29 protein-coding genes and 6 pseudogenes are annotated in these 44,200 nt (G+C 61.2%); 27 read left to right on the top strand and 8 right to left on the bottom strand.

Annotated features, from left to right (window positions below; all coding sequences use genetic code 11):
- From AC1DFR_RS20855 to AC1DFR_RS20845, 3 genes and pseudogenes are all read right to left on the bottom strand, one after another.
- Positions 1–413: pseudogene (locus tag AC1DFR_RS20855) on the bottom strand (HNH endonuclease); the annotation flags it as partial.
- 129 nt (positions 414–542) lie between these two features.
- A complete protein-coding gene (locus AC1DFR_RS20850; protein WP_476860331.1) occupies positions 543–1,508 on the bottom strand; it encodes an amidohydrolase family protein in 966 nt (321 codons plus the stop codon).
- A 249-nt stretch (positions 1,509–1,757) separates the two neighbouring features.
- A complete protein-coding gene (locus AC1DFR_RS20845; RefSeq protein WP_476874373.1) occupies positions 1,758–2,276 on the bottom strand; it encodes a GNAT family N-acetyltransferase in 519 nt (172 codons plus the stop codon).
- Positions 2,277–2,524: 248 nt separating this feature from the next.
- On the opposite strand from AC1DFR_RS20845, the gene murA reads away from it, so the two are divergent.
- Genes murA through AC1DFR_RS20825 form a run of 4 tightly spaced genes read left to right on the top strand, consistent with a single transcriptional unit; the run spans position 2,525 to position 6,819 of the window.
- Positions 2,525–3,850 (top strand): UDP-N-acetylglucosamine 1-carboxyvinyltransferase, encoded by a 1,326-nt coding sequence (murA, locus tag AC1DFR_RS20840; protein ID WP_028278332.1) that lies wholly within the window; start codon positions 2,525–2,527, stop codon positions 3,848–3,850.
- Positions 3,851–3,860: 10 nt separating this feature from the next.
- Positions 3,861–4,607: a lysophospholipid acyltransferase family protein gene (locus AC1DFR_RS20835; RefSeq protein WP_476874372.1), complete on the top strand. Its 747-nt coding sequence runs from the start codon at positions 3,861–3,863 to the stop codon at positions 4,605–4,607.
- Positions 4,604–5,671 (top strand): NAD(P)H-dependent glycerol-3-phosphate dehydrogenase, encoded by a 1,068-nt coding sequence (locus tag AC1DFR_RS20830; RefSeq protein WP_476874371.1) that lies wholly within the window; start codon positions 4,604–4,606, stop codon positions 5,669–5,671. The genes AC1DFR_RS20835 and AC1DFR_RS20830 overlap by 4 nt, the downstream gene beginning before the upstream one ends.
- A gap of 17 nt (positions 5,672–5,688) precedes the next feature.
- Entirely contained in the window at positions 5,689–6,819 is a 1,131-nt protein-coding gene (locus AC1DFR_RS20825) for a D-alanine--D-alanine ligase family protein (RefSeq protein WP_026538862.1), read from the top strand.
- 48 nt (positions 6,820–6,867) lie between these two features.
- Here AC1DFR_RS20825 and AC1DFR_RS20820 read toward each other — a convergent pair whose 3' ends face one another.
- Entirely contained in the window at positions 6,868–7,368 is a 501-nt protein-coding gene (locus AC1DFR_RS20820; RefSeq protein ID WP_476874370.1) for a DUF3515 family protein, read from the bottom strand.
- A gap of 359 nt (positions 7,369–7,727) precedes the next feature.
- On the opposite strand from AC1DFR_RS20820, the gene AC1DFR_RS20815 reads away from it, so the two are divergent.
- From AC1DFR_RS20815 to AC1DFR_RS20755, 13 genes are all read left to right on the top strand, one after another.
- Positions 7,728–7,985, top strand: coding sequence for a hypothetical protein (locus AC1DFR_RS20815; RefSeq protein ID WP_476874369.1), 258 nt, complete (start codon positions 7,728–7,730; stop codon positions 7,983–7,985).
- A 17-nt stretch (positions 7,986–8,002) separates the two neighbouring features.
- On the top strand, positions 8,003–8,293 hold the full coding sequence (locus AC1DFR_RS20810; RefSeq protein WP_476871129.1) for a hypothetical protein: 291 nt from the start codon (positions 8,003–8,005) through the stop codon (positions 8,291–8,293).
- A gap of 5 nt (positions 8,294–8,298) precedes the next feature.
- Positions 8,299–9,558: a glycosyltransferase family 4 protein gene (locus AC1DFR_RS20805; RefSeq protein ID WP_476874368.1), complete on the top strand. Its 1,260-nt coding sequence runs from the start codon at positions 8,299–8,301 to the stop codon at positions 9,556–9,558.
- Positions 9,555–11,291 carry a glycosyltransferase family 4 protein gene (locus AC1DFR_RS20800; protein WP_476874367.1) on the top strand — a complete coding sequence of 579 codons (1,737 nt, stop codon included), beginning with the start codon at positions 9,555–9,557 and terminating at the stop codon, positions 11,289–11,291. Before AC1DFR_RS20805 ends, AC1DFR_RS20800 begins: the two co-directional genes overlap by 4 nt.
- Positions 11,292–11,359: 68 nt before the next feature.
- On the top strand, positions 11,360–12,199 hold the full coding sequence (locus AC1DFR_RS20795) for an ABC transporter permease (RefSeq protein ID WP_476874366.1): 840 nt from the start codon (positions 11,360–11,362) through the stop codon (positions 12,197–12,199).
- The gene (locus AC1DFR_RS20790) at positions 12,192–13,076 is read left to right on the top strand and encodes an ABC transporter ATP-binding protein (RefSeq protein ID WP_476874365.1); all 885 of its coding nucleotides are present in this window, start codon (positions 12,192–12,194) and stop codon (positions 13,074–13,076) included. The genes AC1DFR_RS20795 and AC1DFR_RS20790 overlap by 8 nt, the downstream gene beginning before the upstream one ends.
- Positions 13,077–13,079: 3 nt before the next feature.
- Entirely contained in the window at positions 13,080–15,008 is a 1,929-nt protein-coding gene (locus AC1DFR_RS20785) for a glycosyltransferase family protein (protein WP_476874364.1), read from the top strand.
- 7 nt (positions 15,009–15,015) lie between these two features.
- Entirely contained in the window at positions 15,016–16,326 is a 1,311-nt protein-coding gene (wecC, locus tag AC1DFR_RS20780) for a UDP-N-acetyl-D-mannosamine dehydrogenase (protein ID WP_476874363.1), read from the top strand.
- A gap of 13 nt (positions 16,327–16,339) precedes the next feature.
- Positions 16,340–17,155: a hypothetical protein gene (locus AC1DFR_RS20775; RefSeq protein ID WP_476874362.1), complete on the top strand. Its 816-nt coding sequence runs from the start codon at positions 16,340–16,342 to the stop codon at positions 17,153–17,155.
- Between the two features lie 4 nt (positions 17,156–17,159).
- On the top strand, positions 17,160–19,037 hold the full coding sequence (locus AC1DFR_RS20770; protein WP_476874361.1) for a glycosyltransferase family 2 protein: 1,878 nt from the start codon (positions 17,160–17,162) through the stop codon (positions 19,035–19,037).
- A complete protein-coding gene (locus tag AC1DFR_RS20765; RefSeq protein ID WP_476874360.1) occupies positions 18,988–21,309 on the top strand; it encodes a glycosyltransferase family 2 protein in 2,322 nt (773 codons plus the stop codon). The genes AC1DFR_RS20770 and AC1DFR_RS20765 overlap by 50 nt, the downstream gene beginning before the upstream one ends.
- 13 nt (positions 21,310–21,322) lie before the next feature.
- The gene (locus AC1DFR_RS20760) at positions 21,323–22,291 is read left to right on the top strand and encodes an alpha/beta hydrolase family protein (RefSeq protein WP_476874359.1); all 969 of its coding nucleotides are present in this window, start codon (positions 21,323–21,325) and stop codon (positions 22,289–22,291) included.
- The gene (locus AC1DFR_RS20755) at positions 22,288–23,742 is read left to right on the top strand and encodes a hypothetical protein (protein ID WP_476874358.1); all 1,455 of its coding nucleotides are present in this window, start codon (positions 22,288–22,290) and stop codon (positions 23,740–23,742) included. Before AC1DFR_RS20760 ends, AC1DFR_RS20755 begins: the two co-directional genes overlap by 4 nt.
- A gap of 81 nt (positions 23,743–23,823) precedes the next feature.
- Here the strand turns inward: AC1DFR_RS20755 and AC1DFR_RS20750 are convergent, their stop codons facing one another.
- The gene (locus AC1DFR_RS20750) at positions 23,824–24,567 is read right to left on the bottom strand and encodes a glycosyl hydrolase (protein WP_476874374.1); all 744 of its coding nucleotides are present in this window, start codon (positions 24,565–24,567) and stop codon (positions 23,824–23,826) included.
- A gap of 587 nt (positions 24,568–25,154) precedes the next feature.
- On the opposite strand from AC1DFR_RS20750, the gene AC1DFR_RS20745 reads away from it, so the two are divergent.
- The 8 genes and pseudogenes from AC1DFR_RS20745 to AC1DFR_RS20710 all read left to right on the top strand — a co-directional run.
- The gene (locus AC1DFR_RS20745; protein WP_476874357.1) at positions 25,155–29,252 is read left to right on the top strand and encodes a glycosyltransferase; all 4,098 of its coding nucleotides are present in this window, start codon (positions 25,155–25,157) and stop codon (positions 29,250–29,252) included.
- Positions 29,242–30,066, top strand: a complete 825-nt coding sequence (locus AC1DFR_RS20740) for a hypothetical protein (RefSeq protein ID WP_476874356.1) — start codon at positions 29,242–29,244, stop codon at positions 30,064–30,066. Before AC1DFR_RS20745 ends, AC1DFR_RS20740 begins: the two co-directional genes overlap by 11 nt.
- A 44-nt stretch (positions 30,067–30,110) precedes the next feature.
- Complete coding sequence (locus AC1DFR_RS20735; RefSeq protein ID WP_476874355.1) at positions 30,111–31,175, top strand: hypothetical protein; 1,065 nt, start codon at positions 30,111–30,113, stop codon at positions 31,173–31,175.
- A 64-nt stretch (positions 31,176–31,239) separates the two neighbouring features.
- Positions 31,240–33,597 carry a glycosyltransferase gene (locus tag AC1DFR_RS20730; RefSeq protein ID WP_476874354.1) on the top strand — a complete coding sequence of 786 codons (2,358 nt, stop codon included), beginning with the start codon at positions 31,240–31,242 and terminating at the stop codon, positions 33,595–33,597.
- Positions 33,594–34,997, top strand: coding sequence for a glycosyltransferase family 2 protein (locus AC1DFR_RS20725; protein WP_476874353.1), 1,404 nt, complete (start codon positions 33,594–33,596; stop codon positions 34,995–34,997). The genes AC1DFR_RS20730 and AC1DFR_RS20725 overlap by 4 nt, the downstream gene beginning before the upstream one ends.
- Positions 34,998–35,675: 678 nt before the next feature.
- Complete coding sequence (locus AC1DFR_RS20720) at positions 35,676–38,675, top strand: glycosyltransferase (protein ID WP_476874352.1); 3,000 nt, start codon at positions 35,676–35,678, stop codon at positions 38,673–38,675.
- 429 nt (positions 38,676–39,104) lie between these two features.
- Positions 39,105–39,320: a hypothetical protein gene (locus AC1DFR_RS20715; RefSeq protein WP_476874351.1), complete on the top strand. Its 216-nt coding sequence runs from the start codon at positions 39,105–39,107 to the stop codon at positions 39,318–39,320.
- 73 nt (positions 39,321–39,393) lie between these two features.
- Positions 39,394–40,353, top strand: a pseudogene (locus AC1DFR_RS20710) (ISL3 family transposase); the annotation flags it as partial.
- 419 nt (positions 40,354–40,772) lie between these two features.
- Here AC1DFR_RS20710 and AC1DFR_RS20705 read toward each other — a convergent pair.
- Positions 40,773–40,994 (bottom strand): annotated as a pseudogene (locus tag AC1DFR_RS20705) (IS30 family transposase); the annotation flags it as partial.
- A 343-nt stretch (positions 40,995–41,337) separates the two neighbouring features.
- Here AC1DFR_RS20705 and AC1DFR_RS20700 point away from each other — a divergent pair.
- A pseudogene (locus AC1DFR_RS20700) lies at positions 41,338–41,553 on the top strand (IS3 family transposase); the annotation flags it as partial.
- Between the two features lie 180 nt (positions 41,554–41,733).
- Positions 41,734–42,648, top strand: coding sequence for a hypothetical protein (locus AC1DFR_RS20695; protein WP_476874350.1), 915 nt, complete (start codon positions 41,734–41,736; stop codon positions 42,646–42,648).
- Between the two features lie 2 nt (positions 42,649–42,650).
- Here the strand turns inward: AC1DFR_RS20695 and AC1DFR_RS20690 are convergent.
- Positions 42,651–43,410: pseudogene (locus AC1DFR_RS20690) on the bottom strand (DDE-type integrase/transposase/recombinase); the annotation flags it as partial.
- A 166-nt stretch (positions 43,411–43,576) separates the two neighbouring features.
- A pseudogene (locus AC1DFR_RS20685) lies at positions 43,577–44,200 on the bottom strand (transposase); the annotation flags it as partial.

Below are 44,200 nucleotides of genomic sequence, written 5' to 3'. Positions count from 1 at the left end.
GGGTGTGCGGCATCTCGGTGATCAGGGCTTTGGCCAGGCCCAGGAGCCGGCCGCCCCTGGCGGGGGATTCGTGCCGGGCCAGGGCGATCTGCGCGCCGACACCGGCGCCAAGCCTCTCGGCCGGGACCCCGGCGCCGGGCTTGTTCGCGGCGTTGGAGCAGGTCGAAGGCCACGGCGAGCCGGGCCTGTTCCGCGGACGCGGCGGACTTCCAGTCTTCCAGTTCCCGGATCCGGTCAATGATCCCGGCACTGCCCGTGGGCGGACAGCCTAAGCCCATCGGTCCGGCGGCCAGCCGGCCCGCGACGGCCGCCTCTGCGGTGCCCGGAATGCCGGCGGCATCGCCCCCGGCGCGGCCGAAGCCGGCGTCGCCGTGTCCTGCCGGAACCACTTCGGGCCCCTGATTGCCGTCCATGAATCCAGTGTTTCAGGGACCTCTGACAATCAGGTTCTTTCCTGCGGATCGTACGTGCCCGCTCCACCGGGGTCACCCGTCCTCCACCGGAACCCCTCCTGCCGGGGAGCGCAACGCGCACAATATGAACTAAGTCTGCTCAGGCCTCAGCCGGGGAAAAAGCGCCTCGGAATTGCCGCGGTCTATCGCCGCGCGCACCGATGGGTCCAGCGGATAATTCTCATACTCCATATTCAGGAAATCGATCGCCGCAGAGGGTGCGAACGGGAAGTCAGTTCCGTATGTGATGCGGCCCGGGTCAGCTACCTCGAGCAGGCTGGGCAGGGCCGCCGGGCTGGCGGATAGGGCCACGTCGTAATAAAACCGCCGCAAGATGGACTGCTTCTTATCTCCCAGCGCCGCCAGTGCGCTGAGGGCCAGGTCCTTATCGTTGAGCATCGTCAGCAGGATCCTGTAGGCGATGTAAGGCACGAAGCCGCCCGCGTGGGCCAGGATGAACCTGATTCCCGAGAACTTTTCCATCGCACCGGACAGGATCAGGCTGATAGCGGTGCGGGTCGTGTCGAGCATGAAATCTGCGGCAAAGGCGGGTATGCCCGGCACCGCCGGACCGGGCAGTTCAGCGGGGTGGACGAACACTACGGCCCGCCGGTGGTGCAGGAACTCCAGCAGAGGCTCAAAGCCAGGATCGCCCAGATAGCGGCCGGCGTTGTTGGCCAGCAATACGACCCCGTCCGCGAGCAGGGTGTCCAGGGCGTACTGGGCCTCCGCCAGGGCGCCTTGCACGTCCGGCAGCGTGAGCGTCGCGAAGAACCCGAACCGCTCAGGCCGGGCCGCGACCACCTCTGCACAGTATTCGTTGATCTCCCGCGCCCGCCGCCGTGCCTCCGCAGCGTCGCCGAAGTACACGCCGGGAGTGGACAGGGACAAGATGCCGGTCTGCACGTCGTGCCTGTCCATGAACTTCAACGCTGAGCGCTCGGACCACGACGGCAGGCCAATGCCGCCGGGGCGGATGCCCTTTTCAAGCATCCAGCGCGCATACCCGGGCGGAACGATGTGCTGGTGAGTGTCAATGCGGTACGGCCGGCCCATCCGGATCCTTGTCCACGTCGTTTCGCCGATATGCGGGCCCTCAGCGGATGTGAACAATCTACTCGCAAATCCGACCCCTGAGCAGACCGCCGAACGGTGCCTGGGACTGAGCTAGACCGTCACTGGGTGCTCGTCGAACTCGTGTGTACCTATCCCGGAACTACGACCGCCAAGTGCCTCGGCCCCTAGCCATAGGCCTCAGGAATCCACTGACAACAGCATTGAGATTCCTTCTACTTGTGCTTCCGGTTAGGCGGGCCCGACCCAGTAGCGGCGTTTGCCGTTGCGGCTGTCTTCGTAGACGCCACCGTTCTTTTCGATTGTGGCCCGGGAACCGGCGTTATCTTCATCGCAAGTGAGGAGAATTCGGGCGATGCCCAGCTCCCTGGCAATTGGCAGGGCGTTGGCCAAGGCGGCAGCTGCGTGGCCGCGGCGCCGTGCGGAGGGCCTCACGCTGTAGCCGATGTGCCCACCCTGATTGAGAAGGAAATCGTTCAGCTCGTGCCGGATGGCCAGTGAGCCAAGGAAAGTGTCACCGTCCACGATCCACAGGTATGTGCAGGGTACGTGCCCTGTTTTCCTCGGGCTCTCCGGCCGGGCATCGTTGACGAGGGCATCGACGAAGCGGCGGAACGACTGGTCATCTTCGAGTTCTTCCAGTGGCCAGTCCTCCGCACCCGCGCCGTCCCGGTGGGCGCCGTCAAATTCGGCGGATCCTTCCAGCCAGGAGGAGTGATAGATGACGTCCGGAGCGATAAGGCGAGGCATTACACGATCGTATTCGAAGGGTTCTCCTTTTCTCCGGAGTCGGTCCGGTCCTCGGTGCACCGGGCAAACCCTCAGCGCCCACCTTGTGCAAAGCCCGCAGGCCCGAAAGCGCCGCCGCATCCGTGCCGAAAGGGCCAACACGGGGCCCCTGGAACCGCTCCGTATTTCAGATCGGTAACGGATGCTCCTATGCTTAGCTGGAGCCTTTGTAAGGATTTGGGGGCGAGTAGTCGTGAGGAAACCGGTATATGAGTAGTGTTCTGACAATCCGCGGAGGCGTCCCGCTAACTGGCCGCGTCACCGTTCGCGGGGCCAAGAATCTTGTCCCCAAGGCCATGGTTGCCGCCCTTTTGGGCAATGAGCCATCGGTGTTGCGCAACGTGCCTGAAATTAAGGACGTCGAGGTTGTCACGAGCCTGCTCCAGCTGCACGGCGTCAGGGTGGACAAGGATCCCGTGACCGGCGATCTGACGCTTGACCCGAAGGGCGCCAAGACGGCCTCCAGCACGGCCATCGACGCCCACGCCGGCGATTCGCGCATCCCGATCCTGCTGTGCGGGCCGCTGATCCATGCCATCGGCGAGGCCTTCATCCCGGACCTGGGTGGCTGCAAGATCGGCGACCGTCCGATCGATTACCACCTCAATGTCCTGCGCCAGTTCGGCGCCGTCGTGGAAAAGCGTCCCGGCGGCATCCACATCTCCGCGCCCAACGGGCTTAAGGGCGCCAAGATTGCGCTGCCCTACCCGTCCGTGGGCGCCACCGAGCAGGTCCTGCTGAGCGCCACGCGCGCCGAAGGCATCACCGAACTCTCCGGGGCGGCCACCGAACCGGAAATCGTGGACCTGATCGCGGTGCTGCAGAAGATGGGCGCCATCATCAGCGTCCAGACTGACCGCACCATCCGCATCGAAGGCGTCCGGGACCTCGGCGGCTACAACCACCGGGCCCTCTCGGACCGCAACGAGTCCGCCTCCTGGGCTTCCGCGGCCTTGGTCACCCGCGGCGACATCTTTGTCGAAGGCGCCACGCAGCGCGACATGATGACCTTCCTGAACACGTACCGCAAAGTCGGCGGCGGCATGGACATCGGCGACGACGGCATCCGCTTCTACCACCGCGGCGGCAAGCTCAACCCCCTGGTCCTCGAAACAGACGTGCACCCCGGATTCATGACGGACTGGCAGCAGCCGCTCATCGTCGCACTGACCCAGGCCGAGGGCGTTTCGATTGTCCACGAGACCGTCTACGAGAACCGGTTCGGCTTCACCGATGCACTGATCCGCATGGGCGCCAATATCCAGGTCCACCGCGAGTGCCTCGGCAGCGTGCCGTGCCGCTTCGGCCAGCGCAACTTCCTGCACTCCGCCGTCATCTCCGGTCCGGCGCAGCTCAAGGGCACCGACATCGACGTCCCGGACCTGCGCGGCGGATTCAGCCACCTCATTGCCGCCCTGGCCGCCACCGGCACCTCCCGCGTCACGGGAATCGACATCATCAACCGCGGCTACGAGCGCTTTACCGAGAAGCTCGCGGGCCTCGGCGCCGATTTCGACATCACCTCTGCCAAGTAGCGGGGGACCTGTGAAGGAATCGGCCAAGAGCCACGTCACGTTCGTGACAGTCGCCGGGATCATCCGGCCCGTGATGAACCTCCTCATGGGAAAGAAGTGGGAAGGCCTCGAAAAGCTCCCCGCCGGGGGCTTCATCGCCGCGCCCAACCACTGCACGGAAATCGACCCGCTGGTGGTGGGGCACATGCTCTACAACCAGAAACGGATGCCGCATTTCCTCGCCAAGGCCGGCCTCTTCAAGGTGCCGGTCCTTGGCGCCGTCCTGCGCTCCACCAAGCAGATCCCGGTGGAACGTTCGACGACGGGGGCGAACCGTTCGCTGCAACTCGCCAAAGAGATCGTGAACGAAGGCGGGGCGATCATCATCTACCCAGAGGGAACCCTGACCCGGGACCCGGCACTCTGGCCGATGAAAGGGCACACCGGTGCCGCGCGGATGGCACTGGAGAGCGGTATTCCCGTGGTGCCCATCGCCCACTGGGGTGCCCAAGAGGTCTTCCCGCGGTATGCGAAACGTTTCTACATTTTCCCCCGCAAGACCTCCCGCCTGGTGGTCGGGGATCCCGTGGACCTGAGCGCGTTTGAGGGCCACCCGCTGGACAAGGCGACGCTCGACGCAGCCACGAATGCCATCATGGACGCCATCACCGGCCTCCTGGCAGGACTGCGTGGAGAACAAGCGCCCGCGCAACGCTGGAACCCGGCGGCGCACAACCAGCCAACCCACGGCCGTATAGACCCGGACGTCACAGCGTGACGACGGATCTAGGGACGTCGGCCAACCGCGAATCCGGGTCCGCCGCCACAGTGGCCGTCCTGGGGGCAGGTTCCTGGGGTACCACCTTCGCCAAGGTCGTGGCCGACGCCGCCACAGCCTCCGGCGTCGAACGAAATATCCGCCTCTGGGGCCGGCGGCCCGAAGTCGTGGACCAGATCAATACCATGCACCGCAACGAGCAGTATCTGAAGGGCATCACGCTGCCGTCCAGCATCACGGCGTCGAAGGACGTTTCCGAGGTCCTGGCGGGCGCGGAGCTGGTCATTCTGGCCGTGCCGGCACAAACCCTGCGGCCGCAACTGAAGGCCTGGAAGGAGCATCTGGCGCCTGGGGCCGTCGTGGTGTCCCTGATGAAGGGCCTCGAGCTCCACACCGATGCCCGCATGAGCGAGGTCATCTGCACGGAGCTGGACCTGCCCGCGGACCGGGTCGCCGTGGTATCCGGCCCCAACCTGGCCATGGAGATCGCCCGGGAAGAGCCAACGGCATCCGTCGTGGCCTGCACGGAACCGGTTACCGCAGGCTGGATCGCGCGCAGCTGCACCGCGCCCTATTTCCGCCCGTACACCACGAGCGACGTGATCGGCGTCGAAATCGGCGGGATCGTCAAGAACATCATTGCCCTGGCCGTCGGCATCTGTGAAGGCAAGCAGATGGGCGACAACACCAAAGCCTCGGTCATCACCCGCGGCCTGGCGGAGACCTCCCGGCTGACACTCGCCCTGGGCGGCGAAGCACGGACCATGGCAGGGCTTGCCGGACTGGGTGACCTGGTAGCCACCTGTTCCTCACCCCTGTCCCGAAACCACACGGCCGGCAGGCTGCTGGGCAAGGGGCTGACCCTCGAGCAGGTCACCGCCGAAATGAAGCAAACGGCCGAAGGCATCAAGTCCAGCCAGGCGGTCCACGAACTTGCCGGAAAGCTCGGCGTCGACATGCCGATCACGGCCGCCGTCGTCGCGGTCCTTGCCGGAAAACTGTCCGTAGACGAACTGGGGCCGCTGCTGCTGTCCCGGGACCTGAAACCCGAAGGCGATCACTGAGAGTGTCAGAGAACAATATGACCACAGAAGGCCGTACGGGCCAGCCCAAGCCCCGCGTGGCGGTGCTGTTCGGCGGCCGCTCCAGCGAGCACGCCGTCAGCTGCGTGACAGCCGCCGGCGTCCTGGGAGCCATCGACAAGGACAAATACGACGTTATCCCGATCGGGATCGCCAAGACCGGCCAGTGGGTTTTGGCGTCCGGCGGAACCGACGAGTGGTCGCTCTCCGCCTCGTCGCTGCCCGAGGTGGCCCCCTCGGCGCAGACCGTCACCCTGGCCGAGATAGGCGGCGAGCACCAGCTGATCGTCGCAGCCCCGAACACCGTCCCGCAGGAGCTCGGCGCCGTCGACGTCGTCTTCCCGCTGCTGCACGGGCCCTTTGGCGAAGACGGCACCATCCAGGGCCTCCTGGAACTGTCTGACACCCGCTACGTGGGCGCGGGCGTGCTCGCGTCCGCCGTCGGCATGGACAAGCACTTCATGAAGGTGGTCTTTGAATCGGCCGGGCTCCACGTGGGACCCTACATCGCCGTGACTGACCGGCAGTGGCGCAACGATCCCGAGACCGTCCGCAAGCGCGTGGACCAGCTCGGCTTCCCGGTATTCGTCAAACCGGCCCGGGCAGGGTCTTCCATGGGCATCTCCAAGGTGGACTCCCTCGAGGGCCTCGACGCCGCCATAGAGATCGCCCGCGAGCACGACCCCAAGCTGGTCATCGAGGCCGGCATCACGGGCCGCGAGATCGAATGTGCCGTGCTGGAGGGCCGGGGGACCGATGCTCCCCGGACGTCCATGCCGGGCGAGATCTCCGTCGCGGGCGGCGGCCATGAATTCTATGACTTCAACGCCAAATATGTGGACGACGCCGCGGCGCTCAGCTGCCCGGCCGACCTCCCCGAAGAAGCGATCACCCGTGTCCGGGAACTGGCCGCGGTCGCCTTTGACGCCGTCGGCGGCGAGGGACTGAGCCGGGTTGACTTCTTCTACACCCCTGATGGCGAACTGATCATCAACGAGATCAACACCATGCCCGGGTTTACGCCCAAGAGCATGTACCCGCAGATGTGGAAGGCCTCAGGACTGGGCTACGCCGACCTGATTGACGAGCTGATCCACCTGGCCCTGCACCGCAAGACCGGCCTGCGCTAGAACCGCGCTGCGCTGGAACCGGGCGGGCGCGGACGGGCCTGCCCGGGCCTACTTGCTGGTGGGGAGGTTCTGCAGGTCCTCTTGACCCACACATTTCCGGGTTGCCGGGATCTTCAGCGCGGCGGCGGAGAGGTCCGCCAGCACGGTGGCTGAACTGATCTTGTCCGGGTCCATCAGGATCTCCGTGGCCGGTTCGCGGCCGAACGTGGTCAGCGTCCACACGGGGTCGCCTTCCTTGATGACCCAGTCGACGTCGTTGACGCTGACACAGCGGTCGGTCGTGGGTCCGGGAACGTTGACGCCGCAGCGCAGAATCACTTGGGACGGATCGCCCCAGGCCGCAGTGGCCTGTGCGTTGGTCTTCCGCAGCTTGGCATCGCCGATCGCGTCCGGCAGGGCCAGCATCATCGGCGCGCAGGCCGCGTTCGCGGCATCCTTGGCGGGCGTGACGTCGACAACCGGGGAACACGAGGTCAGGGCCAGGCCGGCTGCGGCGGCCGCCACAGTCAAGGACAGGCGCGCGGAAACCAGACGGCTGAAAGGGAGCATTGATCCAGCTTATCCCGGTCCGCGTGGCGCTATGGTCCCGGTTTGGAGAGTAAAGGTAGCATCTCTAGGAACAGCCTGACTCTTACCATCGAGTAGACTGGGACCTCGTGCATCAGTGGGGCTCTGCCGACAATGACGTTAGTGTTGGCCGCATAACGCACACCTGATTCAATCTCGCACTGTGGGGGAGGGACTGTCGATGACGTCGTGCAGCCGAAAAAAGTCTATACGAGTGGGGCTGGGAGCTTTGATCCTCGCCGGCTCAGTCATGGGCACGGCGACAGCGGCAAACGCCGCGGTAGCCGTTCCCCACCCTCTCATCCGATTCCTGACCACGACGCCGGATCCTTCGCCCGGCGGTGGCTCCGGTGATCCTCTGCAGCCAGCGGACCCCGCTCCTGAGCCTGCACCTGCTCCCGACCCTGTTCCGGTCCCTCCGGCACCTCTTCCGGAGCCAGCCCCGGCTCCTGCGCCCGCACCGGCGCCTGCGCCAGCCCCCGCACCGGCGCCTGCGCCTGCGCCAGCCCCCGCACCGGCGCCTGCGCCTGCGCCAGCCCCCGCACCGGCGCCTGCGCCCGTGCCTGCTCCGGTGCCAGTACCCGCTCCTGCGGTGGTAATTCCCGCTCCTATTCCGGTGCCCCCGCCCGTCGTGGTCCCGGTCCCCGAGGAAACCCCCTCGGAAACCCCGACCCCAACACGTACGCCCACACCGGCGCAGTCCACGGCTCCCGCTGTCATCGCGACGCCCACTCAGCCGCCGGTCATGGTGAAGTCCGAAGTTCAGGCCGCCGTGGCCGTTGCTACCGGCAGCCCTCTGGCCGTCCAGGCCATCACTGTGCTGGTCCTGCTGGGCCTTGGCTTTGCCTACTTCCGGTTCATCGGTTCGAAGAAGGCCACCGGCGTTCCCCGCACCGGTAAGTCCTGAGCTCCATGCAGGATGAAGTCCTCGTGGAGTCAACTGCGCCGAAGTCCGTGAGAGACAACCTGCAGATCACGCTGATCACACACTCCTATTGGCCGGAGCAGAGCCCGCCGCAGCGGCGCTGGACTGCCATGATCAAGGAGTTCACGCACTCCGGCTGGGATGTCGACGTCGTGACTCCGGTGGCGCACTATCCCTTCGGCCGGCGGGCCCTCCCGCGCTGGATGGCCGGAAGGCCGTTCCGGCTGCGCAACGGCCAGTTCACCGAAAAAATCCTCCACGTTCCCTACCTGCGCCACGGCAACTCCCGCGCCGCGCGCCTGCTGGACCAGTGCTACTCAGCCCTCATGTCCGTCCCCGCCGGGATGATGGTCCGCAAGCCCGACGTCGTCATTGTCACCGCTCCGGGGCTGCCTTCGCTGGCTGCCGGCTACGCCCTGGCCAAAATGCGCCGCGTCCCGCTGATCGTGGAAATGCGCGATGCGTGGCCGGACCTGGCCCGCGACGCCCGCCTGGTCCAAGGCAGTGTCAAAAGCGTTGTGGAGCACGTGGTGGACTTTGTCCAGCACCGGGCAGACCTCGTGGTCACAGTGACCGAGGGATTCGCGGCCACGCTGCGTTCGCGCGGAGTCCGCAATGTCGCCACCGTCAGCAACGGCGTGCACCTGGACGCTATTCCGGTCGTAGGGCCGCCTGAACCGGATCGGGACGTCTTCGAGGCCCTGTACCTGGGGAACCACGGCGAGAGTCAAAAACTCGATGTCGCCATCCGTGCCAGTGCACTGGTGGGGGACTCGATGCACCTGCACATGGTGGGCCATGGAACGCAGAGGCCGGCGCTGGAGAAGCTGGCGCGTGAGCTGAAGGCTCCGGTCACCTTCCACCCACCCCTGACCGGCGACGACATGCTGGCACGCTACTCCTCGGCTGACACCTGCATCGTCTCCTTGCGGGATGACTGGAAATCCTTCGAAACCACCGTGCCGTCCAAGACATACGAGGTTCTCGCAATTGGCCGGCATGTCACGGCTGTAGTCAAGGGAGAAGCTGCCCGAATCGTCTCGGACGCCGAGGCCGGGGACATCGTGGCCAGCGATCCGGAAGAGCTGGCGGCACTGTGGCGTGAGCTGGCTGCGGACCGCGGCCGCCTGGTCCGTAATGGCGACAGCCGACAGTGGGTCAAAGCCAACGCCGAGTACGAGCAACTCGCCGGCCGCTACATGGAACTCATCAGCGAACTGCTCGCGGAGGCCAGCACTACCCGATGATGCAACTGCTGAAAAACATCCGGCTGGCCCAGAGCGTTGTCCGCCAGCACCTGGCTGACGATCCCGTCATCTTGTTCCTGCAGCTTTCGCGCAGGCTACCCTCGGCCGTGCTTCCCCTTGCCAAGCGCCTGTGCAAGGTGGCGCCGAAGAACTCCACCTCCGCAGCCGTATTGTTCGCGGCACTCGCCGCAGGTGACGGCACCGACGTCGAACGCCGGCTGCGCGTCGCCGCCAGCGGTTCCGTCGAGGGGGAGCGGGCTCGACGCCTGGCCGACGTCGCCCTTGCCGCCAACCTCCCGGAAACGGCGGATGTCTTTCTGGCCAAGGCAGGCACTGCACGACACGCGAAGCAGGCCCGGGCACGGCGCCTCTGGTACGACGGGGCCGTTAGCGAAGCTGTGAAGGCGCTCGATGGCGCGGGAGCGGCGGGACAGCGCCAACGTGCCCGCCTGATTGCCGAGGCGGCGGTCCTGGCGGAGGCATCGCCCTCGCTGGAACGCCGACCTTACCAACCGGTTCCCGGCCGGATCCTGCATCTGCTGACGAATTCGCTGCCGCACACCGCCAGCGGCTATGCCCAGCGCTCCCACTCCACCCTGCTGGCGCAGCAGGCGGCAGGCTGGGATGTACTTGCCGTCACTAGGCTGGGCTATCCGGTGCAGGTCGGCAAACTCCTCGCACAGTCCGCGGACACCGTCGACGCGATCCGTTACCAGCGGCTCCTGCCTGGCACGATGGCCCAGAACATTGACGCCCGGCTGCAGCAGCAAGCGGAGGAACTGCTGGCCGTGGCCCTGGATTTCAAGCCGAGCGTGCTGCATACCACCACCCACTACGTCAATGGACTCGTGGTGCGTGCCGTGGCCCAGGCCCTCGGGATTCCCTGGGTCTACGAGGTCCGGGGGCAACTTGCCGATACCTGGGCTTCCACCCGCGGGCCCGAGGCCCGGAGCAGCGAAAAGTACAGGATGTTTCAGCGCCGGGAAACAGAAGTCATGCAGCATGCAGATCTGGTGCTGACGCTCGGGACAGCCATGAAGGCCAACATCGTCGCCGCAGGGGTCCCGGAGAGCAAGGTCCTCATTGCCCCCAACGCTGTAGGCGGTGACTTCCTTACCGAGCCGCTGGACAAGGTCGGTGCCCGGCGTGCGCTCGGTCTCGCAGAAGACGGACAATTTATCGGCACGGTGAGCAGCTTGGTACCCTATGAAGGGATCGAGGACCTCATGGCCGCGTTTGCTTTGCTCGCGGCGGACATGCCTCAGCTTCGTCTCCTCATCGTAGGTGACGGGTCCTCCCTGCCGTCGCTGCAGATTCAGGCGCAGCGGAGCGGATTCATCAACCGCATCATCTTCACGGGCCGGGTGCCTCGGAGCCAGACGGCACTGTACCATCAAGCGCTGGATGTTTTCGTTGTGCCGCGCAAGGACCTGGAGGTGACGCGTTCCGTGACACCGCTCAAGCCAGTGGAGGCCATGGCGTGCGCCCGGCCCGTTGTGGCTAGCGACTTGCCGGCGTTGGCGGAAATCGTCGAGGACCGCGTGACCGGCCTTTTGGCAGCGGCGGGGGATCCCGCCGCCTTCGCCACGGCTATCCGGAACTTGCTTTCGGACCCGGAGCTTTCAGCAACGATGGGTGCTGCCGGCCGGGAACGCGTATTGCAGGAAAGAACATGGGCCGCCAACGCGGTTGCCCTGGCACGAGAGTTGGAAATGCTGGGAGTAACTAGATGAGTGTCCAGGAAAAAACGGAAGCGGACCAAAGCGAAGCAGCGCGGACGGAGACACCCGCCACAGTCTCAGTGCCTGTCAACCTTGTCCGCTTGACCAAGGTGGGCCAGCGGCCCGACTTCCTGGACTATCTGGTCCAATTATGGGATCGCCGCAGCTTCATCTTCTTCGACGCCCGAGCGCGGGTCCAGAGCGGCAACGACAAGAACCATCTGGGCTCAGCGTGGCTGGTGTTGACGCCACTTCTGAACGGCCTCAGTTTCTACCTGATTTTTGGTTTGTTCCTAGGTACCAGCAAGGGCATTGATAACTTCATTGGCTACTTGATCATCGGCGTCTTTACGTTTTCGATGAGTACCCGTTCCATCCTGGGCGGAGCCAAATCGCTCACAGGCAACACGTCCATGATCCGGGCCTTCCAGTTTCCCCGCGCATCCCTGCCCATTGCCGTCAACGTGCGGGAGCTCCTCTCCAACATTCCCGTGACGATCGTCATGCTCCTTTTCGTCATCTTCACGTCACCGGCCGAAGAAATCACGTGGCGGTGGCTGCTCATCATTCCGGCCATCGCGCTTCAATTCCTGTTCAACCTTGGGATTGGCATGCTCCTGGCCCCGGTGCTGCTCAAGATCCCGGACCTGAGCCACCTGCTCTCATTCATTATTCGTTTCCTGATGTACGTCTCGGCAGTCTTTTTTGCGGAGGAACGCTTCGGGAAATACCCCGTCGTGCGCACCATCATGGATTTCAATCCGATTTACCAGGTCATCAAGATCATCCGCGACTCGGTGCTCTACGACACGACGCCATCCTGGCGGGCGTGGGGAGTCTTGGGCTTGTGGGCCCTGGGATCCGTTGGCGCCGGACTCTTTGTCTTTTGGCGTGGAGAGGAAAGCTACGGACGTGTCTGAAGTATCTATCGGCCCGATATCGGAGCCCACAGTGGTGGTGGACGACATCTCGGTGGTCTACCGCACCAAAAACAAAACGGAGGGGAGAACCAATGCCCGGACTTCCGTACTGAAGAACCTGCGCGGGGTCCGCCGCGGCCAAAGCACCGTGCGCACCACGGCATTGAGCAAGATTTCCTTCGTGGCCAACCAGGGCGATTCCATCGGCATCATTGGCCGCAACGGTTCCGGCAAGAGCACCCTGATGAAGGTCCTCGCCGGGTTGATCATCCCCGACACGGGCAGTGTCTATGCTTCGAGCAACCCGATTCTTTTGGGCGTCAATGCAGCTTTGATCAGTTCCATCTCAGGTGCGCAGAACATTCGCCTAGGCTGCCTTGCCATGGGCATGAGCCACACCGAGATCGATGCCAAGTTTGACGACATCGTGGAAATGTCCGGGCTGGAACACGAAATCTTCCACCCGATGAACTCCTATTCTTCGGGCATGGGCGCGCGCCTGCGATTTGCCATCGCGGCGGCCGTGGACCCCGAGATCCTGCTCATCGATGAAGCGCTCAACACGGGTGACGCCCAGTTCAAGGATCGTTCGAAGCAGCGGATGGAGAGAGTCACGGCGCAGGCCGGAACGGTGTTTGTGGTCAGCCACAGCCTCGGGACGATTACCGGCATGTGCAACCGGGCCATTTGGATCGACAAGGGCGATTTCATCATGGACGGAACGCCCGACGAGGTCGCCAAGGAATACCGGAACTTCATTTGGCGCATCAACGAGGGCAACGCAGACTACGGCCGCAAGATCCGGGCCGAGTTGATGGCGAGCCTCCCCGAAATGCGGACCACGCTGCTCCCCAACGGCTGGAAGCGGTCCAGGTAGTCGATGAGTTTTGCAAATAAGACGGCGTACTGGCGCCGAGCGCTGTGGCACGCCCGCCAAGGTGGTCTGACACAGGTCAAGAGCTACCTGCACCGCAGCACGGCCGAGCGTGACGAGGCCAGCCTGTCCGGCGTCCGCGGCGCGGAAGGTGCCTGGCGCGGAATTGGACGAGGCCGGCACCTGATCTTTCGGGAAGCGGCGGTTGACGCAGGGCAGCCACGGAATCCGCAGCTGCGCGTGGGCATCATCATGGATGACTTCTCCGCTGCGGCATTCTCCGCCGAGTGGACGGTTGTGGAGCTTAGGCCGGACAGTTGGGCCCAGCAACTGCGCGACGAGGCCCTGGACTTCGTCGTCGTCGAATCCGCTTGGGCCGGCAACGCCGGTCTCTGGCGGGGGAAAATCACCAGCACGGCGGGTCCTTTGCCGGTCTTCCGCGATCTCGTCGCGGGATGCCGGGCGGCCGGACTGCCAGCTGTGTTCTGGAATAAGGAAGACCCGCCCCACTACGAGGACTTCCTGCCTGCCGCAAAGCTCTTCGACCACGTCTTCACCACTGACTCCAACATGCTTCCCCGGTACCGCGAGGACTTGGGCCACAACCGGATTTCCGTGCTGCCGTTCGCGGCGCAGCCTCGGATCCACAACCCCGCGCGGCCCAGGCACGGATGGCACGCACGTGAGATTGCATTCGCTGGAATGTACTTTGCGCACAAGTATCAGGACCGTCGCCGGCAGATGGAATACCTTCTCGGAGCAGCAGTGGACGCGACTGCGGGCAAGCGCCCCGGATTCGAAATCTTTTCGCGCCAGCTCGGCCGGCAGCCGCAGTATCAGTTCCCCGGAATCCTGAAGAAGCACGTCGTGGGTTCGCTGTCCTACAAGCAGATGCTGACCGCCTACAAGGCTTACAAAGTCTTCCTCAACGTCAACTCCGTCACGGACTCGCCGTCAATGTGCGCGCGGCGGATATTTGAGATCACGGCAGCGGGATCCTGCGTGGTCTCGACCCCCAGCGCCGCCATCACGGAATTTTTCCCGGGCAATGAAATTCCCACGGCAAGCACCCGCGAAGACGCTACGCACCTGCTGAAGGCGCTGACCGCCAACCCGGACTATGCACAGCGCCTGGTGCATAAGGCCCAGCGCAGGATCTGGGCCGAGCACACCTTCAGTCACCGGGCACAGACCATCGCGACCGCCGCCCGTCCTGGGCTCGCCGTCCCCGGCCCCCGAGCCCAGGTGTCGGTCATGGTCTCGAGTTTCCGGCCGCAGCAGCTTGAACATGTCATCGCTGGGGTGGCCGCGCAACAGGGCGTGGACGTCCAGCTGGTGTATCTGGCGCACGGGTTTGACATCGACGAATCCGCGTTCCGGCGCAAATGCCTGGACGCCGGGGTGCTCGACGTCGTGGTTCTCCAAGAGCCGCAGCAGACCACGCTCGGTGAGTGCCTCAATTCGCTCGTGGCGAAGGCCGACGGCCGTTTCGCCACCAAATGGGACGACGACGACGTCTACACCTCCTTGTACTTGGGCGACCAGGTCCACGCCATGATGTACTCCGAAGCCGAAGTTGTGGGCAAGCGCGCGCACTACATGCACTTGGCCGGGGCCGGGGCCGGGGCGACCATCCTGCGTAACCCGCAACTTGAACACCGCTACGTCGAATCGGTCTCCGGACCGACGATCTTCGCCGCCACGGACACGTTCAGGCGTTTTCCATTTCAGCCGGTGCCGCGCGGAGAGGACTCGCGTTTCCTGAGCGACGTCATCGAGGCCGGGGCCCGGATCTACTCGGCAGACCGCTTCAATTACTGCCAGATGCGGGGCGCCGACGTGGCCTCGCACACCTGGCCGATTACCAATGAAGAGCTTCTGGCTACTTCAAAGATTCAGTTCTTCGGTTCGCCCGAAGACCACATTTTAGTTTAGGGGAGACATGGACGAGACGATTTTTGATGTTGCCGTCATCGGGCTCGGCTACATCGGCCTGCCCACCGCGGCCAGCTTCGCCGCTAAGGGCAAGCTGGTAGCCGGCGTCGACGTGAAACAGTCCACCATTGACGCTGTCAACCGTGGCGAGGTTCCGTTCGTGGAACCCGACATGGGCGTGGTGGTCTCAGGCGCCGTCAGCCTCGGCAACCTCGTGGCCATGGCCACCGTTCCTGCTGCTGACGCCTACATCATCGCGGTGCCTACCCCGCTGGCCGAGGGCAACGGTGCGGACCTGTCCTACCTTCGCAGCGCGGTGGAGGCCCTCGCGCCGAAACTTCGCGGTGGCGAATTGGTGGTCCTGGAATCAACGTCGCCTCCAGGCACCACCGAACGCCTGGGCGCGCACCTCATGGAGTTGCGGCCTGACCTCTCACTCGACGCAGCTCCCGGGAAGAAGCAGGTCCACGTTGTGCACTCCCCGGAGCGTGTCCTGCCCGGCCGGATCATGATCGAAATCGTCACCAACGACCGTGTGATCGGCGGCCTCACAGAGGAAGGCGCTCAGCTGGCCAAGCGGCTGTACGAGGTCATCTGCCAGGGTGAAATTCTGCTGACGGATGCCACCACCGCCGAGATGACCAAGCTGGTTGAAAACACGTTCCGTGACGTCAACATCGCCTTCGCCAACGAGCTCTCCTTGATTTGCGACAGCCTCGGCATTGACGTCTGGAGGCTGATCGAGCTCGCAAACCACCACCCGCGCGTGAACGTCCTTCGCCCCGGCCCCGGAGTCGGCGGCCACTGCATCGCCGTCGACCCCTGGTTCATCGTGGACGCCGTCCCGGAGCACTCCGGGCTAATCCGAACGGCCCGTGAGGTCAACGACTCCAAGCCGCATCACGTCGTCCGGCAGGCGGTTCAATCCTTGGCCAATCAGCCTGGCGCTACTGTGGCTGTCCTGGGTTTGGCCTTCAAGGCCAACATCGACGACGTCCGCGAGTCGCCGTCGGTGACGATCGTCCAGGAACTGGTCCGGCAGTTGCCGGACAGCACAATCCTGGTGGTGGATCCGAATGTTGAGGAACTCCCCGCCGCCCTGGCAGCCTCCGGACTCTCACGCCTCCACGGCATGGAAGAGGCCGTAGCCGAGGCAGATCTCGTGATGCTGCTGGTGGACCACGATGACTTCTTGGCTATCGACCCGCTGTCTCTCGAAGGCAAGCAGCTCATCGATACCAAGGGCATCTGGAACCAGCAACACCCTGTGGAGCCCGGCCTGCTGCATACGCCCGTAGGGGCCTCGGTCGGTGGATAAGGGAAGCCAGGCTGTGTCAGCGTCCATTAAAGAAGAGCTGCGGCATGCCGGCTTTGCTCTCAAGGCCCTGCACACGCCGCGGCAAGAGACCCCCCTAGTTCGGATCCTGGTCCGGGCCGCGAAAGCCACGGATCTGGAGATTGCAGGGACCGTCGCCTCGCTTTTCGGCTCCGCCTGCCAGGACTTCGCCGTCGACATCCTCGTGGCGGACGGCGGGCGGCCAAAGCTGGAAGAATGGCTCGCCACCGACCGCCGCTTTTCGTTCCTCGCGGGCGACGGGGAACAACCGGCCGAGGCGGCCTACACGCTGGTCCTCAACGCTGGCACGGCCTTGGGCATGCACTCGCTCGAGGCGATGATGGAGACCCTGCGTCACACGCAGGCACTGGTCCTCAGGGCGCTGGTGGACGGGCAGCCCGGTGCAATAGAACTGTGGCAGACGGCCACCCTCCGGGAGCTGTCAGAATCCGGTGATCCCGAGAAGTCAGCGCGCAGCGCCGGCGGCGAACGCTGGGTCTCCGGCAACGCCCTGGGCCTGCACGACTTCCGGCGGCCCAAACCCAAGCTGCACCTACGCAAGGGGGCCGCGGCAACCCTGGACCTCAACATCGTGGTCCGGGACTTGGCTGACGCCGCCACGCGCGTGGACTACGAGCAGAAGATCCGGCACCTCGAAGCCCGGCTCAGGAAGTCCGAGATCGAGCGCCGCCGCCTGGAACAGGGCCTTGCCCCGAACCGCGGCCTCTCGCGCGTCCGTGCGATTGCCCGCAAGGGCCCGGCTTACATCCTCGGCCGGCTTAAGGCACGCGCAGGCCGGGCGGGGAGCTAGCAACATGCAGATCAAGAGCGTTGTCGTCGGCTCGGCAGAGCACTCCATGGCGAAGCTGGCGTTGGACCTTGGACTGGACTACGCCCGCACTGACTGGGAGCACCGCGACCCAAGGGCACGGTCCGGCTGGGAGCACGCCGTCCCTGCAGACCAACTGTGGTGGCACCACTACGTTGTGCAGACGGAGTCGCTCGCCGAGGCCCGGTCGCTGCTTCCCCTGTTCCGCAGCGAGGGACGGGCGCAGCACTTTGTGCTTGTCATCCGCGGGCTCTTCCCGGCCGCCGGTCTGCCGGTCTGGACTCCACGCAGCCTTCAGGTTAAGGCTGGCACATCAGCCATGACAGTGCCGGGACTCGGGTTCGCCGTGGTGGTTGATGGCGGCAAATGGGTGAACGTGCATGCCGCAGCCCTCGCCGCATTGGGCTGCTGTTCGCCTGCCCCGCTGCGTCCGGCGCTGGGGGGACTGCGGGTCGGCATCACCGAGCCCGCCGACAGCGCGTGGCTCGCGGGGGACGCGCTGGGCAGCTTCATGACGGAGCAGCTCCTGAATCCCGAGCCGGATGACATCTATTCAGTCGACGTGCTGGTGGGGCCCGGCGAACTCACAAGGCAGCTCAGCGAGCAAACAGCAGATAATCCTGGACGCGTCACCCCGCCGGTCTGGACACCGCCGGGGACGGTCCTGCCCCCGGTCGATACCGCCGTCGTCTCGCCCATGGGCTTTCTGCCGTATGCCGAGAAGCCGACGCGCGCACTTGATCCGGGCGAGCTCGGCCGCGGGGGAGAGCTGAGCGAAACCGCCCTTACCGCTTTGCGCCCTCACAAGTACGTTGAGGTAGACGGCACCCGCTTTGGCAGCCTGGACTGGCCGTTGGCGCGACGCCTGAGCCAGCTCGCCGTCGCCGGCGTGCCGATGTTGACGCGCGCCTTGCAGTCCCCGGTACGGTCCCTGCTCGGTGATCGGCTGGTAGACTGCATCGAGGCCTTCGACGCCGGCGATCCCGCTGTGCTGCGGGAATCGAAGTCGATCGACCTGCGCCGGACAGCGCTGGACCTCTGCAGCCCGCGCGCCGTCTGGAACACCGTGCTGGGCCAGCTCGGCAAGCCGCTGCTTCCCTTGCCTTCCGTGAGCGTGGTTTTGGCCACCCGGCGGCCAGAGAAGCTGGCGTCCGCACTGGAGCAGCTGGCGCGCCAAAGCTGGGACGCCCTGGAGGTGGTCGTGGTACTGCACGGATTCGCCGCCGATCTGCCCGAAGTCCGGCGCGCCGTCGAGGCCTATCCCGGCGAGCTGCAGCTGCGCTCCGTTCCGGCCGACATGATTTTTGGCGACGTGCTGAACGCCGGTGTCCGCGCCGCCAGCGGCGATCTTGTCTGCAAGATGGACGACGACGACTGGTACGGCCCGCACCACCTGCGGGACCTCGTTCATGCCAAAGACTTCAGCGGTGCCGTCGTCGTGGGAGCGCAAGTTGAATTCGTGTACCTGGAAAGCCTGGACATCACTACTCGGAGGCCTCCGCTCGGCGAGCAGTACTCGGACCACGTTGCGGGCGGCACCATGATGCTCGGCAGGGACGAGCTGCGTCAGCTGGGAGGATGGCGGCCCGTCCATCGTGCGGTGGACCGTTGCCTCCTGCAGGCGGTCCAGGCCGCGGGCGGGCTCATCTATCGCTCCCACGGCCAGAACTATATGATGCAACGCCACTCCGACGCGGATTCGCACGGCGGTCACACGTGGAATCCGGAGGACAGCATTTTCTTGCAGAGCGTGGCGGAGCAGTGGGACGGCTTCCGGCCGCCGCCACAGCTCGGCGAGGAGAAGGAGGCCAAAGGTGCCCGCGGCCAAGCCTTCCGCAGCCATTTTTCGGATGTCTCCCGCTAGAAGTCACTACCAAGCCAATCAACAACTCGATGCCACCTGGGGAAATAATTTGAACGTCAAACAGCTCATCCGCAGAGCAGGGAAGCTCACCCTGAGGAAGAAGGCCGCTGCGGCGGGGCTGGCTGCACTGTTCTTCACGGTTCTCGCGGGCGCCTACTTCCGCTCCGGATTTATCCTCCTCCCGGCTCTAGTGCTGATGCTTGTGGCCGTGCTGGCTGGAGTGGCGAAGATGGACACTGCGTTACGGCAGGCACGTCGAGCAGCAAAAGTGTCCGCTCTGCTACTGGTCCCCGCCCCGCAGCCGGCAGCCGAGGGTGTGGGACCTGCCCATTGGTGGGGAACGAAATCAAACATCCCGCCCGCCAAACTTTCTCAGCGGCTGACGAAGCTCCGCTCCTTCGACGGCCGGGACGTGCTTGCCCGAAGCGTGACATCAGGTCGCTTGGACTGGCAACAGATGGAACATACCCTTGAGCTGTTCCGGATGGGAGGCCAAGCACAGGACTCGATCCTCAACGTGCTCGACTCGACTGCCAAGGGCAGACTCCTGGTTCTGGCAGACACCTGCTACCGGCAAAACATCCGCCAAGACGACATCCTTAACGCCGCCACGATCTATCAGTATGTCTACGGCAAACTGGGTCCGAAACACTTCCAGGGCAAACGCCGGGGTGAGTTCTTCCTTGACGCTCTGGCACAGACGGGACGCGGTGACCAGACCCTGGAACTCGAGGGCCTCTGTGACGCGGATAACAAGAATCCGAACGATCTCCATCTCTACAGGGCCAACGCAAGAAATCCTTTCCGTGACTCGTCCCGCACGGTAGACGAATGGCTGGCGGAGATCAATGCCATGTATGAGGCCGCTGGCCTCGCACCAATTCGGCTCAAAGACTGCGCTGAACCGGCCTTCCTCCGGCTGTCCGCGGATCCCGTACCGGCTATGACCGAAGGGCCGCTGGTAACGATCGTGATGCCGGTCTTCCGCCCTGACGCATTTACCGATCTCGCGATCGAGTCCGCGCTTGCTCAAAGCTACCGCAATATCGAGGTCATCATCGTCGATGACGGTTCGGGGGACGTTCTTGCGGACCGGCTTGAGAAGTGGGAACTTGCCGACCCGCGGGTGAAATTGGTGCGCAACACGCTAAACTCGGGAGCATACACCTCCCGTAATATCGGATATTCAATGGCCACCGGCGAATTCATCACCGTCTTCGACGGGGATGACTGGCAGCACCCCCAAAAAATCGAAATGCTGGTGGCGGGGGCAGTCCGGCAAGAAGACCGCGCGCTGGTCTCGGCACCGTGGTCACGCGTTGGCGAAGACTTGATGTTCCATTACCGAGGCTGGAGGGGAGCCTATGTAACTCCCGCCCACGTCTCAGCGATGTTTCCTGTCAGCATCATCAAGGAGCGACTGGGCTACTGGGACACCGTTCGAAAAGCGGCAGACACCGAGTTCATTCTTAGATACCAGCTCCTGGTGAACGACAAGGAAGTCCTGGAAGTCACCCAAGCACCCCTGACGCTTTCGCTGGTGGGCTCCACCAACCTGTCCATGGACGACTTCCGGATGGGCTACCGCTCACCCGATCGGGTGGCCTACCGGGCCGCCTACGAACACTGGCACCGCCAGATCCGCCACGGCCACCACAGCGGCTACTTGGACTTTCCCCCTGGTCGGCGTGCCTTCCCCGCGCCGGCCAGGTTTCTGCCCGCCCGGCCAGAGCCGGTTGAACTCGACGAGCTCTTCGTCGGCGATTTTGGAGCCCCTAGGGAGAGCGCTCCGGCTATGTGGCGCGACATCGACGAAGCTCGATCGGTGGGACGCCGAGTCGGGATGATGCATGTTCCCAGCATCCTGAACACGATCTCGTTCAACACATCCTTCAGCGAACAAATGCTTGACGAGTTCGCTGCGCAACGGATCACGCGGGTGGAACTGACGGACGATCTCCATTCCCGGATCGTCAACGTCTACGACCCCACAAGCTTCCAGTTCACGCGCGAATTGCGGGGCGGCCACACAGCGGACACTATAATGGTTCGAGCTTCCGAACCTCCCTTCAACCCGCATACTGGAGTTCACACATATGCCGTCACGACCGTCGCCCGCAACCTTGGCACGATCTTTGGCGGAGCTGTTCAGTGGACCTCCGAGGACCCTGACGTGGCTGCCGTCCTGGAGCGGACCATTGGCAACCCGGCTCCGACGGAAGTTCCGGACAGCGAGGTTCCGAAGTTCCTGGCGACTGTCAACCAAGGCTAGGACCGGGCCGCTGGTGGTTCCAGCCCTTGGCACAACGGCCGCGCGAGCCAACCCGATCGACTGGAACCGTGTCGATGATTGGGATTCGGACAATCACGTCGCCAAGCTCACTGCAGCGCCCGGGGCATCCATCACTTCACTTCCGGAGCAGGATACACACATCGTCTTTGAGCCGGCACTTCGCGATGGACTGCCACTTAGGATGCTCTTCGAGCCGGCGAACAGCGAGACGCTGGTGATTTCACTGCACGGGGCCATGAACCGTGGTCGGTTCAGGATTCCCCGGTTCGAATGGCGGCGTACGCTTAACCGTTTCGACTCGGCCAGGCTTTACCTCTCCGACAGTACGCTCGAGATCAACGGCTCCCTGGAAATCGGCTGGTACATCGGCACGGAAGGCCAGGACCTCATTGCCGACTATGCGGCAGTGGTAAACCAGATTATTGCCGCCGGCGGCTACTCAAGGGTGGTTTGCGTCGGCAGCAGTGCGGGCGGATATGGCGCACTTGCACTGTCCCGCCGGATCCCCAACTCCGTTGCCGTAGCATTCTCGCCCCAGACAACCATTGGCGGCTATCACTTGGCTCAACGAAAGGCGTTAGCATCCGCCGCCTTTCCCCGGCACAAGACCTATGAGCAGGTCGATAACGATTTCGGAACCAGAGTCAATTTGCGCAAATTGTACCAAGAATTGCGCCCGGTTAATTTTGTGCATTTTGTTCAAAACACCGGTGACCAGTTTCATTTTGAGGCCCATTATGTGCCGTTCGCCTTGGCGAACGGCGTCAATCCGGACAAGGGCGGCTTCAACCCGCGACGGCGAGTAAATTTTGTGGCTGAGCGCTACGAAAACGAGCATGCACCTCCCGCCCGGGGATACTTCCTCGACCACATCCAGCAGGCGCATTTGAACTTCTACGGCCGAGAGCTTCCTCTCATGCCCCCCGATCCGGTACGCGACGCAGAACTAGGACCACGATGACATTACTGCCTGCCCCTCCCGCGGACGCGGATCTGGACCGCCTGATGTACAGGTACGGCTTCGTGGTGTCTAAGTCCCCGGCTGAAGCTCCTGCGCTGGCCGGCTGGAAGACCGTGCCCGTGGGAGATGTATACCTGACGGTGCATCCGGGGACCCGGTTTGTCACCGCCGTCGCGGATGGGCGGCATCTCGCGCTGGTGGGACAGGCTTTTGACCCGGAAAAAGGAATCTATCTGGAGGGCGATGTCCTGGCAGCTCTCTTGGACGCCGTAGCCAGCGACGAAGATTTTTACGCCGTTCTCGACCGGCTGGCGGGTAGGTTCGCGCTGATTGTCCAGACGGACGGCAGGACCGAAATCTATCAGGACGCCATGGGGTCCAGATCGGTCTTTTACTCCACAGCCGGGGCGCCCATTGCGGCGTCACACGCCGAGATCGTGGCCGATTTGATCGGCGCGCGCTTCGCGGACTTCTTCGTGCCTTTTCTTACCTCGCGAAATTACCAGCAGCGGGATGTGAAGTACCTGCCCGGCGTCGCGACGCCTTACGAGCACGTGGTTCAGCTGACACCGAACACCAAGCTGATCATGCCGCACCAAACGGTCGAACGCTTCTGGCCGCGGGAAAACATCGGAATGCAGACGACAAATGAGGAAGCAGTTGCAGCCTTAGTGGCGCACCTGCACGGTCTTCGCTGGTACTTGGCGATCAACGGACTGCGCCCTGTGCTGGGCTTGACGGCAGGCACGGACAGCAGGGGGGTCTTTGCTGCCACGAAGGACAGCAATCCGGTCATCTTCACCTACGTACGCAGCGAAGCGGCCACCATGACAGGCTCACCGGACGCCCGTATGGCGTCGGAGATCGCTGGAGCCTATGGGTTGGAAGCGCAGGTCTGGCCCATCCACAACCGCCTCACACTCAATCAGACGGACGACGCGCTATCCGAGGCGTTCCGCCGGGCCACCGCCTATTATCGAGGGCCCGGCTCGCCATGGCTCGGGCGCTTGGCGGCGACAGGGGAAAAGGTGCGGGACGGGCTCTTTATCCGCGGCTTCGGCGGGGAGGTGATGCGTGGCTTCTACCAAAGCCAGGACAAGCGCATTACCAAAGTCAACGTCCAGCAACTTTCAAATGCCTATGATGTCAACGCCGGCTCGCGCATCACACGGGGCTTTTTTGAGGACATGATGAGCCGGGTGTCGTTCACAGCGGACTCGCTCAAAGGTTACGACCCGAACGACATTTTCTATTGGGAGCACAGGATGGGAACCTGGGGGAGTGTGTCCATGTCTGAGGCCGATCTGGCTATGCCATCGATGGTGGCGTACAACTCCCGTAATCTCTTCAAGACGTTTATGGCGCTGCCGGAGGCGGTGAGGGCCAGCAGGTCGGCCTTCGAGGTGGCCACCCTCGAGTTGGCCCCAGCCTTGAAGGATATTTGTTCCTAGGCCGGAAATGTCCGTTTCGAGACGCAGCGGCGTCTCGAAACGGACATGACTAACGGTGACTGGGATACCGTCGTAGTCCGCTCAGAGTGAGGCGTAGAGCCGGCCGGTGCTAGTCAGGCTGCCGTCCGTGTTGTACAGGGCAGAAGACCCCATTACCGGGTCACTGATGGACCGCGTCTTCCACGCGAATCGCTCAACGAACGGCAGCTGTCGCATTCCGGCTACGGTTGCCCGCATGAAGTCGTTGGTCTGGGTCCTGCTGTAGCGGCTGGGGCGGGTTGACGTGGCGCTCCAGTCCGCTACCGCATACTCGGTCACCCACACAGGCTTGCCGTACTTTTCATGCAATGCGGTGACCTTGTTCAGGAAGTCCTGAGCGTTGGGCCACGCATAGCAATGCATGGTCACGAAGTCGACGCGGAGTCCACGTTTCTTGGCCTTGGACATAAATTCCTCAAGCCACAGGCTAGAGGGCTTAGCTGTCGCTGGCGATCCCAGCCTGAGCCCGGTTGCCTGAAGTTTGGGCCATAGGCTGATCGCTTGGTCCACAGTCATGTTCGCCTGGGACCGGACGTCCGGCTCGTTAAACCCCAGAAGATGCTTGGACTTCGTGAGCGGCAACTGGCTGGTGGCGTACTTGATGGCTCCCTGATCCAAGGATTTTGCGCTCCGGATCATGGGCACAAAGCCTGGCGTGGTCGTCACGGTGTATTTGGAGCCCCAGGAGTAATACCAGCTAAGATTTAGGCTCCTAATCTGCCGGAGTGCCAAAGCATCAGTACCTGCGTGGCTAACGCCCTTCAGCGCTTTGACGGCCGGGAGCACCGTTGGGGACATTGCCATGCCGGGCTGTAAAAGGGCCGCCTGCGCTGGGACGGCGTTGGCCGCGAGGAGTGCGCCGGGAGCCGCCATTGCGGCGAGGGGGATCGTGAGAAACTTACGGCGCTCCATAACGACCTTTCTGAAAAAGTTAGCTGACGCTTTTAGTGCGGCGGAGGCTGCGCCGGGGGATCTCCGGATTTGCGTCACGCACAAAGGGTAGGGCGAGAAAAAAATAGCACGGTTGGCTCAGCCTAAAGTGCGATTCGAACGCAGGATTGGCGCAGTTTTTGGCCTGGCCATTATCTATCCGATCCAGCCCCGGGGGTTTTCATCGTTTTGGCTTCGCGGGGTTTGTTCAAAAGCTCAAATTTGCCCTGGCGAGGAACCGAGGGTGCCTCCTACGGCAGGCGCCGTGCGCGAGTCCTCGGGCAGAACGCTGGGCCATGCTCTTGGGCGGCGCCGGCTTTGGTAGCATTGCCTGTGGCTCCCCCGCCCCATGGCACCTCACGCTTGTGGTTCCCGCGCCCCCGATGGCACCTCACGCCTGTGGTTCCCGCGCCCCCGATGGCACCTCACGAGATCGCAGGTCTATGAAGTTCAAGATTGTCAATTACCAGGCCCACCGGATCAGCGGTTGGGTGTACGAGCCGGACGCAGATCAGGGGGCGACGGTGTTGGATCTCGTGGTCAACGGGGAGACAGTCTCCGCTCTCACCTGCAACATCTTCCGGGATGAGCTCTCCGCTGAGGATTTCAGTACCCGAAACGTGGGTTTCCTTGGCGCCTTGCCGCCGGAGTACTGGACCGGTGATGAGCACGACGTTGCACTCATCCACCGCCGGACAGGCAATGTCCTCAGGCAGAAGGGCATCAGTACATCTGATTCCCGGATCGCGGGCATGGAGAAGCTCAGCGCCGACTTCATGGTTACCCCGCAGGGACAAGTGGCCGGGTGGGCAAGCGCTGAAAATCGGCCGGCATACGCCCGAGTGACCGTGGACGGCAAAGTCATCGACCAGAGGAGAACCGACCGGCGCGTCCTTCCATGGAAGCGCGACTCGGTGAAGTTCGACGCCCCCTTCGGCTACATGCACGGCATCCAGATTCCTTCCGAATTCTTCGATGGGCAGGCCCATCGGGTCCAGATATACGCGGGTGGTGAGCCGCACTCGCCGGTGCTGGTGTTGGACCAGACGCTGGAGCTTTCGGCAGAGCACAGTGACGCCGCAGCAAGCGAAACGCAGCGGCTGCAGCGTGATGCGCCTAGCACTTCCTCCGCGTGGCTCAAGCCCGCCCGGGTTCGCCCCGAGGTCTGCGTTGCCCGCATGGCAGTGACGGAATGCTACGCCTCGATCGCTTTGACCGGGGAGCCCCAGTACCGGCGGCTGGTCCTGCGACTGGGTGAGGCGGAAGTGACCCTCACGGCACTGACTGAGCCTTCCGAGAACAACCCCGAGGCCGAGGGGTTCCAGCGGTATGCCGGTGAAATCCCACTTGAGGGGCGGTTCACTGACTCCCTCCCGCTCTACACTCCGGGTGCCGACGTTGGCAGTTCCTATGATCTCCGTCTGGGGGATGCTACGGGCCGCAGGCCGACGGGGCTTCCCGAAGCCGTCGTTCAGGACGTCGGCGGGGAATTCCTGCTCTCAGAGACTGTTCTCGACGGCGGGATGTTCACCGGGTGGGCATTCCACACGGCCGATCTCGATCTCCCCGTGGAGCTCGTCCTGCGTGAAGTGACGGAGACGGAAGAGACAGACCTCAACCGATCCTCGGCCGTCTTGAAGAACAAGGACGCCAGACTGCAGCATGGCATCCACCGAGCCGGATACGCGCTGGCGCTGCCGTCCTCAGTTCTTGAGCTCCGTGCTTCACATCTGCGTCTCGTTGCCGTCCACCCGCAGGGGGAGCGGGTGCTCTGGGAGGACCGCGCATTCTTGGCAACCGACACTTTCTTGTTGGCTCAGGCGCTGCAGGCGTCATCCTCGGCCTACGCAACTGCGCTTCTGGGCAATGCAAGGCGAGCTGACCGTCGGGATTTTGTCGAGTCTTTCCTAGGCACGTACCAGCTGGCCCAGGCGGACATCAGCCTGGAAGAGCTCGAAGCGGCGATCTTCCCCCGGAAGCAGAGTTCCGGGGCTGTGCTGGAGCCCGCGCGAGGGGCGATCTGGTATTGGGTTGAAGAGCTTCGCGTCAACCCGGGCCGGCTCCAATGGTTCACGGCTAATGCGATCCGTAATCGCAATGGCGGAGCCCGCGATGTCCTCGCCTATGCTGCCTCCAAGGGCCGCTATGACTTTGGCCAGCTCCATGGGGTTCTGGAGTCCTACCGGGCACAACTCTTCAGGGAGTCCGCTGCCGGCATGTTGCGGGAGAAGCATTGGAAATCCGGTGTGCTCGCCATGGCTCGGTTCCTCTTTGCCGCTCCTCGAGATGAGACGGACCAGCTCGACGCTCTGACCCTGTACTCCATGCTCGAAGAATGGCGGGGACTGAAGGATATTGCCGGCGTCGACCGCGCCTTTTATGGTGACCTCCTTCGGTGGCGTGGCGATTTCGCAGAGTCGTGGAGGGTGCTCACAGCAGAAGATTCCGATGTCGAGCATGACTACTCGCAGAACCTCTTGGCGCTCAACGCGCTCAATCCTCGCCTGAATCGGGTGCCCGGTAACGCCGACGCCTGGCTGGCCGGCTTGAACGAGCTGCTCGAAGAGGGCGGGGCCGCCCCGATCTCGATGCAGGACGGCGGCGTTAGCTTTTACAACGTCACCACGGACCTGCCCCCAGCGCCTGAGGACCCGGACGCCCCGCTGGTGACCGTCATCATGCCAATCTACGAACCCAGCGCCGCGACCAACATCGCGGTGGATTCACTCTTGCGGCAGACCTGGCGCAAGATCGAGATCATCATGATTGACGACTGCTCACCCGAGCAGGACGCCGACGGCCGGCCCACTCCTTACCGGCAGCAGCTGCAGGACCTTGCCGCCCGCGACCCCCGCATTCGTCTGGTGCTCAATGACGTGAACCGTGGCTCCTATTCCGTGCGCAATGATGCACTCGACCTGGCCACCGGCGAGCTGATCACTGTGGCGGATAAGGACGACTGGCACCACCCGCAGCAGATCGAGCTGCAGGTTCGCGACTTCTTGGCGGCCCCCGAACGCGTGGCGAATATGACCAATTGGGTGCGCGTGGACGAGCACCTTACTCTGGTGCTGCGCTCCGCCACGGGACGGGTGGTGTACCCTTCCATGGCCTCATTGATGTTCCGTCGCGACCCAGTGCTGACGGACCTCGGCTACTGGGACACCGTCCGTAAATCCGGGGACTCAGAGTTCAAGAGCCGGATCGAGAACTACTACGGCACCGCCGTGCAACCGATTACCACAGCGCCCTTGGCTTTCGCGCTCATGGACGGCGCGAACCTGACCCGTGACGACATGGGTGTGGGTTACCTTGCTCCGGAACGCCGGGCCTACCTTCGTGGCTATAAGAGCTGGCATCGCGAGATTCGGGAATCTGGCGAATCACCGTACATGCCGAAGTCGCCAGACGCGCGGCGTTTCGTCGCCCCGGCCGCTTACCTGCCAGGGGCGCGCACGGAAGGGCCGGCACAGTACGACGTGGTCTTCGCGTCGGAGTTCGGCTTCCTCGCCGGCAACTCCACTTCGCTCTTCAATGAGATCTCGGTCTGTCTGAACGCTGGCCTCCGGGTCGGTGTGATCCCGATCCAGAACGGCCTGATCCCGTCCGCTTCCAGGCGGCAGTTCAGCCGCAAGATCGATGACCTGGTCCTGACGGGCCAGGTGGACCGGCTGTCCCTGGGCACCGCAGCTGAGACTGATCTTCTTATCGTGCGGTGGCCCACCGCGCTGCAGGTGGCGCCGGACGTGCCCGCCAGGCTGAAACCCAAGAAGGCCGTCATCGTCTCCAATCACCCGCCGTTCGAACCGAGTGGGGAGCGGCGCAGCTATGACATCGGCGTTGTCACCCGCAACGTCGAGGCGCTTTTCGGCGTCCGGCCGCTCTGGGCTCCGCAGAGTGAGCAGATCGGCGCCATGATCGCGCCGCTCATGCCGGCCTCGGACCTGACAAGCTTCTCCTGGAAGGGCATTATCGAGCTTAAAGAGCAGGCGACCCACAACCGCTACCGGGCGGCCCGGCCCACCATTGGACGGCATGCGCGCGATGACGCCGCAAAGTGGCCATCTGACCGGCAGGTCTTTAAGCAGGTCTACCCGGCTGACGGCTCCGCGGATGTCTGCATACTTGGCGGCGCCAAGGTGCCTGTGCGGAAGGGCTTCCTCCCGCGGAACCCTGCCTCTTGGGAGATCTTTGTCTTCAACGAGATCAGTGTTGAAGAATATCTGTCCGAGAAGATCGACTTCTTCGTCTACTTCCACAGCGACGGCTGGCTTGAAGCCTTCGGCATGGCAATCCTTGAAGCCATGAGCTATGGGGTGGTGTGTGTCCTGCCACGCCACTTTGAACCAGTGTTCAAAGATGCAGCAGTCTATGCTGAGCCGGACCAGGTCAAGAATGTCATCAACGAGTTTTGGGATTCGCAGCGCTATGGGCAACAGCAGCAGCGCGCAGTCCGTTTTATCGAGCAGGAATGTACTCCGGAGGCCTATCTGAGGCGCTTGTCCGGTCTGGGCGTGGAAGTAGAACAGAATGAAAGCTAAGAAGACATCAATCAAGCATCTGGACAGCGTCCCGCGCCATGACTGGGAGGGCCCGGCCGGCCTCGACGTCCAGGAGCGCGGCCTCTACACAGAGCGCTTCGAGGGTGAGCAGTTCGATTTCATCTTCGACCCCAAACCTGAGACGGGGCGCCTCATTGTGTTCTTCTCGGGAGATGCCCGACGAAGCACGTTCGAGCCGCCCGTATTCCAGCGCTGGAGTTGGGCCTCCAAGTTCCCTGCGAGCTGCCTGTACTTCTCAGACCCAGCGCTCTACCACCATAGCAATCTCGGGCTCGCCTGGTATGCCGGCAACAGCCGGGGCGATTACCTGGAGCACATAGCCGAGATCGTGTCCTCAATCGCGAACACTCTTGGCGTTGGCGAGGACCAGGTCTTCTCCTATGGGTCCAGCGGTGGAGGTTTCGCTGCGTTGCGCTTCGCGCGTTACTACCAAGGACTCCGGGTGATCGCGGTTAACCCGCAGACGGATTTGTGGAAGTATCCCGTCAAGTGGACAAAACGCATGTCGAAGGTCTGCTATGGCTCAGATGATCTTGGGGGGGTCCCGCAGGACCAGCAGTATAAGTTCTCAGCCCTAGATCCCGAGGTGACGGCGGGAGCTCGCAGTATCTTCCTCGCTCAGAATGTGCAGGACACTGACCACTATGAGAACCACTTCACGCCCTTCAGAAATTACTTGGAGTCCTCGGTCCATGCAGAGAAGCTCACGATCTGCGAATTCTCTGATGAATCTGGTCATGCCGGCGCAGAAAACCAAGAGACCTTTGACGAGATACTGATCCACTTGAAGTAGAGGCACCGTCTAATACTTTCACTAGTGATATCGAGGGAACGACAATGTCTAATCGATTGATTGAGACGGTATCAGTGCGTTTGAACCTGGGGGACCTTACGGGGTCGTCCACCGATGGCTGGATATCTGAGCTCAAAAAGACGTCCGATATGTGGGTTGAGCAGAACATGCCGCGTCTCGCAAACATTCAGGTGACCCTCGAAGAGGAGCCCACGAGTTACGCAGTTGTTGTCTACCAGGACCCCGTAGAACAGTTGAGTGCCGCCCTCCTGAAAGGTGAGGAGCCGCAGGTGGCCTTGGCTGAGTGGCAGCGCTTTGCTGGTTCGCTTCTGGAACTGCATGAAAGGTTCCCGGACCGGATGTCTCTCGGTCTTCGTCCTTTGTCATACGTCGACCTAGAAAACCTCGTCGATCACGTCGCCAGATCGACAGGCCTTCCGCTGGAGACTCCCACGGGTACTGATCCCAGCATGATCCTGATACAGAATGAAGGTGTCGAATCTTATGGAATTAGGCTAGCCGCGATGCAACTCCTGGAGCTTCGCGCACCGAAAGTTCTAGGTGAACGACTTCAAGCCGCCAGTGTTGAAACTGCAGAGAAGCCACACCGGCTGGATCTGGTTTCCGAATTTCTAGCTTCTCGCAACAAGCTGCTACGGGATCGCTCTGAGTATCTAAAGCTGAGATCGGCTAGTCGTGACCAGAAAAAAGAACTGGATCGCCTCAAGAAGGAAAGCGCACTCCTAATTCCTCAGCTCCACCGCACGCAGGAAGAACTAGAGGACGTGCTTCTTGAAAAACAATCACTAACTGCCAAAGTCCGTGAAATGCGTAAGGGGCGGGACTACCGCAAAAACAAGATCCAGGAACTCGAACGCGAGGTACAAGACCAAGCGCAGAAGCTTGAATGGCTTCGCTCCGTCCGTGACCAGCATCGTAGCTCAGCAAACGAACTGCGGGTCGAGCAACAAAAATCACAGACCGATATACGCATTTTAGAGAAGCAGGTTGAAACTCTGTCTGCAGAGCTGAAATCCATCAAGGGTTCTAGGTCATGGCGGTACACCCGCATACTTCGTCAGCCCAACGACCCTCCAAGCCGAGCTTAAAGAGAACCGCTGCGCAATGTCGGTTTAAGAAGAATTTTCCGGAGATTACAGGACAAACGATCTGATGAGTGGTTCAGCAGGTAACGAAGGACTTAGAGCTGCAAATATTGCCCACCGTCAAGGTCACTTGGATCAGGCCGGAGTGCTGTACGCAGAGGCACTAGGCCGGCTTCCCGCCCTCCGCGATGCTGTGGAGTTCAATTTGAAACTTATGGCGTCGAGGGGATGGCGGGGCCCCGGTCTGGCTCTGTTCGAGCTGGCTGTGCTGCAGCCCGGCATCTACTGGCAGCGTCTCGCGCTACTGATGGACGCCGTCAACTTTAGGGGTGAGCACCGCAGAGCGATAGATCAGAGCGAGACGGCCATCGACAAGATTCTCGGGGACTCTCAACGTAACGGGGAATCCCCTTGCAACCTTAAAGTGTCGGTGATTATGCCGGCCTACAACCGGGCCCAAATTATTGCCGACAGCATTGATTCCGTCCTGAACCAAGATTACGAGGGTTTTGAACTAATAGTCGTCGACGACGGTAGCAGTGACGCTACTCGCTCGGTCGTTGAAAGTTTCACTGACGCTCGAGTCCGCTATGTCTATCAGGAAAACGCGGGGGCAGGGGCAGCCCGCAACGTTGGGCTAGCTGTTTCGACCGGCGACATAATCACGTATCTGGATACCGACAACCTTTGGAACCCTCGTTACCTGAGCGTTGTCGTCAGGACTTTTGAGATCAACCGGGGAAGTTCTGCCATGTATGCGGACTTCATTGATTATGAAGTCCGCGCCAATGACACGATCAAATTGCGGTCATATCGCCGCCCCGAGTTCGACCACGAGTCACTTCTTCTAAGGCCCTACATAGACTTGAATACCTTTGCTCATCGTCGTGAAATGTATGAAGCACTTGGCGGCTTTGATGAGTCGCTGCGGCGCCGTCAGGACTATGACTTAGTACTGAAGTACACATGGTTGCGGGACCCGTTGCATGTGCCCGTAATTGCCGCCCTGTACCAGCGGGATGTTCGGCTAAATCAGATCACGAGGATGCATAGAGATGACGATACTAGTCCGACCCGGATTAAGCAGACGATCCAGTCCTATTTTAAATCGGGGCTTCCTCTGAATCCCCAGGCGAAAAGAATATCTGTAATCGTTTGGGGCCGGTGCATGGACCACCTCTCCAAGCCTTACGCCGTCGCTGAAGCTTTGGCCAAAACCCATGAAGTTGAACTCGTTGCTTTCGATTTTTTTGATGAATGTGTCTTTGAACCGCTAATGAATGCCAACCCTCCCTTTGTCACTAAATGCCTGAAGGGGAGTGATTTTCCGAGTTTCTTCCACGCCATGGACGCCGCGGTGGAAGCAGTCTCGGGCGAGCTGATGTACGTCATAGAACCGCGACTACCCAGTTTCGGTCTTGCCATGCTAGTGAACGAGAAAAGGAGCACTCCGTTCATTCTGGGAATCGATGACTTCGAGACCGTGGTTAGCGCGCCGCGAATCGGTGATCTGCTTGCTGAGATGGATTTCCAGAATGGTGACATCACTGACAATGAATTACTCAAACCGTACTCATTGGCATGGTCCGGTCTGCTCGATCCTCTTGCTAAACGTGCGCCAGTTCTTATGACGGATAATAGTGGCCTCGATGACCACTACGGCAATTCCTCAATGTACATGCGGAACCTTAGAGATGAGGAAGTTTACGATCCTGAGCGATTTGATCGCGAGCAGGTGCGTCGGGACCTTGGGTTCGCTAAGGAAGACCGGGTTATCCTCTTCGATGGCCTCATCCGCAAACACAAGGACACACATGAGCTAGTTGAACTTATCGAGCGTCTCGGGGACGAACGATATAAGTTGCTGTTCATAGGCTCGTCAGTTACGCCCGGTCAGGAGGCGATCATCAGCCGGTTGGGCGATAGAATAGTGAACCTGCCTTCACAAGATCGGGAAGGAGCAGCGAAGGTTAACCTTGCCGCAGACGTAGTTGTTCTGTGGCTAGACCCGGCTGTCCCTGCCGTCCATTACCAATTCCCGTACGGGGCCACTGACGCGTTCGCAATGGGCACATCGGTTATTGCTAATAGCATCTCTGAATTAGGTGACCTTGGTCGTCAGAATTATCTTTCCTTGGTTGATTTTGGAGACTGGGATGGACTGCTAGCGGCGGTGAGGAATGTGTTCGACGATCCCAGGGGCGCGGGAGCCATGACAGAGGCCGCGCGGCGACTTTACCTGCGGCAATTCTCATATACCGCGGCTAGGGCCAACGTAGAGATCGCCAAAATCCGACTGGCGTCCGTGGGGGACGCTCCATATTCCATATCAGTTGAGTTCGGCGAGGCATATCGGCGAATGCGGAAGAACCTTGAGCCACTCCTGCCGACGCCGGTGGCCGGTGTGAGATCATCTCCGGTATGAATCGTCCCACATCATCCTTCGCCTTAGCTAACCTTGCCTTGCGGGAGGGGCGCCTAGAAGATGCCGTCTTGGGATACTCTGCCGCGAGGGAAGCTACGCCTGCCCTCGGGATTCACATCGATTTCAACCTGGCCTATTTGGGTAGCCAACTCCAAGGGGATGAAAGATCACGTGTTGTTGTGGCATCGGCGGAATCACCAATTTCGAAGGAACGTATTCCCGCTGGGACGACACTCGTTATAGTGATTGCGAGGTCGCTAGCAGAGGCGCGTCAAACCGCTCGACTATTATCCAGGAGAGCAAGTGTTGCCATTAGTATTATGGTGCTAATTCAGACTAGTAGAACAACTTCACTGGCGAAAGTTATTGCCGGCATTCTCAATACTACCCAGGCTAAATATTCTCTCATTGTAAAAGCGGGCACACTTCCTGGGGCGGACTGGCTTGAAAACGCGCATAAAGGCGTGCTCGACGGTGCTGCCGAGGCGGTATATGCAAACACGGGTCGCCTATCTAGCAACGAAGACAAGAACCAAAGTTGGCTGAACTTATTTGCCTTGACCCCAGCATTACAAAAAGCAGTGCTCGGGCAAAATAGTGCTGTCGAACATAAAGTTGAGATGGATTTTTTGCTGGTGGACGTTCACCCTACACCAGCCAGTCCTGCGCGATTCGACCCGCCCAAAGAACCGGTACACATCGTTTCTACCCAGGCTCTGCTTCGTGGTGACTCGTTTCTGTTCACTAAGAACGTGTGTGTCGTTATGCCCTGTATAAGTCTTGAAACCGGACGCCGGACGGCCCGTCTACTTGCCGAACGGTCCGGCTTGCCTGCTGATTTTGTACTGGCAGTCGATACCGGTCGAAAAGGATTTATCCCTACGCTCAACCAGGTTGCCCGACGGAGTTCTGCTCAGTACATTGTCTATCTTGCGCAGGATGCGTGGCCGGGCGACGATTGGTTACGTAGCGCTTATGACCGTATTCGTCACGAGCAGAAGTCCTTGTTAGCTTTCAACTGCGGCAAGTGGCACGGGAGGGTTGCGGCGTTTGGAATGGTGGAAAAATCTTGGGCATACAGCCTCTATGGTGACGAAATTCTGTTCGGAGGGTATCAGTCCCACCGGGCTGACAACGAGCTTACGGTGATCGCTCGTGCGCAGAACAGGTTCGTTTATGCCCCCGAATGTGTTCTCGTCGAGAATGATCCCGATAAGGTTTTTCGGCGATCCGAGCGCGAGGCGGGCCATTTCAGACGGGAGGATGCGCGGTTGTTTCGACAGCGGTTCCGCGAAGGTTTCTATGGCCTGGCGGACCGGGGTTATCTGGAGGATCTGCACGATGAGTACTTGAACTTGCGCGCGCACTACGCGGCGAGACGCAGGGCAGAGATCAGCTGATGCGTAGTTCCTGTCAAGGGTGTGGGACTTGTGCGGGAGTCGACAAAGTGAAGATCGACGGCCTGAGTCGATGTGATCTGCGCATCCACGGGGGCTTGCGTAGAAGCGGCCGGGGCGAAATCCGGCTGGAGTGCGCCGGCTCCGTGGTAGTGTCGCAATGCTGACAATCTGGTGGGTGACCGACCGCTTGGGTGTCGGGATCGATTAGAATCGTGCTGGAGTTTTCGTGGCTTTTGGTCCGGTGTGTACCTAAGGGGAGGAACCGTATGTGGAAGATTTTTGGCGGAGAACTTGTTGCGGTTGCGTCCGATCACCCTAGATGACAGCCGACAGTTGGCGCCGGCCCATGACATATCGGCGACCAATACACTGACCGCTCGAACAACCGGGCCTGGCAACGATGGCCTCAGGCGTTAGGCAGCAATAGGAGATTTCAACGACCGTGTGCAATTCCTTAGCCAGCCGTTACAGAATCGTACTCAGTGTATCGAAATCTTTCAATCAACGCTTATACCCATTGGATAAACGAAAGTAAACGTACTTTTCGACCCCACCAGCCTTCCCGGGTCACTGGTTCGCGCCCGATGCAGTGTCCAACTTTGAATGAACATAAGGAAAATACTTTTGGATAGTCAGCAGTTGAATACTGGCGCTTTCGCGTCAAGAAGTCGACGAATAGTGGACACTAAAGTTTTTGACGCCGAATACTATTCCGCAGAAGCCGGTCAGTTTTTTGAATCGGACATGGCTGCGGCAGAGCATTTTGTGCAGTTTGGCATGAAGTCCGGTTTGAGTATCCACCCCCTCTTCGATCTGGGCTATTTCCCCCAAGCATTCCGGGCTCGGTATCAGGCCGGTGATGTGGATTATGTTCTGGCGTATCTCAAGAGCGAGAAGTCGCGAACGCATCTTTGGTCCAACTTGTTTGATCCGTCGCAAATCACAGATGCGAAGTCAGATGGTTCCCGGCTGCTGGCGAGATTTCGATCGAGTACTGATCCCTCTCTTCCCCTACCAGAAAACTTCGTCGGCTTCGCCCCGACGTGGAAGGAGGCAAGAGACGTACTCATTAATCATGCACGGACGGCGAGATCCTATGAGATGGCCAAGAAGCCGCTGAGGCATAGAACTTGGTCCCAGGAAACCGAAGCAAACTGGATCGCCAGAATTGGTGCATCGGCCCTGACGTCTGCTGAGGGGATCCCGGTAGCGTCGATCATCATGCCTGTCTGGAACAGGGAGATGGCCGTGCGGACGGCCATCGACTCGGTCCGGAATCAGACACTTACAGACTGGGAACTCGTCGTTGTCGACGACGGCAGCACGGATAACACGAGAGAAGTCGTGCGTGCATATAGTTTGATTGATCCTAGAATTCGTTTGATTGAGGCCGATCATCAAGGCGTGTGTGCTGCGCGCAACAAGGGGATCGCTGACGCTTCCGGTGAGTATGTGGCGTTCCTCGACTCTGATAACACTTGGCGTCCGGACTTCCTTCGATTAATGGTCTCGGGCTTGCGTAGCGGATCTGCTAGAGCCGCCTACTCGGCCGTTCGAATGCTAAATGAGCGACAGGAATATATGGGGCAGCCAGTCGACTCTAAGCAGTTGCTGCTGCGGAATTACGTGGATCTGAATGTACTGGTGGCTGAGACAGGCCTAATTCGTCAGATTGGCGGCTTTGATGAGGCGTTACGGCGGTGGGTAGATTATGATCTAGTCCTACGTATTGTCGTTGAATCTCCAATATCCTACTTCCCATTCATCGGATGCGACTATGTTGATGATGATAATGATGATCGGATCACACGCACCGAATCAATTAACTGGCAGTTTGCCGTTATAGGAAAAAATATCGGCAATTGGCTCAAGCCGGATATATCATCTACACTGTCGCATAAGCCGAACTTATCGGTGGTCGTACGGGCGTCCGGTAACATTTCACGGGCTGTCAAGAATATACGTTGCCTGGTTGAGTCCAACAACGTAAAGCCTTGGGACATTGTGCTTATTGACGAGGTCGATGAGCTGAGGCATTCTATCCGGCTCCGCGCTGCAGTAACGGGGCTAGCGGGAATTAGATATATCAAGCTTCCACGCCGATACACTGATGCCATTGCGTTCAACGTCGGCGCAGCGCACTCCGAGGGATCAAACATTTTGTTCCTCAAAGACGGTGTAGAAGTTCGAGCCGATAGTGTTGAAAAAATGCTGGCTCAGTTCGACCATGCCGCGGTCCTTGCCGTCCAGCCACTCATTACAGATCCAGCGGGCATAGTCCTTTCTGCCGGGGCTGTTGCCTGCTCCAAAGGCCCGGCTGTGCCCCTCTTCCGTGGCCTCACGATAGCTGATGCTCAGCGTCACAGCGGGCGAGATTTGGATGAACTCTCGCCTGCAGCCTTTCTTGTTCGAGCTGCCACATTCGCAAGCATGGGTGGCTTGAGCGCAATCTTTGAAGGCGACAGCGCTGTTACTCACTTTTTCCGACGTGTTATCGCGGCGTCGCCTGGGAGTCTCCGGACAGAAGCTCATGCCATTGCTGTTGATCATGCCGACGACTCATGGAGTGAGCCCCTCCCGTTGAAGCAATCGGATCTCGAATGGGTAGCAGAATCGATTGAGCCACGTCGCTCGTTGGACGCCCACTACCGGGAGATAGGACTGCATGTGGCACGTGTAGCCACGCCGAGACTCTCGCGACTCCAACCGGCCGTTCCGTTGATTCTGCGCCAACCTTTGCCCGCAGCCAATGAATCGGTTGCTCTAAGGTGGGCAATCAAGATTTGTGCAGACTTCACGGCAGGTGGAGACCGTTGGGGGGATGTCCCTTATGCAGCGGATCTGGCTGAGGCACTTAGCGCCAGAGGGCAGGACGTAGTGATTGACCGGGCACAGGCATTCACGCGGCGAAGCAACTACTTGGATGATGTAGTTTTGGTCATACGTGGACTCCACCCCTGCGAGCCGCAGCCTGGTAAGACAAATATACTTTGGGCTATTAGCAGGCCAGATCAAATTACTAAGGCAGAGCTTCAAGGATTCGATATTGTTTATGGGGCATCCCGTATTTGGTGTGAGTATGTTCGTGCGGAATGGGGAATTAATGCCCGATATCTTCCACAGGCCACCAATGCTAGACGGTTCCATCCTGCTCCTCGACCGGATGAAGTCGGTCCCAGGTACGACTTGACCTTTGTTGGAGGTGCACGCGATCCGCGTGGCCGGAAGGTCGTAGCGGATTGTGTTGAAGCGGGTTATTTAGTCAACGTTTGGGGACCACGTTGGGAACGCTTTGTTCCCGCCGACATGATTGTTTCTGAATTCATCGATAACAACAGGCTTGTCGAAATCTATAGTTCTTCTCGAATTGTCCTCAACGATCATTTTGATGATATGGCGAATTGGGGATTTGCGAACAATCGACTCTACGATGCTGTGGCATCGGGTGCGAAGGTGATCAGTGATGAAGTTGACGGGGTCATGGAGATATTCAAGGGTGCGGTTCAGACTTACAGGAACTCCGATGAGCTAATTGCGCTCCTTTCTGATTCTTCACTCTTCCCCAATGATGAAGAAGTTGCTGAAATCAGCGACGAAGTTCGGAAATATCAAAGTTTCGATCGGCGGGCTGAAGTAATTCTGCAGGATGTAATAAATTATCGAAAGAATGAGTCCTAGTAATTCCCTTTCGCCTGCAGGCATTTCGCGAGAATCCTGTTTGCGTGAAGACGATGCAATTCGTTTTCGATCCACGGTTCGAGCCGGTCAGTTGGATTTACGATGCTCTCGGTGTGCATCCGACCCACGCCCAACCCCGGCAGTCCCCGTCTCGATGTCGGATCACAGGGTTCTTCACAGATAATAGTGAATAGATTTCGTGTAGGGGCCTGTGGCCCTGGTGGGATGGCGGCCTTTGGCAGATGAGCATGGTTAGGACCGTCTGATGCCGAGTGCAGAAGCGTGTCCTGATGCTGCTGCGGCGTGTGCGCGAGGAGGGAGGTCGGCTCTCGGTGGTGAATTCGGGCTCGTGTCTTTAGACGCGGAGGGCCCGTAGCCCTGTTGTGATGGATGTTCTTGACGCATTCATCGATGACAGGACTACGAGAATTGACCGAGCTTACTTCCCGCTCCGCTGATGCTGCCACCGCCATTTTCAACCTGCCGTACTACCGTGTTCTTGAAACAGAGATTCTGGGCTTCGGACGGCGCCGGATCCACGTCGAGAGCACCGTCGAATTCGGGTGCCCGGACTACGGTGTGATCGGCACCCGCCGGCATTCACGGCTCTTCGTGGTTGGTGGTGGAACAGGTTCCGTGTCTTGAAAGCTGGAGGGCTCGTAGCCCTGCCGTGATGGATGTTCTCTACGCATTCATCAAGAGTCAGGAGCTACGAGCCTTGATCGAGCCTACTTCCCCGCGCCCGGATGCTGCCACCGCCATCTTCAACCTGCCCGACTGCCGCGTCACCGACACCGAGGTCCTCGCATTCGGGCAGCGACGGATCCACGTGGTGGCCACCGCCGAGCCCGGATGTCCATCCTGCGGCGTGATCAGCGGCCGTGTTCATTCCCGCCGGCCCCAACGTCTCCGTGCCATCCCTGTCGCGGGGCCGGTCGAAGTGCAGTGGGCCAAGCGTAGATTCTTCTGCGATGAGTACTTGTGCCCGCGCCGCACGTTCACCGAGGAGACCGCCCAGGTTCCGCGCCGGGCACGGTCCACCCGCCGGCTACGCGACGCGCTCGTGACCGCCGTGATCGGGTCCGGCAGGGCCGCCGCGGAGGCCGCCGCTTCGTTCGGTGTCTCCTGATGGCTCGTGCAGCGGGCACTGGACTCCGCGGCCCTGACGCTACCGGATGTCGACGCCCTGGCACCGCGAATGCTTGGCATTGATGAACACCGCTACCGGTCCGTGCGGTTCTTCCGCGACCCGGCCACCAGGGCCTGGAAACGGTACGAACCATGGATGACAACCATTGTGGATCTCGACACCGGACAAGTCCTCGGCATCGTGGACGGCCGCGACAGTGAAGGCCTCGGGGACTGGCTCTTCGCCCGCCCCCTGGACTGGCGCCTTTGCGTGCAGGTCGTTGCCATCGACCCGTCAGCGGCGTTCCGCAAGGCCCTGCGGATGTGGCTTCCGCGCACCGCCGTCTGCGTCGACGCGTTCCACTTGGTCAAGCTCGGCAACGACATGCTCACCGAAGTCAGGCAACGGCTCACCCAGCAGGTCCACGGCCGGCGGGGACGCTCCATCGACCCCGTCTGGGCCAACCGCCGGCTGTTCCTCCGGGCCGGGGACACGCTCTCGGACCGGGCACGGGACAGGCTCAGCACTAATCTGCCGACCACTTCCGCAGGCCTGTCCCGGATCATGACCATATCTGGGAAGCGCTTGGTCCGGTGCTCCTTCCGGCGGCGCGGCCGGCGACCAGTCCGTCCGCTGCGCAGCGATACGGCCGGGTCCACGGCCAGATCCAGGCTTCCGCGCCCATACAGGGCCTGATAAACAGTTTCAGGCACAACGTGAATCTCGGGTCGTCCCGGGAAATCAGCGCATAGACGGTTACTGATCCGGCGGGGCTCCAGCGTTGCTTCAAGTGTTTCGCGCACGAACTCCCTCAGCCGTGGGTTTTCGGCGATCTTCCCGGTCCGCTGCCGGTACCGTCTGCGTTCGGCACTGCGCTGAGCCGTCCGCGGACGGTAGTTACTAGACGGTTCGTGAATGTTCCGGCGGATCTCTCGGCTCACAGTCGAGGGACTGCGCCCGAGCTCCCTGGCAATGGCGCGGATGCTGCGCCCGGCATGCAGGAGGTCTGCGATCGTGACCCGTCCTGACTCGGAGAGAAACCGGGCGGAGATCACGACCGGCCTCTGATGCGGGATCGGAGCAACCCTTTTTATGTATCCGAACTTCAGAACAACCGAGTGGCCGTGGCGCCATCGAGTGCCCGAACTACGGCTGATTCCCACGATCTGGCATGTTTCGGAATTGCCCATTCCCTGTTTCATCAGCTGATCATAGTGAGCCCGTGCAGCGTTCTTTCGAGGGGCGCCCCGGGACTTCCTTGGTCTTTTCATCTCTCCCAATTGCAACTCCTAAAAGCTCAGGTGTTGCAACGACCACTAGACGCCAAGCGGTCACAATGGGTCAGTTCCGACTGTCACCGACCGGTTATGGCATGCACGGCCGTGTACGTGTGGGTGCGGGGGTGTGTGTCGACTCCGACCACGAACTCATATTCTTCGGCAAAGAACGCCACAGTTCATCTCCTTATTCTAGGTGAACCGGACAGGTTCCAGGAGCCTGTCTGGGGTCGCGACGGAGACGCATCCATAGCCCGCGAACAACGCCGCGATGGAGTCGTTCTTCTCGCAGCTGCAGAAGAACGTCCTGGACCGTTAGAGGTGGTTCACACGGCAGGAGTTGCGGAAGGAGATCACGCACGGGATCGAGCGGACCTACCACCGCGTCCTACAGCAGCGACAGCGACGGCTGGGAAAACTCACGTTCATCGAATATGAAACTATGAATCGGACTGCGCTCACAGCGGCCTAAGACCCATCAATAAACAACAGCCAGGCAGTCCCTGAGCTCCGAATCGTTGGGAGGGCGCAGGCTACGAGAGACCGCGCGCTGCTTGACTGATAGGGTAAAGGGCGTCTAGTTGCCCAAGTCGGGATAGGTTGCATCGTGGCCGTCTGCCGTCGCCCGATACATTCAGAAGTGGAGTCATAGTTGGCGGAATTTCGTATCGAGTTTTGGCCCCCACCCGCTCCCCAAGCACCGATTGCTTTCCTTACGATGGCTAGGGACGAGACGTTTATGATGCGAGCATGGATTGAGAACGGACTCCGAATTTACCCCGAGGCGGAATTCTTTGTCCTGGATCATGCCTCCGAGCCTGACCTTGCTAGCACATTGACTAAATTCACGGATGGACGAGGCGTAAAGATCAACTTCGTGCGTCTTCCGCCGGTGCCCTTCGACGACGATTTCAAGGCAATGGCGCTGACAAGTTTTGCCAAGGTATTGCTTCAATGCTATGAAATCGTCGTCACAACAGACTGCGACGAACTGCTAGTGGGCTTGGGTCTGCGGGACAGTGAAGTGCTGCCAAAACTCCGCTCACTTGAACGCATAGCTGCTCCAATCGGGTTTGAGGTCGTTCAACACATTTCCAGAGAAGGCGCTTTCGATCCCTCCGCAAAGATCGAGTTACAGCGCGCCTACGGGTTTATGACATCCGGTTACACGAAGCCGGTCATCTGGAAAACGCGTTCTGAATTTAGCGCCGGACTACACTCGGTTCGCGATGATTTCGAGTATGTGCCCACGTTAGGACTGCTTCATCTCAGAAGTGTAGATGAAAGTATCTCGGAAAGCCGGGCGACTCAAAGGCGCGAGGTTAAACTTTCGCCTAGCCAACTCCAGGCGGGACGTGGAGGCCATTGGCAAAGGCCGACTGAAAAGAAGGTCAACTTCTTCGAAAAGCTCAAGTCGTTGGACAATATTCCTGAGTATCAGGATGTACTCTCCGATTTCATGGGTCCCCTTGTAGAGACGCACAGAAAGAGTGATAGCGGCTTCTACGGGCATAATATAAGCCAGACATCAGGCTTCTGCCGCATTGGAGACATCTTGTACGTCTAACCACGCTCGCGGAGGTTGGTGTCCTTCGGCACGATGTCGGCCTTGGCGAGCTTCACGGACGCTTCGACCCCGCCCTTGGTGGCAGGGTCCACCGGCTGGCAGGTCGCACGGTCACCCCGTAGCGCCGGGCGAAGTCCAGGGTCTGCTGGTTCCGCACCGGAACCCCGGCAACATGGGCGGTGGTGACGGTCTTCTCGTTGTCCGTCAGTACATACGTCGGTGCCCCGTCCAGGATGCGGAAGCACCGGTCCAGGGCAGCGAACACGCTCGGCGCGGTTCTGTCTTTGAGCGGGATCACGATCCGGAAGCGGGAGAACGCCAGCCAGGCCACGAACAGGATGGTCTTCACCCCCGCCGATCCGCGGCCCGTCGCCGAAGTAGTACTGCAGCCACAAGCCCGGCTCGGTAATCCACGGCCGGTGCACGAGGGTATGGCCCAGCCGCCACGCCGCCTTGACCTGCGCGATCGCGCGGCGGGTGGAGCGTTCCGAACCCGTGTAGCCCAGGGCGAGGAGCTTCTCGTGGGCCTTGTCCGCCCGGATCCGGCCCTTGGATCGTTCGATCCATTCCTCGATCTTGGGCAGGTACCATCCGTGACCCGGCCGCGGGCCGCGGGTTCCCCGATCGGCCGGCCAGCATCCCGCGCGGCGACGCGATTGGCAACGGTGTGGTGCGAGCAGCCCGTGAGCTCCGCGGTGGCGCGCAACGATCCGGTCAGATCGTAGGCAGCAAGATTTTCATGATTTCTCCGTCAGACTTCATACAGGGCCTCTTCCTGGTTCGCTTTTGGTGCGCTTAGACACCGTCATCAAACCCCGGGGAGAGGCCCCCACCGCTTAAGACGCGGTCGGTTCAGTAAGGAAGCGGGCAGATCTCATGGCCACCGGCGGGCAGTTCTAGTGTCATGCCGCCGTCCGGACGGCACTTCTCATGAGAATAACCGATTTGTAGTTGGCCGGGTTCCGGTAGCCGCGGGGGGTGCCTCTAAGGTTTTCGTCAAGCCGCTGGGGTTTAGCCGTCGTTCGTAGAGAGTGCCGTCGCGCAGCATGGCGTAGAGGGTGTCGCAACGGCGGCGGGCGAGGGCGATGAGGGCCTGGTTGTGGCGTTTGCCTTCGGTTCGTTTGCGGTCGTAGTAGGCCCCTGGATGGCGGGTCCTTCAGTGCGGCGAAGGCGGAGAGGAACAGGGCTCGCTTGAGGATCTTGTTTCCTTTCCGCGATGGGTGGTCGCCGCGGATGGATGTCCCGGATCTCCAGGTCACTGGGGCGGGGCCTGCGTAGGAGGCCAGGTGTCCTGCGGATGCGAAGTCTTTGCCGACTATCTCGGTGAGTATCCGTGCTGCGGTCCTGACGCCGGCCGCCGGGAGTGACGTCAGGACCGGGTGAAGAGGGTGGGCCTCCACGAGGGCCTCGACCCGGGTGAAGACGGTGTCCCGGGACTCGCGGATGTCGGCGAGCATCCGGGCCAGTTGGGGCAGCACGATCGTGGCCGCGTTCGTCCCCACGACAGTGACTGTTTGCTGGCCGAGTGCGTCGATGATTTCGCCGGCAAGGC

Source organism: Arthrobacter sp. 05T410 (assembly GCF_056396505.1).
This window is presented reverse-complemented; position numbering and strand designations above follow the sequence as displayed.

Coding starts and splice junctions, on each gene's coding strand:
- AC1DFR_RS20805 (WP_476874368.1), top strand. CDS start 8,299: ATGCAGGATGAAGTCCTCGTGGAGTCAACTGCGCCGAAGTCCGTGAGA.
- AC1DFR_RS20755 (WP_476874358.1), top strand. CDS start 22,288: ATGACATTACTGCCTGCCCCTCCCGCGGACGCGGATCTGGACCGCCTG.
- AC1DFR_RS20730 (WP_476874354.1), top strand. CDS start 31,240: ATGAGTGGTTCAGCAGGTAACGAAGGACTTAGAGCTGCAAATATTGCC.
- AC1DFR_RS20850 (WP_476860331.1), bottom strand. CDS start 1,508: ATGGGCCGGCCGTACCGCATTGACACTCACCAGCACATCGTTCCGCCC.
- AC1DFR_RS20785 (WP_476874364.1), top strand. CDS start 13,080: ATGAGTTTTGCAAATAAGACGGCGTACTGGCGCCGAGCGCTGTGGCAC.
- AC1DFR_RS20740 (WP_476874356.1), top strand. CDS start 29,242: ATGAAAGCTAAGAAGACATCAATCAAGCATCTGGACAGCGTCCCGCGC.
- AC1DFR_RS20845 (WP_476874373.1), bottom strand. CDS start 2,276: ATGCCTCGCCTTATCGCTCCGGACGTCATCTATCACTCCTCCTGGCTG.
- AC1DFR_RS20825 (WP_026538862.1), top strand. CDS start 5,689: ATGACCACAGAAGGCCGTACGGGCCAGCCCAAGCCCCGCGTGGCGGTG.
- AC1DFR_RS20745 (WP_476874357.1), top strand. CDS start 25,155: ATGAAGTTCAAGATTGTCAATTACCAGGCCCACCGGATCAGCGGTTGG.
- AC1DFR_RS20735 (WP_476874355.1), top strand. CDS start 30,111: ATGTCTAATCGATTGATTGAGACGGTATCAGTGCGTTTGAACCTGGGG.
- AC1DFR_RS20725 (WP_476874353.1), top strand. CDS start 33,594: ATGAATCGTCCCACATCATCCTTCGCCTTAGCTAACCTTGCCTTGCGG.
- wecC (WP_476874363.1), top strand. CDS start 15,016: ATGGACGAGACGATTTTTGATGTTGCCGTCATCGGGCTCGGCTACATC.
- AC1DFR_RS20820 (WP_476874370.1), bottom strand. CDS start 7,368: ATGCTCCCTTTCAGCCGTCTGGTTTCCGCGCGCCTGTCCTTGACTGTG.
- AC1DFR_RS20800 (WP_476874367.1), top strand. CDS start 9,555: ATGATGCAACTGCTGAAAAACATCCGGCTGGCCCAGAGCGTTGTCCGC.
- AC1DFR_RS20770 (WP_476874361.1), top strand. CDS start 17,160: ATGCAGATCAAGAGCGTTGTCGTCGGCTCGGCAGAGCACTCCATGGCG.
- murA (WP_028278332.1), top strand. CDS start 2,525: ATGAGTAGTGTTCTGACAATCCGCGGAGGCGTCCCGCTAACTGGCCGC.